The following is a 57,671-nucleotide window of genomic DNA, read 5'->3' on the forward strand; positions in this document are numbered from 1 at the left end:
TAAATCATTAACCACTGATATTTTTATACTAAAACACTAGTTTTCCTGAAACTTTTTTACAGATTATTTATTCTACATAACAAAAACAACAAAAAACTATTGCACTTTTTTTTAAAACGAGTATTTTGTTAAAAATAACAAAAAATTTAACTATATAATAATAGCAATATGAAATTTTCACTCAAAATCGTCCTCATCAACATGATTGTCAGCGTGGTCATTATTCCAACGCGGGGGCGTTTTTTGAATTAAAAATATGTTTATACATAAAATCAAAAACCCCCGCTCTCCAAAAAGCGGGGGTTTTTTTATGAAAATTTTTTATAAACGCTTATAAACAATGTTTTATAAACAGTAAATGAACAAAAACAAGTGAGGCATAAATGTTAGGAACACAGTGGATAGTAAAAACCTTAAAAGAAAAAGGCGTTACCACCGTTTTTGGATATCCCGGTGGACAAATTATGCCTCTATATGACGCTCTTTATGATGGTGGAATTGAGCATGTCCTTTGTCGCCACGAACAAGGTGCTGCAATGGCCGCCATTGGCTATGCTAGAGCCACAGGGAAAACGGGTGTTTGTATTGCCACCTCCGGCCCCGGCGCAACCAACATCATTACTGGCCTTGCCGATGCTTTAATTGATTCAGTGCCGATTGTTGCCATAACAGGGCAAGTACCAACCAAACTAATTGGTACAGACGCTTTTCAAGAAGTGGATGTTTTAGGATTATCACTAGCTTGTACCAAACACAGTTATTTAATCGACGATGCAAAAGACTTGCCTAACACCTTGGAGCAGGCTTTTAACTTAGCCAGTTCGGACAGGCCGGGGCCAATATTGATTGATGTGCCCAAAGATATACAACTTGCAAACCTTGACTATCAACAATATTTCACGCCATCCACATTACAAACCGCACAAGATAAAACACAACTATACTCAATCTTGCCAAATGATATAAAACAAGCCAAAGAAATGATCGCCCAAGCCCAAAAACCGATACTTTACATTGGTGGTGGTGTTGGACTTTCTGGCGCCATATCCGAGCTAAGAGACTTTATGGCCTTAACACACATTCCAAGTGTATCAACCTTAAAAGGACTTGGGGTTGCCGATTTGAATAATCCTTATTACTTAGGATTAATTGGTATGCACGGCGCCAAAGCTGCCAATTTAGCCGTACAAGAGTGTGATTTGTTAATTGCCTTAGGTGTTCGATTTGATGATAGAGTGACCGGCAACCTTAATGAATTTGCTCGACATGCTAAAGTACTTCATATAGATATCGATCAGGCCGAAATCAACAAATTACGCCAAACCCATTTAGGATTACAAGGCGATATAAAGCAAGTTTTACCACAACTAAATCAAACAGTTTCGATTCACGAGTGGCATAAAAAAGTTAATCAATTAAAAGCAGAGCACCCAACTCGTTACGATCATCCAGGCGAAGCGATCTACGCTCCTGCTTTATTAAAAACTCTCTCAGAAAAAAAAACAGCGTCTACGATTATTACTACCGATGTTGGACAACACCAAATGTGGACAGCCCAGCATATGCGCTTTACCCATCCTCAAAACTTCATTACATCAAGTGGGCTTGGCACAATGGGATTTGGTTTACCGGCCGCTGTTGGTGCGCAAATGGCAAGACCAAATGATTGTGTGATTTGTGTATCGGGTGATGGATCTTTTATGATGAATGTCCAAGAACTCACCACCATTAAACGCAAACAACTACCCATAAAAATCGTATTAATTGATAACCAACGTCTAGGCATGGTTCGCCAATGGCAAGAGTTATTTTTTAATGAAAGATACAGCGAAACAAATCTATCAGACAATCCCGATTTTTTAATGTTAGCCAAAGCGTTTGACATACCAGGGCAAAGCATCAGCAAAAAATCACAAATTGATACAGCGCTTGATAACTTATTTAACTCAACAGGCGCTTACCTATTACATGTTTGCATAGATGAATTAGAAAACGTATGGCCACTAGTACCCCCTGGGGCAGCAAACGAAAACATGCTAGACAAAAGTTGCAAGGAGTAAGCAATGAACGAACAAGCACAATATCAATTGGCCATAAAGGCTTATGACAAATTGGGATCACTTGAACGTATATTACGAGTTATCCGGCATCGAGGTGGACATATTCAATCAATGCAAATGCAAACAATTGAAAACAATACACTGACTATGACATTAATATTAACTACTGAAAGACCGCTATCGACATTACAAAACCAAGTAGCAAAATTAGAAGATGTCATCGCGGTTGAATAATCATTTTTATAAACAACTTATTGTTAAATAATAAGTTAAATAAACAAGCGTAGTATAATGCTTGACTGTTAAAGTACAAATACCTAAAGCAAAGTACCTGCTTAGCAAATTGAAAAATAAAGAGGAAAACAAAATGAGTTCTACAGCAAAATCAGATTATATTTGGTTGAATGGCGAAATGGTTCCATGGGCGGATGCCAAAGTACATGTGATGTCACATGCCTTACATTATGGTACTTCCGTATTTGAAGGTGTCCGTTGTTATAACACGCACAAAGGACCGGCCATATTTCGTCATAAAGAACATGCCCAAAGATTATTAAATTCAGCCAAGATTTATCGTTTTCCTGTTTCTTATTCGCTTGAAGAAATCATGGAAGCCACACGCCAAACGATCAAGAAAAACAAATTAGAAAGCGCTTATATTCGCCCATTAGTCTTTATTGGTGATGTGGGGATGGGCGTTAACCCACCTGAAGGTTACAAAACCGATGTCATGATTGCCGCATTTCCATGGGGTGCCTATTTAGGCGAAGAGGCCTTAGATCAAGGTATTGATGCCATGGTCTCCTCTTGGAATCGTGTTGCATCAAACACCATTCCAGCGGCGGCTAAAGCGGGCGGTAACTATTTATCGTCATTATTAATTGGATCTGAAGCTCGTGCTAACGGCTTCCAAGAAGGTATTGCATTAGACGTGCATGGTCACCTATCTGAAGGTGCTGGCGAAAACCTATTTATCATTAAAGACGGTATTTTATATACCCCTGTTTTATCGTCATCGGCTCTACCGGGCATTACACGTGATGCGGTATTAACACTCGCGCGCGATATAGGTATTGAAGTGCGTGAACAAACACTATCCCGTGAATCACTTTATTTAGCCGATGAAGTGTTTATGACAGGCACTGCGGCCGAAATTACCCCTGTGCGTAGTGTTGATCGCATTCAAGTTGGCATTGGTCGCTGTGGTCCAATCACTAAACAAATTCAACAAGCATTCTTTGGCTTATTTAATGGTAAAACCGAGGATAAATATGGTTGGTTAGATCTGATTAAATAAAACGAAAAATCAAAGGCCGCCAACTCACTTGGCGGATAACATTTTCACTTAATGATTGATTTTAAAGAACTACAGACCGTTAAACACGGTCACTTGCATAAAAAATTGGGAGCAAGAAATGCCTAAATATCGTTCAGCAACGTCAGTCGAAGGCCGAAACATGGCTGGCGCCCGCGCATTATGGCGTGCAACTGGCGTAAAAAATGAAGACTTTGGTAAACCCATCATTGCGGTGGTCAACTCATTCACGCAATTCGTACCGGGACATGTCCATTTAAAAGACATTGGTCAACTGGTTGCCAAACAAATTGAAGCATCGGGTGGTATTGCCAAAGAATTTAACACCATCGCCGTTGATGATGGCATAGCTATGGGGCATGGGGGTATGCTGTACTCATTACCATCGCGTGAACTCATTGCTGATTCTGTTGAATATATGGTTAACGCGCATTGTGCTGATGCTATGATCTGCATCTCAAACTGCGACAAAATCACCCCCGGCATGTTAATGGCCTCACTTCGTTTAAATATTCCAACCGTGTTTGTCTCTGGCGGACCAATGGAAGCGGGCAAAACCAAACTTTCTGATCAAATTATTAAATTAGATCTTGTTGATGCCATGATCCAAAGTGCCAATCCAAATGTCAGTGACGAAGATAGCAAAGCGATTGAAGAATCTGCTTGCCCGACTTGCGGATCTTGCTCTGGCATGTTTACCGCCAATTCCATGAATTGCTTAACCGAAGCACTAGGGCTTTCACTACCGGGTAATGGCTCATTAGTTGCTACCCACAAACAACGTGAACAGCTCTTTTTAAATGCCGCTAAGCGCATTGTTGAAATCACAAAACGCTATTACGAACATGATGATGTTTCGTATCTACCTCGCTCAATTGCCACTAAAGCCGCTTACGAAAATGCCATGTCGCTTGACATTGCTATGGGCGGTTCAACCAATACGGTACTGCATTTACTTGCCACCGCGCAGGAAGGCGAAATCGACTTCACCATGTCTGATATCGACAGACTATCACGTAAAGTGCCACATTTATGTAAAGTCGCACCGAGTACTCAGTTATATCATATGGAGGATGTACACCGTGCTGGTGGCGTTGTCGCCATTATGTCTGAATTGGATAAAGCGGGTTTACTCAATCGCAATGTTCATAATGTACTTGGTCTTTCATTAGAACAAACCTTTGCAAAATATGATATCAGACAAACAGATGACGAAGCCGTCAAAAAAATGTATCGCAGTGGGCCAGCAGGTATTCGCACTACCAAAGCGTTCTCGCAAGATTGCTATTGGGAGACACTCGACGACGACCGTGTAAATGGTTGTATTCGCGATAAAGCCCATGCCTATAGCCAAGATGGCGGGCTTGCCACACTCTATGGCAACGTAGCCCTTGATGGTGCAATTGTTAAAACCGCAGGGGTCGCTGCTGAAAATTTAGTTTTCCAAGGCCCGGCCAAAGTATTTGAAAGCCAAGAAGATGCCGTTGAGGCCATTTTAGGGGGCAAGGTTGTGGCTGGTGATGTAGTTGTTATTATTTACGAAGGTCCAAAAGGTGGCCCGGGAATGCAAGAGATGCTTTATCCAACAAGCTACTTAAAATCAATGGGACTGGGTAAATCCTGTGCACTGATTACCGATGGCAGATTTTCGGGTGGATCTTCGGGCTTATCAATCGGTCATATCTCACCCGAAGCCGCAAATGGCGGTATTATTGGTCTTGTGCGCGATGGAGATATTATTGATATTGACATTCCAAATCGAAAATTAGTATTAAAAGTCCCTGATGATGAACTTGAACGCCGCCGCGTAGCCGAACTTGCCCGTGGCGACAAAGCCTTTACCCCTCACAATCGCGATCGCTATGTCTCTTATGCACTAAAGGCTTATGCCAGTTTAGCAACCAGTGCAGATAAAGGTGCCGTTCGTGATAAAAGCAAACTAGGTGGTTAACGTGAAACAACAAAATAACAACAAGCTCACTGGTGCCGATTACTTAAAAGCAACCCTCTGTAGCGCCGTATACGACGTGGCCGAAGTCACCCCGCTAGAAAAGATGGAAAAAATCTCAACACGATTAAAAAACCAAATTTTTGTAAAGCGCGAAGATCGGCAATTAGTCCATAGTTTCAAAATCCGTGGTGCCCAAGCAATGATAGCCAGTCTAAATGAAGACGAACGTAAATGTGGCGTTATTGCCGCATCGGCTGGCAACCATGCACAAGGCGTGGCTTTTTCGGCCACAAAATTAGGCATAAACTCATTAATCGTCATGCCATTAACCACCGCCGACATAAAAGTTGAAGCAGTCAAAAGCTTTGGTGGCGAAGTACTCCTTTATGGCGCCAATTTTGACGAAGCTAAAGCGAAAGCCATGGAACTAGCAAAAGAACAAAAACGCATCTTTATTCCACCGTTTGATCACCCGCTTGTGATTGCTGGGCAAGGCAGTATTGCCATGGAATTATTACAACAAAACGCCAAACTCGATCGTATTTTTGTGCCGGTCGGCGGGGGCGGGCTTGCTGCGGGTGTGGCGGTATTAATCAAACAAATCATGCCATCAATCAAAATCATTGCCGTTGAACCTGCTGATGCCGCTTGCTTAAAAGCGGCACTCGACGCAGGCAAACCTGTTGATTTAAGCCGCGTTGGGCTATTTGCTGAAGGGGTTGCCGTTAAACGAATTGGCGAGGAAACTTTCAGGCTTTGTCAGCAATATATTGATGATATTATTACCGTTGATAGCGACGAAATTTGCGCCGCAGTGAAAGACTTATTTGATGATGTGCGAGCCATTGCTGAACCCTCTGGAGCTGTTGCATTAGCGGGTTTAAAAAAATACGTTGAACAACACAATATTTGTGGCGAAAACCTTGCCCATATATTATCTGGCGCCAATCTAAACTTCCATAACTTACGTTATGTGTCTGAACGTTGCGAACTCGGTGAAAAACGCGAAGTCCTGCTAGCGGTCACTATCCCAGAAAAAAAAGGCAGTTTTTTAACATTTTGTCAGCTTCTAGGTGGGCGCTCGGTGACCGAATTTAATTATCGTTATCATGATGATAAATCCGCTTGTATTTTTGTAGGGATTAAAATGTCTCAAAGTAATGAGAAAGATGAAATCATACAAGAATTAAGTGCAACAGGTTATTCGGTTGTGGATCTAACCGAAGATGAAATGGCAAAACTGCATGTACGCTATATGATTGGTGGCAAGCCTTGCAAACCAATACAAGAGCAAGTATACAGTTTTGAATTTCCTGAATCGCAAGGGGCTTTGCTTAAATTCCTACAAACATTAGGTACCAATTGGAATATCTCAATGTTCCATTACCGTAGCCACGGCACCGATTATGGACGAGTACTTGCCGCGTTTGAAATCGACGAAACAACCCTTAACCAGTTTAACCAACACCTAACCGAGCTAGGCTATGGTTTTCATAACGAAACGCATAATCCATCGCTTAAATTGTTTTTAACTAATCAAAGTTAAAATCAATAATCACTATCCACCACCAGGTGGAATAGTGATTTTAAATTAATACGAATTTGGGAAAATGACATAACTCTACCTGTAAACAACTCCATCTATTCATAGTTTAGAGGAGAATTTTTAACAACATAAAACTGTCTCACGAGCTAGTAAACATTGCTCAAGCTAACTTCATTATCTTAGTGATACATTTTGATGCTTACAATAAAGGACTATAAAATCTTCACATTGAAATTATTTATCACTAGTCCAATTTTAAAATTGGATAGTAAATTAACAAAATTATCTACTAAAATGAGGAATGGGGTCTAATAAATTTTTTCTATCACGATAAAACATTGTTACTCAATAGACAATTTGCGGCAACTAGTTTTAGCTGGTAAAAACAACCTAACCCTTCGACATTAATCATAAACCAAGACAGTTAGAAAGATAGCATCTTTATATTGAGTAAGTTATCATTCAAAAGTACAAACTAAGATGGCTGAAAAAAGCTACCTTTATATAGAATAGCTTTCTCTTTCAGTTAATTTTAAAACTAATTATTTTTTATAATGATTTGCACTGGATAGTGATCTGAGTATTTATTAGTAAAATCATCTTTTAACACTTTTACATCCATTACATCATTTTTAAGTCTTGGCGAGACATAAATATAATCATAGCGTAATGGTGTCGATGCTTGATCATAAAATACATTGGTTGGAGCGGTAGCAATAAAACTTTTATTTTTTAATTTTAAAGCATCAATAAAACCGGCATCAAGAAGGTTTTGTTGCACTGTGTAGCTTAACTTACCATCAACGAGGTTTTCTAAAATTGGGCGATTTTTTTGTTTCTCTTTTATATCTTCAAGCAAATTACTTTTGTCATATTCGGATTCATCAGCTGGCGAAAATGAATTTAAATCACCCGCTATAATCCATTTCCCTTTAGGATCACGACTATATTTTATTGAATCTATGATCAGATTTATTTCGTCTATTCTTTTTGCTGTCCAAAATGGATTCATATGTGTAATAACAAAGTGATATTTTCCAATATCTGCATATAAAGCACCATGCCACATATTATCAACCACTTTACTAACATTAATGATTGGATACTTTGAAGTAATCGCAACAGGAAAAAACGCCGCGTCATTAGGAGATTCTTTTAATAATACGGCATATTTATGTCCAAAACTGGCAGCAAATTTTTCGAGTTTTTCGCGAGTAAAAAAGTTCATTTCTTGCCAAGCAATAATATCGGCGTCTTGTACCTTTGCCCATTCAATAAACTTTTGTTTTCCTTCTGATTCATCTAACTTCATGCCATTGTAAACATTATAGCTAATCATCTTTAACTCTTTTGCATCTTCAAGTGAAGCAAAAGCAGTTGAAGTACTTAGGATAATACTACTCACAATCGCTACAAATTTTAATTTACTTTTATTCATAACATATTCCTTCCTTTTATTTATATTTTCAATAGATATTATATTGATTCAATATTAATCAAAATTTTTTTTATAATTTCTGTGATATTGGTCAATAATTTTATTTACTTATAGTCATATGAGTAATAAAAAAATGTTGGCATTCCAATGATATTGGGCTGAATGATGGATATACGTAGCACGGTGAGCGATTCTAAACCACCTATACGGCGTTAAAATTAAATGACGATTTGTTACAAATCATTGGTGGCTTTCTAAACCACCTATACGGCGTAAAACAAGGAGCTTGGCGACAAAGAACTGCTAGAAATTTCTAAACCACCTAGACGACGTTAAACTAGAGGTCGATATACTATAAACCTGTTTAATAAAAGGCAAATAGGATTTTTATTTTTAAATTATTTTTTGTAAATTATTTTTAATTTATTGTTTTATTTATTTTAATTCATCGATAAAAAAGATTGACTGGAATTTGGATATTTCGATAATAAGCAAATTTAATCGCTTAAAAAGTTTTAAGTTAATATATTAATCTTATTTTTTATTCTTGTTTTTTAAATTGAAATAAACAAGAAAAAGACTATACAATCTCCTTAAACTCTTTCAATTTTGCCATCTATATTTAGCTACAAGCGTTGAAGAATGATATTAGATAAAATACAAAAGTATGAGCTACACAAATGTGATCTAGAAGTAAAAAATATCATGGATGATACCAATAATAGTGAGAAAGATTTCTCTAAATCCCTCCTATTTCGGATAAATTTTAAATTATGATAAAAACTAAAAAAGCGCCTAATTTTTAGCGCTTTTTTTATTGAAGTCAATGATGCTTAATTATGATTATTTAATTTGATCAATATACTCTTTTACAATATTAACGCTCTTTTTAAAAAGTTGTTTTTCGTTATCGGTGAAATCAAGTTGGATCACTTTTTTTATTCCATGCTGATCTAAAATTGCTGGAACACCAATAGCAACATCTTTATAACCATATTCACCATTTAAAATACAAGTGAGCGCTAATGCACGGTGACTATTACTGAATATATGTTGGCAAATCTCGGTAATAGTGCTAGCAATACCGTATTCGGTGCAATGTTTTCGATTCGCGATTTCAAAGCCCATTTTTCGAGCTTGGCTGCCCACTTCTTCAAAATCAATTTTGTTTTTTTGTAAATCATTTAAATTAATACCATAAACCGATGAATGAGACCAAACCGGAAATTGTGAATCACCATGTTCGCCCACAATAAAGGCGTCAATGCTTTGTGGGCCGATGTCCATTTTTTCGCCCAATAATCGACGTAATCGCACCGTATCAAGCCATACCCCTGTGCCAATTACGCGGTGACGCGGTAGCCCTGATAGTTTCCAGACTTGATATGTAATGGCGTCGCAAGGGTTGGTTGCAATTAAGAAGATGCCTTTAAAACCATTACTCATCATATTAGGTACAATGCTAGCAACAATTTTGGATGTGCCAGCGAGTTCTTCGGCTCGGCTTTTTTGGGCAATGCCTGATGTAACGGTGATAATGGCAATATCTATGTCAGTGCAATCAATCGATTCACGCAAGCTAACTTTGACCATATTTTGCCGATAAGCTGCCGCATCTAATAAATCTTGCGCATGCCCATAGGCTAGCTCTTTATTGAGGTCAACGAGTACAATTTCTTCACAAATACCTCGGTTAACCAAAGTATAGGCTGTTGTTGATCCAACATTACCCACGCCGATAATCATGACTTTACGCAGTTTCATATTATGCTCCACTTGATTTAAGAAAAATAAGATAGAACGAAAAAATTCACTTAATAATATACCTTTAATTACTGTCAATAAAGGTAGATTATTGTAAGCCTATAAATTATCTTTCTACTGTAACTATCATTTAAATAGATGGAATTAACTACTATTTAATTTAATTTTATATACAATGAAATACCAACATAACCACGTAATAAATTAATAGAAGTAGTGAAATTTAAAAAAATTTGACTTCTGCTTTCAAATGATAATAATTCTCATTAGTGTTTGTATTTATGGTTGTAAATAATCGATAATACAGTTTCACCATTACAAGTAATTAATTAAATAGATATTTGCTTGATTTGTTAAAAACCATCCCTCAATTTTGCCATTTGATTATGAGTTAAACGCAAGGAGTCGCTAATGAAGTTCAAATTTTTGAAAAATCGTAAAATGTTATTAAAGGTTATTTTAACTTCGTTAATTATTTTGACTGGTCTATTTGAGTCTGCTCATGCGTCAGAAAAGAAATTCAAAGTCGTAACTACGTTTACGATTATTCAAGATATCGCACAAAATATCGCTGGTGATGCTGCTGAGGTTGAGTCAATTACCAAAGCCGGTGCAGAAATTCATGAATACGATCCCACCCCGAAAGACATTACCAAAGTGCTTTCCGCCGATTTAGTGTTATGGAATGGTCTTAATTTAGAACTTTGGTTTAAACGTTTTTTTGAAGATGTCAAAGATGTCCCTTCGATTGTCGTAACAGAAGGTATTGAGCCGATGCCAATTCAAGAAGGCAGCTATAAAGGAAACCCAAATCCGCATGCTTGGATGTCACCAACGTTGGCTTTAACTTATGTTGAAAATATCCGCGCGGCGTTTGTTAAATATGATCCGCAAAATGCGGCGATTTATAATAAAAATGCGGCCGATTATATTGCTAAAATCAAAGCACTTGATGCGCCATTACGTGAGCGTTTAGCTAAAATTCCTGACGCCAAACGTTGGTTAGTTACCAGTGAAGGCGCGTTTAGCTATTTGGCTCGCGACTATAATTTCAAAGAAGCTTACCTTTGGCCTATCAATGCTGAGCAACAAGGTACCCCTCAACAAGTTAGGCATTTAATTGACTTAGTTAAAGCAAATGATATTCCTGTTATTTTTAGTGAGAGTACTATTTCAGATAAACCCGCTAAACAAGTTAGCAAAGAAACCGATATTAAATATGGTGGCGTTTTGTATGTCGATTCGCTTTCAACTAAAAATGGTCCTGTACCCACTTATATTGATCTTCTAAAAGTGACCGTTGAAACTATCGCTAAAGGATTTGAAAAATAATGACTCAAATTTGCTTGAATGTTGATGATATCACCGTGACTTATAATAATGGTCATACCGCAATTTATGATGCTAGCTTTCGCTTAAATGGTGGCACTATCTGCGCGTTAGTCGGCGTTAATGGTAGCGGTAAATCGACATTATTTAAGAGCATTATGGGGATGGTTCGTCCAACTCGTGGTCATGTCACATTTAATGATATGTCAGTTAATCAGACCTTAAAACAAAATATCATTGCCTATGTGCCACAAACCGAAGAAGTCGATTGGGATTTTCCTGTGCTCGTATCAGATGTGGTCATGATGGGGCGATATGGACATATGTCCTTTTTGCGTATTCCAAGTAAAGAAGATAAAAAACAGGTCGATCTTGCCCTTGAGCGCGTTAATATGCTCGATTTTAAACATCGTCAAATTGGTGAGCTGTCAGGTGGGCAAAAAAAACGGGTATTTTTAGCTCGAGCGTTAGCTCAGCAAGGTAAAGTGCTGTTGTTAGACGAACCTTTTACTGGGGTTGATGTTAAAACTGAAAATGCCATTATTGATCTGTTGAAAGATCTGCGTAAAGAAGGTCATTTGATTTTAGTTTCAACTCATAACTTAGGCAGTGTACCCGAATTTTGCGATCACGTGGTATTAATTAATCAAACTGTTTTGGCCTTTGGTCCAACTAAAACAACCTTTACACCACAAAATTTAATGACTACCTTTGGTGGTGCCCTGCGTTACCTGAGTTTATCGGGCGAACAATTGCATGATGATGAAGATCCTCGTAAAGTATCGATCTTAACCGACGATGAACGTGCTGCAATTTTTTATGGGGAAGGTAAGCATGATTCACCTCATCGAGATTTGCTGGTTGACCCTCACGATAATGAACCAAAAGGGCAATAATAAATGGAACTGTTACTTGAACCATTCACCTATGGTTTTATGTTAAAAGCAATTTGGGTAAGTAGTATTGTCGGTGCTGCCTGTGCTTTTTTATCGGCTTTTTTAATGTTAAAAGGTTGGTCACTAATGGGCGATGCGCTTTCGCATTCCGTTGTGCCTGGGGTTGCCGGGGCTTATGCGTTGGGGTTGCCTTATTCTGTTGGTGCGTTTTTTACTGGATTACTCGCTGCACTAGCAATTACGCTCGTGCGAGCCTTTACACGATTAAAAGCAGACGCCATTATCGGTTTTATCTTTTCAACCTTTTTTGCTGTCGGTTTGTTAATTATTTCGCTTAATCCAACATCAATCAATGCGCAAACCATTATATTTGGTAATATTCTAGGGATTGATGATAGTGATATGTGGCAAGTGCAAATTATTATTTTGGTGTCATTTATATTACTTTTCTTTTTTTGGAAAGATTTGTTAGTGGTTTTTTTTGATGAAACCCATGCCCGATCCATTGGATTAAAACCACTACCGTTAAAAATCCTATTTTTTACCATTTTAAGCGCCTGTACCGTTGCAGCACTACAAACTGTTGGAGCCATTTTAGTAATTGCTATGGTTGTTACACCTGGAGCAACCGCTTACTTATTGACTAATCGATTTTCGCACTTATTGATTATTTCGGTTCTAATTGGCGCTATAACAAGTGCTATTGGCGCTTGGATCAGTTACTTTTTAAATGGCGAAACTGGTGGCGTTATTGTTACGTTGCAAACGCTAATATTTATTGTTGCATTCTTATTTGCTCCACAGCGAGGGTTAATTGTAAATCGCTTTAGGATACGCCAAAGCCGTTTAAATAAAAGGAGGCAGGTATGACAGAGTTTTGGGAATATATCTATTATCCGCTTACTCTTCCTCTTATTCAGCGCGCAATTTTCGCTTCGTTAGCAACCGGTATTGTGTGTGCCCTACTATCTTGTTTTTTAGTGTTAAAAGGCTGGTCGTTAATGGGCGATGCGATTTCGCATGCGGTTTTACCCGGCATTGTGCTGGCATATGTAGCAGGTATTCCTATTATCATTGGTGCTTTTGCTTCAGGCCTATTTTGCTCAGTTGCAACAGGTTACATTAAAGAAAACAGCCGAATCAAAGAAGATACGGTCATGGGAATTGTGTTTTCAGGGATGTTTGCTTTTGGTTTAGTATTATTTTCTAAGGTGGATACGTCGCAACATTTAAATCATATCCTATTTGGTAGTGTGCTTGGTACTAGTTATGACGAGCTTAAACAGATCATCATCATTGCTGTAATTGTGTCGCTTTTAATTATTATTAAACGCCGTGATCTGATGCTCTATTGCTTCGACCCAGTGCAAGCTAAAGTTGTAGGGCTGCCCGTTAAGCTACTACATTATGGTTTGTTGAGTGTTTTGGCTTTAACTATTGTAGGATCATTAAAAGTTGCTGGGATGATTTTAGTTATTGCGATGTTGATAGCGCCGGGCATCACTGCTTTTTCGTTAAGTAAACGCTTTGAATGGATGTTAGTGATTGCCGTATTGGTTTCGACATTTTCAACGGTGATGGGCACCTTGATAAGTTACTATGTAGATGCGTCAACCAGCGCTTGTATCGTTATTTTACAAGCAATTCTTTTTTTATTTGCCCAAACTTACCAGTTTGTTGCTCACAAAAAAGCGCACCGTTAAAGTAATTTTTGAAACTACCATTAGAACCGCTTTTAAAACTGCTTTTTAATAGCGATAAAAAAACAGCGTAAATAGAGTTGTAAACCTATTTACGCTGTTATTGATGCTTATTACGTTTAATTTTTACTCATCATCTAGGTATTTACTGTTATCTGCATAATTATCAAAACGTGAAAACTGACCTTGGAATTTTAATCGTACTTTACCAATTGGACCGTTTCGTTGTTTTCCTAAAATGATTTCGGCAATACCTTTATGTTCAGACGCTTCGTTATACACCTCGTCACGATAGATAAACATAATCACATCGGCATCTTGTTCAATAGATCCCGATTCACGTAAGTCTGAGTTAACCGGTCTTTTATCAGCACGTTGCTCTAAGCTACGGTTAAGCTGTGATAGTGCAACGACAGGAATTTGTAACTCTTTTGCCAAAGCTTTTAGTGAGCGCGATATTTCGGCAATTTCTAGGGTACGATTTTCAGAGATATTCGGCACGCGCATAAGTTGTAAGTAATCGACCATAATCATACTTAACCCTTTATGCTCACGATAAATACGTCTGGCTCTTGAACGTAACTCCATTGGCGTTAAGCCAGATGAGTCATCAATATAGATATTTTTCTTTTCCAGCAATAAGCCCATAGTGCTTGAAATTCTTGCCCAATCATCATCTTGTAGTTGCCCTGTCCGAATTCGGGTTTGATCAACACGCGAAAGTGACGCTAACATACGCATCATAATTTGTTCTGATGGCATTTCTAAGCTGAATATTAATACAGGCTTTTCTTGCTCTAGGGCAGCATTTTCACACAAATTCATGGCAAACGTGGTTTTACCCATTGATGGCCTTGCCGCTATAATAATTAAATCGGAACGTTGCAAACCAGCCGTCTTTTTATCTAAATCAATGTAACCAGTTGAAACCCCTGTCACACCATCATGCGGGCGTTGGAACAATTCTTCAATTTTAGCAACCGTTGCTTCTAACACTTCGGTTATACTTTTTGGACCCTCGCCTTGTTTAGTCCGGCTTTCAGCAATTTGGAAGATTTTACTTTCCGCCAAGTCTAAAATTTCGGTACTATCGCGCCCTTCGGTAGCATAACAGTTATCAGCAATATCATTTGATGCACTGATTAATTCACGCAAAATCGCTTGTTGGCGAATAATATCGCTATAAGCAACAACATTAATCGCACTTGGGGTGTTTTTAGAAAGCTCCGCCAAATAAGCAAAACCACCTACATCGGCTAATAGGTCTTTACTTTCAAGACTTTCTGAAAGGGTAATTAAATCTATTGGTGTCCCTTTGCTGACCAAGGTATGCATTTCAGAAAAAATCAATTGATGATGACGCGAGTAAAAATCCCGCTCAGTGATCATTTCAGATACCGCATCCCAACGTTGATTATCAAGCATCAAGCTACCCAGCACCGCTTGTTCAGCTTCGATCGAGTGCGGTGGAAGCTTAATATTGTGCAGATTTGATTTTTTCGTATCTTGATTTTTATAATCTCTGTTTGTGCTTGTTCGATCAGTATTCATGACATTCATCTTTTGTTCTAAATTGAATTTATTGCTAAGCTACGTTGCTTATTTTAAAAATAATGGACCTAAACTCGGATCGGGTATTTGGTATTCGGATGGATAATCCACCTGAACTAAATATAATCCTTCCGGTTTTGCTGTTGCGGCGGCTTGCGTTCTGTCCTTAGCTTGCAGAAGTTCATAAATCCACTCTGGACGCTGATTACCCGCACCAACTTCAAGTAAACTCCCCACAATATTGCGTACCATATGGTGCACAAATGCATTAGCTTTAATATCAACAATAATATATGTACCTTGCCTTGTCACTTCAATGTGATGAATATTGCGCCAAGGCGTTCTTGATTGGCATTGAGCTGCTCGAAATGATGAAAAGTCGTTTTCACCTAATAAATACTGCGCAGCTTGGTGCATTAATATTTCGTTTAATGGCAAATAATAATGTGACACCCCTTTAGCTAAAATAGCTGGACGATAGCGATGATTATAGATCACATAACGGTAACGTCGAGCTGTCGCACTAAACCTTGCATGAAAACTATCCTCAACTATTTGCGACCAGCGCACTGCAATATTATCCGGTAAATGCGAATTAACCCCCATTGTCCAAGCACTCGGTGAGCGCTCAGCTTGGGTTTCAAAATGCACAACTTGTCCTGTCGCATGCACGCCAGCATCGGTTCGACCCGCACAAAATACGTTGATTGGCTCATTAGCAATAATGGATAACGCAGATTCTAGCCTTTCTTGGATAGAATCGACAGACTGCTGGCGTTGCCAGCCAAAATAACCACTGCCATCATATTCAATACCAAGGGCAATTTTATATATAGTCATTAATGAGGATCTCAAGCGTCTCAATTAACATCAACGCCCCTAAATAACGAATATTATCGGCTACTGACCAAAATTGAATTTGTTCATAATGACCATAACTGTGTCTTAGATTTGCCAACTTTATAACCAAATTGTGTTCTGATTCGGTACTAACTTCGGTCACTGGCGTTGGCAAATTATCGCCTTGCACTTCAACACCAAATTCACCAAAGCGTGCCATATTTAATTCAATTGGCAAACTACTTGATACATTAATAGCTTGTGACACGCCATAAAACACGGGCACAATCACTGACTCAATAGAAACAGGAAGTTCATAATTACTCAATACTTTACGGATTTGATCAACTTGGGATTTTTCTCCAAGTATTACATTGTGATGTTCGTGTGATACCGGTAATAAATTAAAAGCTAATTGCTTATCAAATAGTTGATTATCAACCGGCATACCATTTAACAAGCGGGCACTTTGCCCTGCCAGTTCATTCACGCCAGATTTGCCATACAATGATGCTGGGATAAAACTAGTCGCATGTAAATTTGTTAATAATTCCATATCAGTTAACGAAGCAACACAACGCAACAACTGACACACTGTGGCACTAGCAACGGCGATAATGTTTTCATTACGGTATTCGGTCAATACACTATTATTAACTTTAGGTACCACTAATGGAATATGATCTTGCTGAGCAAAATAACCACTTGCATCAATCACTACACACCCCGATTCTGCTGCGACTTGCGCATACTTTTCACTGGTTTTAGCATCAGCAACAAAAAAAGCAAAGTGGCACTCGCTCCAGTCCATTTGTGTACTGTCAATCACTGTTAAATTTTTGCCAGCAAAGCGAACAATTTCGCCAGCACTATTATCGCTACCCACGAGATAGAGATTTTCAATTTTCAGACTACTGTCTTGTAAACTACGTTGCTGTAGCAACTCAACTAGCGCAGAGCCAACTTGGCCTGTCGCCCCCACAATAGCAATATTCCATGCAGACATATTTATAAACCCAATAAAAAATTTAGCGGTAATTATATCACTTTATTGTCAAAGATAGCGGAAAAAGATACATGACGATAGCATTAGATGAATAGTTTTTATTTGACTGAAAGTATGAACATTAAAAGGATAAGCCATCATCAAGAAGGCATTGTTGATACTGAGCTTTTAATAATACTCGGAAATGAACTAAGCAGTTTACATTTTCATAGGTTATTTGACTATTCAAACAAATAAGATGATTTTTTAGTCTTCACCAATAACAAATTATCTTTTACTAATAAAATTTATACTCACTTATTATAATGATTGCCAAATAATACTAATTAGCTAACTCATCTTCCACATGTTTGATTGCCTGCCGATGTTGATCAATTAAGCAAGTCAAAACTTTGTCTAAATAAGGTTCAATATTACTTTCATAAATCGGCGCTGGTGTAATTAAACACGCTGTATTTATATTTTGTTCCAATGCCAGCAATGAATCTTGCTGTTGTTTTTTATTATCAAGCTGCTTTACTTTTCCTTTTAGCTGATCTTGATAGTAATGATAAACTCTAGAAGCGAGACTATAATCGGAAGAGTCATCCTTAGATGATTGATCAAAAAGTACAATTGACTCTTCTAATGTTAAACCATACTCAACAGCACCTTCGTGAAATTTAGTATTAAATTGGTTAGGATAGATAATTTGATAAGTTGCTTCTGGCATATTGATTTGCATCTCTTTAAGCCCAAATTTCATATTACTTGTGTCAATATTGTAATGCTTCCATAATGTAGGAAACGTCCCAGACTCATCCTCAATCGGTTCTGATTTTATTGACAATAATGTGTAAATATCCCCACTTGGTGCAATATAATAATGCTGATAGCCATTCCAAAGAGTAGGATTATTAGAAAAAGAGTGATTTGCTAAAAAAAGCTTATCAATTACCTGATTTTTACGGATTAAAGATAACGTAATCTCTCGCCCTGAATGAGGTAAATCTTCCTCGTTTTTATTCTTAGAATTAATTGGGCTAATGCTCAATTTTAGTTGAAAATCATTACCATTATAGACAATAGGATCATCATCGATTAATTTATCTAACTGTTTAAAATCAAATTTCAAATTATTGAGTGGGCAACGGCTAGCATATTTTAGTTTTTCTTTTTTATCGAGTTGATGATATTCATCTTCGTTTCTAGCGCAATCTTGTTGCAATTGATGCATATCAACACTCATAAAAAATGATTCACCACGATATTTAGGGTTGATATCAAGTAATTGCCCCCAGGCACAATAACTAAACATAAATAAAATTGCAACCAATAAAAATTTCAGTTTCATATCAAATTCCTTTTATCCCTCTTATTTTAGTATGGCTTGATGCTATCTTTTTTGTTAATAGAATAAGGCATTAAACTTTACCTAAATTTTTAATAATTATTCTTTTATTCAAATATATTTTTTGCACTATATAACATAGTTATATTACTTATGTCATATTTTTGATAAAGCATATCCATTTTAGTTTCTTTAAATATCTGTAATGAATATTTTGGAACACAGATCGACAAAACAAAATTCAATCTCTTACAAATTAACCTAATATCGGTAAAGTAATAAGTCACTTTAATTCACTTTTATTCGTGATTATGACAAAAATTACCCTATCAACGATTGCCAAAAAAGCTAATATTTCTATTGCTTCAGTTTCTCGAGTATTAAAAAAACCACATTTGACATCGCCTCAAACTCAGTTACGTGTTTATCAAGCGATTGAAGCGTTAAATATGGACACATCAAAAAACTTCACTCCTTATCAACCAACACATAACAGTAAGAAAATATTAATTATTGATAATCAACTGTTTTCAAAAAGCTTAATCAATATTGGTTTAGAACAAGTTTTAAAAGAAGAACAGTATCAACTGTTTTATCTGCAGTTCCCTTATAATAAAAAAAGTGATATTCACCATATTATTCGTTATGTTGCTCAAAACGCTTTTGATGGGATTATCATTATTAATGATGCTCCCTACTTAAAAACACTAATTTCTTATAAAAATACATTACCACCAATTGTATTAGTTAATCACTTTTCACTTGATTTTGTTTGTGTTCACTTTGACCATTTATTCATTGGGTATCAACTAACACAATATTTGATTGATAATTATCATACTCAAATTGCTATTTTGCTCAATGATGACAAAGCGATGAATTCAGTACTTTTATTACAAGGTTATAAGCAAGCTTTGTTACGGGCAAATATTCGTATCGAACCTCGATATATTATTCAAGGCTGTTTTACTTATCAACATGCTACGTCAGCTATTAAAAAATTAATAAACGGCACAAAATTACCCACTGCGGTGATTTGCGCCGATAATTTTAGCTTAAATTATTTAGATGAAAATCATTATAAAAAGCAATACAATCAATCACCTGATAGCATGGTTTTGGGAGCATTGCATCAAGCTAATGAAAGTAAACCTAAACTGACTAAACCGCTTACTATTTCGTATTTTAGCGCATCAAAAGAACTTAAACACAATGAATTAGATAGATTATGCCGGATTAATAAACCATTGTTTAACATGGGGCAAATGTCAGCAACTATACTGTGTGATATTATTAAAGGCACATCAAAATCTATTAAGCACTGTACATTTATTAAAACTGAGCCGATATTTTATTAATTAGCTAAATTTAACTTATTGTTAGCTTTTTAATTGCTATTAAAATTAAATTTAGCATTTAACAAAAATACCTAATTAATTACGAGGTTGATATTAAGCGTTTTGGTAATAACTTGTTATTTTGCATCACACCAGCACCAATAAATTGCTGACCTTGATAAATTCGCACCAAGGTTTCAGCATGTGTGGAATTTTCAAGTTCAATGGTTCGGCCTAACAATATATCTTTACCTTGTGCATTAGTCAGCGTGATTTTTGGGCGATCTTGTAACGGGCTATCAACAGGCATTAACAGTTCATCTTTTTCAGACCTATTTTGTAATGAATCTAAGGTAACCATTTTATCAATTGGATAATTAGATACTTGTAATCGTCTTAAATAAATTACATGCGCTCCACAATCCAGTAATTCACCTAAATCATCAATGATAGTGCGAATATAGGTGCCTTTAGAGCAGTGTATTTCTAGCGTTAATTCGTTTTTTATGGCATCAAATTGGATAAATTGATTTTCGTAAACGGTAATAGGTCTAGCTTCACGTTCAATGACAATACCTTGGCGAGCATATTCGTAAAGTGGTTTACCTTGATATTTTAAAGCCGAAAACATGGTTGGCACCTGTAAAATATTACCTCGAAAATGCGTTAAAGCTTGGTTAATTTGCGATTCGTTCACTTTCACAGTTTTGGTACAAATAATTTGACCATCAGCATCAGAGGTATCTGTTCGTTCACCAAGTTTGGCGATCACTCGATAACGTTTGTCTGAATCCAATAAATACTGTGAAAATTTGGTCGCTTCACCAAAACAGATAGGCAGCATACCTGTTGCTAATGGATCAAGTGCCCCTGTGTGCCCGGCTTTTTTAGCATTAAATAGCCATTTCACTTTTTGCAGCGCATCATTGGATGTCATGCCTTGTGGTTTGTCTAGTAACAAAACGCCGTGAAGATCACGGCGAGTTCTTTTTATATTCATCATTTATTTTATACTGAAACGCATAGCTACCTGAAACTTTTTGACAAACTTCAGGGCTATTTTTTAATATTAATCTTTATGACGTTCGTTATCATGCTTGATAACATCTGCCACCAAACTTGACATTTGCATACCTTTAACGAGTGACTCATCGTAAAAGAATTTGATCTCAGGAATGATTCGCAAACGCATCGCTTTGCCAATTAACGTGCGAATATAACCTTTAGCGTCATTAAGTACCGCTAAACCTTGTTCAATCACTTGAGGATCATCATCATTTAAAAAAGTGACAAACACTTTAGCATAGGCAAGATCGCGCGAGATATCAACACCCGAAACAGTGACCATGCCAAGACGAGGATCTTTGATTTCTCGTTGTAAGATAATTGCAATTTCTTTTTGTAATTCATGCCCAACTCGAGATGAACGATTAAATGCTTTTGCCATATCTATTTCCCTTAAAAAATGAATAAGCAAGGCTAAAACCTTGCTTATAACATTAATACGTTGTAATTAGATCGTACGTTTGATTTCGATAGTTTCAAAGACTTCAATCGTATCGCCAACACGAACATCGTTGTAGTTACGCACACCAATACCACATTCGGTTCCGTTACGCACTTCGTTAACATCATCTTTAAAGCGACGTAATGATTCGAGTTCACCTTCATAGATAACCACGTTATCACGTAGAACACGAATTGGGTTGTGACGTTTAACCACACCTTCGGTTACCATACAACCAGCAATTGCACCAAATTTAGGTGATTTAAATACATCACGCACTTCAGCAAGACCAATAATTTCTTGTTTGTATTCTGGTGCAAGCATACCGCTCATGGCTTGTTTAACTTCGTCAATCAGATCATAAATTACTGAATAGTAACGAAGATCTAAGTTTTCTGATTCAATTACTTTACGCGCTGACGCATCGGCACGAACATTAAAGCCTAAAATAATCGCATTTGATGCTGCAGCCAGTGATGCATCGGTTTCAGTGATACCACCCACACCTGAACCGATAATTTTAACTTTAACTTCATCAGTTGATAGTTTAAGTAATGAATCAGAGATCGCTTCAGTAGAACCTTGAACATCTGCTTTTAATACAATATTAAGCTCAGAAACATCGCCTTCTGTCATATTGGTAAACATGTTTTCAAGTTTCGCTTTTTGTTGACGTGCTAGTTTCACATCACGGAATTTACCTTGTCGATAAAGGGCAACTTCACGTGCTTTCTTTTCATCACGCACAACGGTGGCTTCGTCACCTGCTGATGGCACGCCAGACAAGCCAAGGATCTCAACCGGTATTGATGGACCCGCTTCAGTCACTTCTTTACCTAATTCATTACGCATTGCTCGAATTCGTCCGTATTCAAATCCACAAAGAACGATATCGCCTTTACGTAAAGTTCCTGATTGAACTAGTACCGTTGCAACAGAACCACGGCCTTTATCAAGGAATGATTCAATCACAACACCACTTGCCATACCTGTTTCGTATGCAGTTAATTCAAGTACTTCAGCTTGTAATAAGATCGCTTCAAGAAGTTGATCAACGCCTGTTCCTGCTTTTGCTGAAACATGCACAAACTGAGTATCACCGCCCCAGTCTTCTGACATTACGCCATATTGCGCAAGTTCACCTTTTACGCGCTCAGGATCTGCTTCGGGTTTATCAATTTTGTTTACTGCAACCACCATTGGCACATTTGCCGCTTTAGCATGTTGAATCGCTTCAATGGTTTGTGGCATCACGCCATCATCCGCTGCAACAACAAGTACTACAATATCCGTTGCTTTAGCACCACGTGCACGCATAGAAGTAAATGCTGCATGACCAGGGGTATCTAAGAAAGTAATTTCTCCATTTGGAGTCTTCACATGATAAGCACCGATATGTTGTGTAATTCCACCCGCTTCACCAGAAGCCACTTTTGCTTTACGAATATAGTCAAGTAATGAGGTTTTACCATGGTCAACGTGTCCCATAATAGTGACTACAGGTGCACGAGAAACTTTTTCAGCACCAGTATCACGATCGCTCATAAGAGATTCTTCAAGCTCATTTTCACGGCGAAGTACAACTTTATGTCCCATCTCTTCAGCAACTAATTGTGCTGTTTCTTGATCGATAACCTGATTAATGGTTGCCATTGCGCCCATTTTCATCATAGTTTTAATCACTTCAGAGCCTTTTACCGCCATTTTATTAGCCAGTTCGGCAACGGTGATTGTTTCACCAATAACAACATCACGGTTAACCGCTTGAGCAGGTTTTGTAAAGCTTTGTTGTAAAGTACTTTTACCCTTCTTTTTATGACCACTACGCGTCACTGCGCGCGCTTCTTCACGTTCTGCTTTACCTTCAGATAATTTACTACTTTTTTTCTGCTTGGTTTGTTTGGCATTACGGCCTCGCCCTCGAGCACTTTCAACTTCACGATCGGTATCGTCTTCTGCTGCTCTTGCGTATTTAGAGGTTGTCACATGATAATCTTCATCTTCTGTATGATCGCTATCATCAACTTCATTATATTGTTCCGCTAACTTACGCGCTTCTTCAGCCATACGCTTAGCATCTTCTTCTAATTTGCGGCGACTTTCTTCTTCAGCTTTACGTTTAATTTCATTCGCCTCAGCCTCTAAACGTGCTTTTTCTTCTTGCGCTTTTTTCACTTTTGGATCGATTGATTGTTCTTGAGCTGCTTTCTCTTTTTCCTCTTGAGCGCGTTTTTTTGCCTCTTGTGCGGCTTTCTTTTCTTGTTCTTCAGCTTCTTTACGTGCTTTTAATTCGGCTTCTTGCTTAGCTTTTTGTTCAGCTTCTAGGCGTGCTTTTTCTTGTTCTGCAGCAATGTCAGCAGGAACACGTTTAACAAAAGTTCGCTTTTTACGGACTTCCACTTTAATTTCTTTGCTTTTACCACCACCGCTCGACACATTCAAGGTTGAGTGCTTTTTACGTTGCAACGTTAACTTTGTTGGGCCTTGCTGAGGATTCAAGTGAGCAAGCAAAACTTCTTTTTCCTTTTGTGTAACAGTATCAGATGCAGATTTCTTTATACCTGCATCAGCAAACTGTTGCAAAAGTGTTTGCACTGGAGTATTTATCTCTTGAGCCAGTGTTTCTATTGATACTTTGGTCATGTATTACTTTCCCTCAATTATTCATCTGCAAACCAACAAATATTACGTGCAGCCATAATAAAATCGCCAGCTTGTTCGCTTGTTATTCCTTCAATATCGGCTAGATCATCGGTACCTTGTTCAGCTAAATCTTCCAAAGTAATGATGTCATGTTGTACTAATTGATAGGCTAACTCTTGTGTCATACCTGGCAGTTCAAGTAAATCTTGAGCAGGTTGTTTATCGCCACTATTTGCTAGTGCAATTGTTGTTAATGCATCTTTTGCTCGATTTCTTAATGTTTCAACGAGTTCTTCATCAAGCTCTTCGATTTCAAGCAATTCGTCAACTGGCACATAGGCAAGTTCCTCAAGTGAGGTAAATCCTTCTTCAACTAATAGGTGTGCAAGTCCTTCGTCAATATCAAGATGTTTAATTAAATTATTGATTGCAGCAAAAGATTCTGCATGGTGTTTTTCTTGCAAATCTTCAGTGCTCATCACATTTAATGTCCAACCAGTAAGCTGAGAAGCTAAACGGATATTTTGACCATTTCGACCAATAGCTTGTGGTAAGGTTTCGGCATTGACTGCAACATCCATAGTATGTTTATCTTCATCAACAACGATGGAAACGACATCGGCTGGTGCCATAGCATTAATTACATATTGTGCAGGGTTATCATCCCATAAAACAATATCAATACGTTCACCACCAAATTCATTCGATACAGCTTGTACACGCGCACCTCGCATACCAACACATGCACCAACAGGATCAATACGACGGTCATTACTGCTAACTGCAATTTTAGCACGCGACCCCGGATCGCGAGCCACACCTTTGATGTCGATCATCTCTTCGCCAATTTCGGGCACTTCAATACGGAACAACTCTTCCATCATTTCAGGATTTGAACGGCTGATACAAAGTTGTGCTGGTTTATTATTTTGTTCTACAAGATATAAAATACCACGGACGCGGTCGCCAATGCGGAAGTTTTCACGCGGCAGCATATCATGGCGTGACATCATTGCATCAGCATTGTTGCCTAAGTCAAGAATTACGCTATCGCGATTAGTTTTTTTGACAATACCTGTCACAATATCACCAATACGATTTCTAAACATGTCAATCACCATTGCACGTTCAGCTTCGCGCACTTTTTGCACAATTACTTGTTTTGCCGTTTGCGTAGTAATACGGTCAAAAGCAACAGATTCAATTTGTTCTTCAATATAATCGCCAAGTTGTACTGATGAGTCTTCGTATTGTGCTGCATCTATTGTTATTTCTTTCGTTGGTTGAGAAACTTCGTTAACAACATGCCAACGGCGGAATGTGTCATAATCACCAGTTTTGTGGTCAATTTTTACTACAACATCAATATCAACAGCATGTTTCTTTTTAGTGGCCGTTGCTAATGCGGTTTCTAACGCTTCGAAAATTTTATCGCGCGTAAGCGCTTTTTCGTTTGATACCGCTTCAACAACAGCTAAAATTTCTTTATTCATCCTTTATATCCGCACTCTATTTAAGGTTAAAATTAGGTACAATGTTTGCTTTTTGAATATTGCTAAAAGCAAACACTTCATCATTATCATCTACAGTTAATGTAATCATTTCACTATCGATAGACTTAATCCGTCCTTTCCATTTGCGGCGGTTGGCAACAGGAATACGTAGACTCACTGTGACTTCTTCACCAACAAAGCGCTGATAATGTTCAAGCGTAAACAAAGGTCTATCCATACCCGGCGATGAAACTTCAAGATTGTAAGCATCTTTGATAGGGTCTTCAACATCAAGCACCGTGCTAATTTGTCGACTAACATCAGCACAATCATCAACAGTTATACCATTTTCACTATCAATATAAACTCGTAACACAGGATAACGGCCACGAATATATTCAACGCCAACTAACTCAAAACCTAGTGCATTCACTGGCTCTTGAATGATATCGGTCAATTGCTGTTCTATATTAGCCAAACAAACCTCCACTGCAGAAAATAAAAAAGGGCATATAGCCCAACATTTCTTTTAAACTTACGCTTAAATAACAACACGAAAAAAAACCTCGACATGCGAGGCTTACATTTAAAAACTAACTATAATGAAGCCACTTCATTCGAACTTTCAAACAATAACAGGATAGATTGATTTATGAATGAAAATTTAAGTGGTTGCGGGGGCTGGATTTGAACCAACGACCTTCGGGTTATGAGCCCGACGAGCTACCAAGCTGCTCCACCCCGCGATAGATGGATGAGAATTATACGGCATTTTCAATAAAATGCAACTGCAAATCAAGTTAATTTTAAAGCGTATACCAATTAAATTAAGCATAACTAATTAACTAATATTGGCACAATAATTCGTTTTTCAAGTCGATTATTGCGCCCATTACTTTTTGCCATCAATTACTTGCTAGTTGCCTTTTTCATTATTTGGACAAAATTGGCTAATTGGTTAATCATTTGCTCAGGATTATCAAGGTTTTTCTCAATAATTTTAACCGTTGCTGATCCGCTAATCGCTCCAGCCGCACCTGATTTAATCGCTTCGCTAACTTGAGTTGGCTCGGAAATACCAAATCCTTGTAGAGCCGGAGGCGCACCAAACTCAATTAATTTTTTTAACAAATGCGTAAGTGGTTTATTAGCGCGATTTTCAGCACCAGTAACACCTGCACGTGAGACCAAATAGGTATAACCTTTACCATGCTTAGCAATATTTCTAATGACTTCATCATCAGCATTAGGTGGACAAATAAAAATTGGCGCTATATTGTATTTTTCTGCTGCTCCTGTAAATTCTTTTGCATATTCAACAGGTAAATCGGCAATCAATACCGAATCAACTCCCGCTTTGGCGCACTTAGCATAAAAATTGTCGATACCTTTTTTGAAAACTAAATTAGCATAAATAAGTAATCCTATTGGGATATTAGCATATTGCGCTCTCACATTAGTTAGAATCTCAAAACACTTTTCAACGGTTATTCCACCTTTGAATGCACGAATATTGGCATTTTGGATGGTTGGACCATCGGCCATCGGGTCTGAAAATGGAATGCCTAACTCTAACGCATCGGCGCCCGACTCAATCAAAGTTTGGATGATTTTAAACGACTGTTCTGGTGTTGGATCGCCAACCGGTACAAAAGGAACAAAAGCGCCGCGTTTTTCGGCTGTTAATGTGGCAAACAGTTCTTGATAACGGTTCATTCGATTTCTCCTTTTGCTTTTAAAATATCATAAACAGTGAAGATATCTTTATCGCCACGACCCGATAGATTAACGATTAATAACTGTTCTTTATTGGGATTTTCTTTAATCATTTTCATGGCATAGGCTAATGCATGTGATGATTCTAGCGCAGGGATAATGCCCTCATGCCGCGATAAGGCCTTAAAGGCATCAAGCGCTTCATCATCAGTAATTGACACATAATTAGCGCGACCAATACTATCTAAATACGCATGCTGTGGCCCAACCGATGGGAAGTCAAGTCCTGCTGATATCGAATATGATTCTTCAATTTGCCCTTCATCTGTTTGCATCATTGGCGATTTCATACCAAAATAAATCCCCAATTTACCATGTTTAAGCGAAGCGCCATGTTCACCGGATTCGATACCATGACCACCGGGCTCAACACCTATTAATCTGACCGATTTATCGTCAATGAAATTAGCAAACATACCAATAGCATTTGAACCACCGCCAACACAAGCAATCACCGCATCTGGCAAGCGCCCTTCTTTTGCAAGAATTTGCTGTTTTGCCTCACGGCTGATCATTTGCTGAAATTCACGCACAATGGTTGGAAAAGGGTGCGGACCCGCAGCCGTACCAAGCATATAATGGGCTTTTTCATAACTTCCAGACCAATCGCGCAATGCTTCGTTACAGGCATCTTTTAAGGTTGCAGATCCTGTTTCAACTGGGATTACCGTTGCCCCCATGAGTCGCATTCTAAACACATTCGGTGCTTGGCGTTTAACATCTTTCGCACCCATATAAATTCGGCATTTTAAACCCAGTAATGCACACGCTAAAGCTGATGCTACTCCATGTTGCCCTGCACCTGTTTCAGCAATAATTTCGGTTTTCCCCATTCTTTTTGCAAGTAAGGCTTGTCCTAAAACTTGGTTCGTTTTATGTGCACCGCCATGTACCAAATCTTCCCGTTTTAAATAAAGCTTGGTTTTCGTGCCAGCGGTGAGATTTTTGCATAAAGTTAATGCGGTTGGTCTGCCTGCATAGTTAACTAATAAATCGTTAAATTCTTTTTGAAAGTTAGGATCGTTGATAGCCGAAATAAAGGCGTCCTCGAGTTGCTCAAGTACCGGCATTAATATTTGGGGAACATATTGCCCACCAAATTCGCCAAAGTAAGGATTTAATTTAGACATTACCATTCCTTTTTTAAATTAAAAATTAAATTTGTTCAAATGCAGCTTGGATTTTTTGTTTATCTTTAATGCCTGGTGAAACTTCAACCCCTGAATTAAGATCAACCCCCACCACACCCATCGCTAAAGCTGCCTTTATATTCTGTGGATTAATACCACCAGCTAAAATGACATTATTTAAATTGTGATCAACAAGCATTGTCCAATCAAAACATTCGCCCGTGCCACCAGCCCCATTATCAAATAGGTAACGTGAAACTAATGGGTTATCATGTTTGGGAATGATGCCTCCAATACTTAATGCTTTCCAAATTTGGCAAGTTTTAGGTAATCCTTGTCGCAATGTTTCGATATAGTTTTCATCTTCATCACCATGCAGTTGGACGGCATATAAAGATAACTGTTTTGCTATTTGGCATACGGTTTCAATGTCTTCATTTCGAAAAACACCAACCCAATTCAGCGGTGCTGAGGCAATCACTGAGCGTGCTTTAATTGGCTGAATATAACGTACTGAATTTGTCACAAAAATCAAACCACCATAGACAGCACCGGCTTGATAAGCATTGATTGCATCTTCAGTACGTGTTAAACCACAAACTTTATTTTCACCTAACATTACTTTACGAATTGCCAACGTCAAATTGGGTTCTGACATTAACGCACTACCAATTAAAAATCCGTTAGCATAATGACTGAGATCTTTAACCTGATTGTGAGTATAAATACCTGACTCACTAATAATAATGCGATCGGCAGGAATTGACTTAGATAAGGCTTTTACTCGATTTAGATCAACCGTCAGATCCCTTAAGTTACGATTATTAATACCGATTACTTTTGCACCCAATTGGATGGCTCTTTCAACTTCGCTTTCAGTACTAGCTTCTGTCAATATGCCCATATTGAGCTGATGAGCAATGTTGCTTAGATGACGATATTCATCATCCGTCAAAATAGATAGCATTAATAGTACTGCGTCTGCTTGATAATAACGCGCTAAATAGATCTGATACTCATCGATAATAAAATCCTTACAAAGTACCGGTTGCGACACTTCATTGCGAACAATTGGCAAAAATTCAAAATGACCTTGAAAATATTTTTCGTCAGTCAGCACCGAAATAGCCGAAGCATAATCTTTATAAACCTTAGCAATACTAGCGGGATTAAAGTCATCACGAATTAATCCTTTTGACGGTGATGCTTTTTTACACTCTAAAATAAAGACAGTTTCGGGTTGATTTAGCGCTTGATAAAAATTGCGATCACTGGGTGTTATTACTGATTTGAACATTGCAAGTGGCTTTGCTGCCTGCTGCTCAGTTAACCAAATTTGTTTATCTTCAATGATCTTTTTTAATACTGTTGCCATTTCAACATTTTTTGCTAAGGCTGCAATTGCCATGTTGTTCTCCATTTGTTATCTTGCTGCTAATTGTTGTAATAGCGCATAAGCTTTACCACTGCGCATCATGGTTATTGCCCTTTGTGCATTTTGTTTTAAATTTGATTCGCCAAACAAGCTCATTAACATTGCCACATTTGCGGCAATTGCTGATTCGTGTGCTGGCTTTCCGTGACCTTGTAAAATAGCAATTAACATATCACGATTCTGCTCAGGTGTACCGCCTTCAATATCTTTTAAGCTAAATGTTGGTAACCCAAAATCGTCCGGTGTAAGCGTAAAATAACGGATTCCGCCATTTTTCACTTCAGCAACGTGAGTTTTGCCATGAATGGCGACTTCATCCATGCCTGCACCATGCACCACATAAGCATGTTGATAGTTAAGCATTTGTAATGTTTCGGCAATCGGCTTGATTAAATCTAGATGATACACGCCAAGCAAAATACGTTTAGGCCGAGATGGATTAATCAACGGTCCAAGAACATTGAAAATAGTGCGTGTTTTTAACTGCTGACGAACTGACGCCGCATGGCGAAAACCTGAATGATATTGCTGCGCAAACAAAAAACACACGCCAAGCTCATCTAATGCTTGACGGGAAGCTTGTGCCGACATATTTAATTTAATGCCTAACGCAGAAAGCACATCCGAAGAACCTGACTTACTTGATACACCACGATTACCATGTTTGGCCACTTTATAACCCAATGCTGCAGCCACAAAGGCGCTGGCAGTTGAGATATTAATACTATTGGTGCCATCGCCACCGGTGCCAACAATATCGGTAAAATCATAATCGGGGATGTCAAAAGCGTCAGCATTTTCAAGTAAAGCTTGAGCAGCACCAGCAATTTCATCTGGTTTTTCACCTCGAACTTTCATACTAATAATCGCGGTTGCTAATACTGTTGGTTCAATTTTACCTTGAATAATTAAATTAAACAGTATGTTACTTTCTGCTTGTGTGAGCACTTGCCCTAAATATAATTTATTAAGAATCGGCTGAATATTGTACTCTTGCTTGTCAACAATAGCATCTTGTTTTGGTTTTGCTTTTTTGTCTGGTGGATTCAGTGCCCATGCAATTGTTTGCTCTAATAGTTTTACCCCTTGAATGGTTAGAATTGATTCGGGATGAAACTGAAACCCACAAACGCGATCTTCGTCATTACGCACCGCCATGACAATATTATTGCAAAGCGCATTAATGGTGAGTGTTTTCGGGATGTTTTCGCCTTTTAAAGAGTGATAACGCGCAACCGGTAGCGGATTCGGTAATCCTTTAAACATCGCTTGTTCATCATGTTCAATTAGCGAGGCTTTACCATGCAAAATATCGCCGGCGGGTACAATTGTTCCACCATAGGATTCAACAATGGCTTGATGACCAAGGCAGATACCAATAATAGGTATTTTACCTTTTAAGCGTTTGAGCAATTCAGGCATGCAGCCAGCCTCGCTCGGTGCGCCAGGACCGGGCGATAACATTAAAATAGGATTTTGCATTTGTGACAGTTTTTCAATAATTACATCAACAGGAATGGTATTTCGATAAATAGTCACACAATGCTTGCTATTACGTAATTGATCAACCAAATTGTAAGTAAAGGAATCAATATTATCGATAAATAAGATATTAGCCATTAAAATACACCCTCTACATTATGTGCTGCCATGATGGCTCTAACTACGGCACGTGCTTTATTGCGTGATTCATCGGATTCGGATTGTGGATCAGAATCTAACACCACTCCCCCTCCTGCTTGTACTGTTGCTATGCCATCTTCAACATAAGCACTACGAATGACAATACAGGTATCCAAATCACCATTTGCGGTAAAATAACCAACCGCGCCACCATAGCTACCCCGTTTAACTTTTTCTGATTCGGCAATTAATTGCATCGCACGAATCTTGGGTGCGCCAGTTAATGTGCCCATATTCATAGTGGCTTGATAAGCATGCAGCGCATCTAAATCACTTCGTAACTGCCCCACCACACGCGAAACCAAATGCATCACAAACGAGTAACGATCCACTTTTAATAACTCTTTGGTGTAACGAGTACCGGATTTACAAATGCGAGCTAAATCGTTACGCGCTAAATCCACTAACATTAAGTGCTCAGCCAATTCTTTTTTATCGGTACGCATTTCAAGCTCTAAGCGACTATCTAAATCAAAATCAATCTCGCCATTGACGGTTAATCCACGTGGACGGGTGCCTGCAATAGGGTAGATTTCAACTTGATTAGTTGCTTTAGTGTATTTAAGTGCACTTTCAGGCGATGCGCCAAATAATATAAAATCGTTATCTTGCATATAAAACATATAAGGACTTGGATTATTGTTTTTTAATACCTGATAAGCCGATAACGGATTAGGGCAAGGTAACGAAAAACGCCTTGACGGTACCGCTTGGAAAATTTCTCCCTGCTGAATCGCATCTTGCATCTTTTTGACAATCGTATTGAAATCATCATCACTTTTATTACAAGTAACCTTGATATTTACTAGCGACTGCGTTTGGATAGTTTTCATAGGTTGATTTAAAGTTGCTTCTAGTTCGGCTAATCTTAGTGCCAAGCGTTCAACTTCTAGCTTGTCTGATGTAAAGGCTGTTGCTTTTAAAATTGACACATGATCTTGATGATTTATTTCTAATAATGTTTCAGCCAAATAAAAACAGAAATCTTGGCACCGCTGATCAGAAGATAAAATAGGCAGATTTTCAAAACCAGCAACAAGGTCATAACAAAATAACCCGCCAACAAAAACCGCATCTTGACCGCATTGCTTAGGAATATTCACAATAGTTAACAATGTGCGTAATGCGTCAAAGATTGAGAGTGACTTTAATCGGGAATCTTCATCTTGCAGGTTATCAATAGCCGGAAAAACCAATTTAAGTATTTGTTCATCCACTTGTACATTCACTGGCTTGTCTAAAAAAGCCTGTTGCAATAAAGGGAATAGCTTTTCACCATTTGCGGTCAATGCCGTAAACGTGACTTCATTATTTATTGCCGAAATGCGTAACGCACTATCGACAATCATGACACTTTTAATTCCCTGCTTATTATCAATTTCGGCTGATTCAAGCAACAACGTTGCCGGTTTGCTATCACATAATTGATAAAACACCTGAGTCGGATCTTGATAATAACCGATAGTCTTGGTTATCTGAGTTAATGTTGGCTTGTTCATTGTTGGCTCTCTATCTATATTTAATTTTTATTCATACCGATTCTTTGACCTGCTAGAAACGAAAAACCCGCACTAAGCGGGTTTTATAAGAAAAGACAATACGTCATCACATCACCCGCCAAAAATAATGTGCCACCAACAAAAAACAGTGATTTGACGAATGTGAGTTAGAAGGTATTGTCGTTTCATTATTTTTTATATGCTTAACACAAATTATGTACTATTAAACTAGTTCAATGATGCGATGTCAAGTGAATATTTTGTGCACAGTAATAAAATTGGTATGGATAAGTGATAGTGATTTTTTTAAAGGACGCAACAAAAAATAAATGCGCCCTTTTACCAAAATTAACGCAATGGCATTTCCGATTGCACAATTTTAATGGGCTTAAGTCTTAATTTTGATTTCGGTCTCCTAACATGGTTTGTGATCCACAATTTATGATGAGGTTGGCACTGTGGCCCTAAATAGATCTTATCAAGATAATCTTCTACTTTTTGACCATAATTCACAAACAAACTATTGGCATCACCATACGCAATCGGTGCTTGAATTTTTTCATCAGCAATATGGGTAATATAAATCATTCGGCATTCATCTTCGTCTTCAAACGCCGCATGTTTAATTAAGCAAGAAATGGGCATTATGGCTAAATTGATTAATTGATCGAGATTGCTAAGTGCTTTCAACTCCTCTTTTTCTTTTAAACCTTTAATGATGTTCCTTATATTATTTAAATTATCTCGAATTTTTGCTATTTTGTTTTTTTCATCCAATAAGTTTATATAATTATTCCATTCATCATCGATCATCTTAGCTGGTCTACCTTGGTGTTCCAAGTAAAAAGAAAATTTATTACGTTTTGCAATACTAATATATTCACTATTGGGATCAAAATAAAGACAACGGAATAAAGGTAAAGGCTCTAAAAAACATATATTGTTAGAGTCTCCATCATCTTTATTCTCTTCAGAATCGCTTTTGGCTACTTTCGCTTTTGTATCATAACTTAAAAGAGCGACACTATCAGGATTGATGCTATTTTCAACATTATTGCCAAAAAAAGATTGATTAAACACCAGACTAACACCTGAACCAATAATATTGTTTTCATTGCCATATAAACGAAATTGATTTAAACAGTTGTGGTTAAAGGTAAAACTAGTTAAAAAACTTTTTATTTCACTATTGGGATCGTTGTTCATACCTAACCAATTGCTAAGTACTTGGTTTTCGGTTGGGTCATTCATAAAATCGACAACATTTAAACGGAAATTACTGGACTCATTTTTCAAAAGGTTAAATAACACTCTGGGTTTAGTATAGTGTGCAACCTGTCTTTCAAATTGTTGCGCTGGTTTGTTTGCTGATTCAACTAAATTAAAAGTAACAAGCAATTGCTGTTGAATTTCCTCTGTCAATTTTCTTATTTGACAAATAGGCTTGATAACTAACTTATCTCGTTCCTCTCTAGTTTGAAATAAATCGTTTTCTTCAATATTGGGGGCAGCTAACATAATTTGTGCCATCACAAAAGTGTCAAATAATTTATTTATATAATTCACCTTTTGATAATAAGTTTTAGCTGATTCTGCTTTTGAATTAGTAGGTATTTTATGAAAATAGACGTAATCACCCAATAAACGATTAGCTACATTAAAAATAAGAGGATTATTACTAGTACAGCATTGTGAAAAAGCTTCATAAGCCTTTTCATGTCCATTTTTTTTATCTTGGTAAATCACACCTAAAAATAATTGCGCTTGAGCATAGGCTTGGGCATCATCCACTCTTTCAACCTTGTTATAATATAATTCTGCCTGCTTTATATCCTTTTTTTCAATTTGGTAAATCTGACCTAAATGAAATTGCGCTCTGGCATAGGCTTGGGCATCATCCTCTCTTACAACCTTGTTATAATATAATTCGGCCGTCTCAATATCTCTTTTATCAATTCGGTAAATCTGACCTAAATGACATTGCGCTTGAGCATAGGCTTGGGCATTATCCTCTCTTTCAACCTTGTTATAATATAATTCGGCCTTCTCAATATCGTTTTTATCATTTTCGTAAATTTGACCTAAATGAAATTGCGCTCTGACATAGGCTTGGGCATTATCCTCTCTTTCAACCTTGTTATAATATAATTCGGCCGTCTCAATATCTCTTTTATCAATTTGATAAATCTGACCTAAAATGAATTGCGCATCGGCATAAGCTTTAGGATTAGCCTGCTTGTCAATCGTTAATAAACAAACTTCTGCTTGTTCGATATCTTTTTTATCTAAATAATAAATGGTAGCCAATTGAAACTGAGCATCTATATATTTTTCGATGTCATCTTCCCGAGTTATTTTTTTGAGCTGTTCAATTTTTTGATCAATCGTCATTTCTTCCATTTTAATTCCTATTGTGTTTTATTGTTATATCTAAAAATAAGTTTAATACTTTAGTTTGTTTAGGTAGCATGATTTAGGTGGGTATTTATTGTTTTTATTTGTATTTTGTAGTTTAGTTATGCTAGCTAAACTTATTGCCAATAATTGTGGCAGTAACAGTAATACATAGTTTAGCGTTAAGTTAAAAATTTACCAATAGAATAGATTATATGGAGAAAATCTAAATTTGTTATTGCAAGCCATCCTAAACTTATTTTCATGTCATTTGGAACTAGTTCAAATCATTTTTTTGATTCTAGCAATATGACCATTGTAATTCGGTGGTCACAAATAGTTGCAAAAGCAAGCCTTTACTCGGCACTATCAACATAATAAATAGCATTGTTTAATAAACAATACACTCATTAAAAAAATAACCAAATTTGTTTATTTTTATAACGTTATTTCAAACCACACAAGAAAAAATTGAAATCACTCTTTAACACATTGGTAATGTGCTTATATATCATGAATTAAAACTGGTTAAAAAATTTAATAATCTATAAAATAACCGACTCATTTTTATTATAAAAAAACTATAAGGATTTTTGAACTATGCCTGTATTTTATATCGTCATTGGTGTTATTGTTTTACTTGCTTTAATTACTGTCTTAAAAGGCATTACGATTGTTCCTCAAGGTTATCAATATACCATTGAGCGTTTTGGTAAATATACGCATACGCTTGAACCTGGTCTAAATATCATTATTCCATTTATGGACGGTGTTGGCCGTAAGATTAATATGATGGAACAGGTACTTGATATTCCATCACAAGAAGTCATTTCAAAAGATAATGCCAACGTACAAATTGATGCGGTGTGTTTTATTCAAGTACAAGAAGCAGCAAGAGCGGCATATCAAGTAAATCAATTAGAGCGTGCAGTAATTAATTTAATGATGACTAATATCCGTACGGTTTTAGGTAGCATGGAATTGGATGAAATGTTATCACAACGTGATCATATTAACTCAAAGTTGCTAAATATTGTCGATGACGCAACAAGCCCATGGGGAATCAAAATTACCCGCATTGAAATTCGAGACGTTCGCCCACCAGCAGAATTAATTGCTGCAATGAATGCGCAAATGAAAGCAGAACGTAATAAACGTGCTGAAATTCTTGAGGCGGAAGGTGTTCGCCAAGCCGCAATTTTACGTTCAGAAGGTGAAAAACAATCTGAAATATTAAAAGCTGAAGGTGAAAAACAAGCTGCCTTTTTACAAGCCGAAGCGCGCGAACGTGCTGCCGAAGCAGAAGCAAGAGCCACTCAAATGGTATCTGATGCTATTGCTGCGGGTAATATTAATGCCATTAACTACTTTGTTGCGCAAAAATACACTGAAGCGCTACAACAAATTGGCTCATCTGATAATAGTAAAGTGATTATGATGCCACTTGATGCGTCAAGTTTAATGGGTAGCATTGGCGGTATTGCTGAATTACTTAAAAACACGAAATAAAAATCAAATTTTATACTTAAACATAGTGTTTCCTGAAACTTTTTGACAAAATCTATAAACGCTATGTTTAAGATTTTTACTGAATGGATTTTAAAGGGAATTGATGATGACTGATTTATTTATGGCTTTTTATAGCGCCCCTCATTGGGTGTTTATCGCTTTAGGTGGTATTTTGCTAATTGCTGAATTACTAGGCACCGGTGGGTATGGGCTTTGGAGTGGGATCGCTGCCATTATTGTTGGTTTAATTGCTTGCGTTATATCGCTTTCTTGGCCAACTTTGTGGATCTTATTTGCAATACTAACCCTTGCATCAGCTTACCTTTGGTGGCTTTGGCTTAAAAAGCAAGGAAAAGATAAATCAACTAAAGGCGAAATTAATCAACCACAACAAGATTTGATTGGTATTAAAACGGTTGTCACTGATGCGATTGTTAATGGTTCTGGCCGTGTAAAAATCAAAGATGGAACATGGTCAGCAAGATGCAATCAAGATCTTAACGTTGGTCAACGTGTTGAAGTTATTGCTGTAGATGGCTTAATTTTGAATGTACTACCTATAAATCATGAATAGTCTTAATTAATTTTATTTATGTGTAAAAATAACCATATACCGATAGTTAGCAAAGAACTCGCATTTTAGCGAGTTCTTTGCCCTAGCAGGCATGTAAAAATAACCTAAGATATTCACTCTGCATACTAGCCTCAGCCCCATACAGCCCTTCCCTTACTCTAGGGGGCAATGTTGTTCAACCACTCTTTCAACTTATTTTCAAATTGAGCTAGTGCAAGATAATTTGATTGTGAGACTGTTTTACACAATTATAATAAGCCTGAATATACAATAAGGTCATTAATTTGATCTGAATCATAATATCTAACTTATCGCTATAAAACCATTGTGCTTGTAACAACCGTTTTTGTTTTTACGGAGTTCAAATTATTTTTTCATTACTTTATTTTGGTGCTCTAGCCCCCTTAATAACGCATACTTTTTATGCGTTATAATTGCTTGTTATGTCGTTTTTTTCATGGTTTTATTACGTTCATTAACAACGCTTTTTATCATTTATCCCTAAACCTTCCGCCATTTACCGATAACCTGTCTGCTATTAAGAGCGAAAAAACGAAAAATAAAAAAGACGCTTTTTTATTTTTTTGATCAACGTACAAATAATAATTTATATTTGGCCATAATAAGCATTTTTACCATGTTTGCGATAATAATGTTTATCTAACAATTCGCGTTGAATTTTTATGCCAAGATTAAGATTGCGGGTCGCTAATGCCATTGCGGCCACCTCTTCTAAAACAACAGCATTATGCACAGCATTGTCGGCAGTTGTTCCCCACGCAAAAGGACCGTGTCCGTATACCAATACGCTAGGTATCGCCATCACATCTATCGAACGTTTAACAAATTCTTCAATAATAACTTTACCAGTGTTTTGTTCGTAATCGGTTGCAATTTCTGCGGTTGTTAACATCCGTGTACAAGGAATGTCGCCATAAAAATAATCAGCATGGGTGGTACCTAATGCGGGAATGTCTAATCCTGCTTGCGACCATATAGTTGCATTGCGTGAGTGAGTATGAATAATACCGCCAATTTGCTCACATGCTTTATAAAGTTCAAGGTGTGTGTCGGTATCACTTGAGGGATTAAGCAGGCCTTCTACTTTATTGCCATTAAGATCAATGATAACAATATCATCAACAGTAAGCTTATCATATGCAACTCCAGATGGTTTAATGGCAATAACCCCATTTTGCCTATCAATTTCTGACACATTACCCCAGGTAAAAGTGACAAGTTGGTAATAAGGCAGTAATAAGTTTGCGGCAAGTACGCGCTCTTTTAATAATGTAAACATGCAAAGCATCCTATTTTTAATACAAATGAATCAAATGATAAGTAACGAAGGTTTAATTTAACTTATTGTTACTTGTTACTTATCATTTATCCTTTAGTGATCACCACCGATATAACGTAATTTTTTCCCTTCCATTAAGTTTTTTTCAATGCGTTCTAATGAAATATTTTTTGTTTCAGGAACAAAAAAGATAACAATAAAAATGAACAAAATATTCATGCCGGTATATAACCAAAATGTTTGTGCGACCCCAATGTGATTTAATAATGTAAGGAAAGTTGCGCCAATAATCATATTGGATATCCAGTTTGTTGTCGTTGAACAAGTTACTCCAAAATCTCGACACTTGAGCGGTTGAATTTCAGAACACAGAATCCAAACTACAGGTGCTGCGCTCATTGCATACCCACCAATACACATAATGGCCATACCTACTGCCGCATAAGAAATGATTGATGATGGGTGACCATTTTCAATAAGTTGTAAGCAGATGCCTAATATAAGCGTACCAAATGCAATAATGCCGAAACCAACTTTTAAGATTGGTTTACGTCCTAATTTATCAACAGTAAAAATGGCAATAAATGTCGCTAAAACAAAAGTAAGCCCCACAATAATTGTTGCTATCATTTGTTGTTCAGTTGTTTGGAAACCAGCAAGGCTAAAAATTCTAGGTGCATAGTACATAATAATATTCATACCAGTAAATTGTTGCATTGCTTGTAATGCCATACCAAGGTAAACGGTGCGACGTACATTTTTATTTACCTTAAATAAAGTCCATCCTTGTTGCTTTTGGGTTAAGCTATTTTTGATATCATCAAATTCTTGTTTGATTTTTTCAGGTTCTCTGCGAATCGATTTTAGTACCTGTTCTGTTTCTTGTAATCGACCTTTCGATGCAAGCCATCTAGGGCTATTAGGTAGAAAAATGACAACAATAAATAAAATAATTGCCGGCACTGAAATGATACCTAACATCATTCGCCAATTACCTGTAAAACTAAAATAGGTATCAGACAAAAAGGCTAATAAAATCCCAATGGTCACTAACAATTGATATCCCGCTATCATTTTTCCCCGAATATGTTCGGGCGCCATTTCAGAAAGATACAGTGGCGCAGTATACGATGCGATCCCAACTGAAAACCCTAAAATGACTCGCCAAATAAGCAGCACTTCAACATTTGGCGCCATGGCGGATCCAAAACAACTTATTATAAAAAACAGGGCTCCTGCTAATAAGCTGTATTTTCTACCTAGATAAAAAGATAACCAACCATTTGATAATGCACCCACAGCGGCACCTAACATCATCGAACTCACTACCCATCCTTGCAGTTCAGTGGTAAGTTCAAATTGAATAGTGATAAACGGTAACGCCCCAGCAATAACGCCAATATCCAAACCAAACAATAATCCTGCCATTGCTGCCGAAAAGCCGATTAAAAATGTCATCGTTCTAGCCGAGTTTTTTGTCGTATTCATCGGTATAGGTGTATGCATATCCATCTATTTACCCCCATTAATTCTGTATTGTTAACAATAATTGGCAACAACAAACCCAATTATCAGCTTAAACTATTCAGTTAAGCATAAGGATGACAATAGGCAATTTCGTTCCAACGCAACTCATTTCTGAAGTGATTAATGTCTGTTTCATCATCAATGACTAATAATTCAATATTATGAAGTTGTGCATAGAGTCTAAAATAGTCCATTGATAGTGCTTGGGTATACACGGAGTGGTGTGCTGCTCCAGCTAAAATCCACGCTTCGGCAGACACCTCTAACGATGGTTTAGTTTTCCAAACAGCGCAGGCAACCGGTAATTTTGGCAATGGTTGTGGCTGTTTAACGGTTTCTAATGCATTTGTGACCAGTCTAAAACGGTTGCCCATATCAATTAAACTCGCATTGATGGCAAACCCCGGTTTAGCAGCAAAAATAAGGCGTGCAGGATCCGCTTTATTACCAATTTCTAATGGTTGAATATCTAGCAATGGTTTAACATCATCATCGACAATAGATGGACAGACTTCTAACATATGTGACCCAATCACCAGTTCATTACCTTTGGTGAAATCATAAGTGTAATCTTCCATAAATGCGGTACCACCTGATAGGCCTTTTGCCATCACTTTTAGGGTTCGAAGCAACGCAGATGTTTTCCAGTCGCCCTCAGCAGCAAAACCGTAGCCTTTTGCCATTAATCGCTGAACAGCCAGTCCCGGCAACTGAGCCATACCGTGCAAATCTTCAAAAGTTGTGGTAAATGCCGTATACCCTCCTTGCTCCAGGAATCGCTCAATACCCAATTCTATTCTTGCTGCATCGATTAGATTTTGACGTTTTGCACCATTGATTTGAGCAACAGGGCTAATTTGATATAGTGCTTCATATTCATCAATTAATTGTGCGACATCTGTGTCACTAACAGCATTAATAACAGACACCAAATCACCCACCGCATGAGTATTGACAGAGTAACCAAATTTAATTTGTGCCGACACTTTATTACCTTCTGTTACAGCAACTTCACGCATATTGTCACCAAAGCGAACCACTTTCATATTTTTTTCTGCATTGATAGCCACACAAACTCTCATCCATTGTGCGATTTTCTCGTGCACAGTTTTGTCTTTCCAATAGCCAGTTACAATTGAATGAATAAGGCGCATACGTGAACCAATAAATCCAAATTCGCGCCCACCATGCGCTGTTTGATTGAGATTCATAAAATCCATATCCATTGAATCCCAAGGCACCTGTTCGTTAAATTGCGTATGAAGTTGCAGCAAAGGTTTTTGTAAATGTGTTAAGCCCCTTATCCACATCTTTGCGGGCGAAAACGTATGCAGCCAAGTGATCAAACCAACACATTTAGGCGAATAGTTAACTTCTTGGCATAATGTATAAATATCATCAGGTTTCGTTGCCAATGGTTTAAGCACAATTTTTACGGGTAAATTAGCGTGTTGATTAAAATAATCTGTTACCAATTGAATATTTTTTTTAATTTGTTCAAGTGTCTGATGTCCATAAAGATGTTGACTACCGGCAACAAACCAAATTTCAGCTTCGTTATAAATAAACATTATGGTCTCCTTCAAAATTTTATCGCTAGGGCACAAACTAAAGATAATAGTTAGGTTCGCAAGTCGCTGACCAAACTAAATACTTTTCATACAGTTGTTGATATTTTGCTACCCGGTCAGCATTAGGCATAAAAGTGATTTCGATCTGACTAGACATAACTTTTTGCGCGGTTGGAATGTCTGGGTAGAGATTGGCAGAAACAGCCGCAAAAATGGCAGCACCAAGTGCACAACACTGTTCGGAATTAACGACTTTTAAGGGACGATTCATCACATCTGCACAAACTTGCATAATCACAGGCGATTTTTTGGCGATGCCACCTAAAGCAACAATATTATTTACCGGCACATGCTGATTAATAAAACATTCCATAATCGCTCTTGCCCCAAATGCGGTAGATAAGATCAATCCACCAAATATCGTTAAAGCGTCGGTCGAAATAGTTAAATTGGTCATAACACCTTTAAGTCTTTGATTTGCATAAGGCGTTCTGCGACCATTGAACCAATCAAGAATCACTGGAATATTGTCTAGATTTGGATTTTGTGACCATTGTATAGCCAATTGATGCAATAATTGCTGTTTTAGTTGTTCAATATTTAATTGCAATTCGGGCGATTGTATTGCTAACTGATCAAGTGGCCAACTAAGTAACTTTTGATACCATGCATAAATATCACCAAACGCCGACTGCCCAGCTTCAAGCCCAATATAATTGGCCATCACACTACCATCAACTTGACCACAAATACCTTTGATAGCACGATCTTTAATGACATTTCGTTCAGCCAATAAAATATCGCACGTGGATGTACCAATTACCTTTACCAAAGTATAAGGTTCAGCGCCGGCACCGACTGCCCCCATATGACAATCAAACGCACCGCCGGCAATAACAACTGATGGTGGTAAACCTAATTTTTTAGCCCATATTGGGGTTAAGGTGCCAACTTTTTCCTCGGCAGTATACGTGTCTTTAAATAGTGGGTATGGCAGTGCATTAACTAATGACTCGTCAAGTTTTTCAAAAAATGCATAAGGTGGCAATCCCCCCCATTGTTCGCTCCAAAAACATTTATGACCAGCAGCACATCGACCTCGCTTTATCTTACTTGGTGCTGTTGTACCTGATAATAAAGCCGGTACCCAATCACATAATTCAACCCATGAAGAGGACGCTTTCTTTACTGCATTATCTTGACCAAAAATATGCATGATTTTTGCCCAAAACCATTCAGATGAATATACGCCACCACAATACGCCAAGTACTTAGAATAAGGTTCTGTTGCACACAGCTGATTGATAACTTCAGCTTCATTTACTGCAGTATGATCTTTCCACAAAATAAACATCGCATTGGGATTATTCATAAATTCTGGTTTTAAAGCTAAAACATCACCATTTTCATCGATCGGTGCTGGTGTTGAACCGGTTGAATCAACACCAATGGCAACAACATAGTTAACATCAGTGTTAAGTTGTTTGACGACAGATTGAATAGCTTGTGTCATTGATTCAATATAATCAAGAGGATGGTGTCTAAATTGATTTTTTTTAGGATCACAAAACAACCCTTTTGCCCAACGAGGATAATAGACAACATCGGTGGCTAATTCCTGACCATTTTGACAATTAACCGCCAAAGCCCTGACAGAGTCACTACCAAAATCTAACCCAATTGCTATTTTTTTACTCATCCAATTACACCTCACACACTTGTTAGTATGGATTTTTTTGGAAGAATAATTAATTTAACTTCAAATAAGTAGGTAATTTACTGCTAAAAATATAGACAATTCTGTCTAGATAATTTGTTTTGTGATAAAGATCTCACAATTAATACTATTCAAAAAAAAATTTTATGTAAAAATAAAAAATGTATAAGAATTAGGAAGTAATAGATGAGTAATGTGCAGCAAAATGATCCTTTACTACCGGACTATTCATTTAATGTCCATCTTGTATCTGGATTAACACCGATCGAAAAGTCGGGTAAATTTGATTTTTTTATAGATCGCCCAAAAGGATTAAATGGTTATATCATCAATCTGACCTATGCAGGTCAAGGCACGATATACCGCAATAATGATTCATTTAACTGTCATCCTGGCGATTTTGTACTTTTTCCACCTAAAGAACCGCATCTTTATGGCCGTAAAGAGGATGAAAGTAACTGGTTTCATTTTTGGATCTATTTCAAACCAAGATCTACATGGAAATATTTACTCTCTTGGGAAAACCGCATAGAAAACACCGGATTTTATCGCCCCAATATCAAAGTAAAAAAAGAACTAGAACAACTATTTATTAAAATTGTCGAAATAGGACAATCCACCTCGATCTATTCAGAAAATTTAGCGATGAGCATGTTAGAACAATTTTTGATAAGACGAGCACAAGAAACATCCAACATATCTTCTAAAGACATTGATATAAGGGTGTTACAGGTTTGTAATTATTTGATTGATACCTTAGATGAAAACGAATTTATGTTAGATAACGTCGCACAAAAAGTGTGTTTATCTGCATCACGAATTTCACATATTTTTAAAGATCAGATGGGAATGTCAATTGGCGAGTGGCGGCAAGAACAACGAATAAGCCGTGCAAAAATATTATTACAAACCACAAATATGAGTATTGCCAATATTGGTCGATCAATTGGGTTTGAAGACCAGCTATATTTTTCGCGTATATTCAAAAAAAGAATCGGACTTAGTCCACAAAAATATCGCAATAGTAGCCAAGAACAACATGAAAGGAAAATTAAAGACATTAATTCGCTTGCTCTATACGATAAAATAACCAAATAGCAGAATTGGTATAAAACTTAATAATCTTGCTAAATATGGCTATTGAGTTTTAAAAAAAGGGCAAACTATATAGCTTATCCTCATATTATTTGCAGTAATTTGAGAAAAGACTGTAATAAATATATACAAACAGCAAGATTATCCCCTTATCTGTTTTTAGACGATTATTTCAATCATAAGAAGATAAAAATTTATTTTTTCAACATATTAAATTTTATGTCTCAATCATTTATCAAATTATAATTAGATTTATCTGAAATTTTTCCTTAATCAACACAGGAATGGAACAACTGAACAATCAAATACAACCTAATGATAATTTTTTTTAGTAATAGATATCTTCTAGTGAAATGGTATTTTCACTTAAACGGAGATATTTGCAATTAAAACAAACAATTGTTTATAAAAATACCGTTCAATAAGGTTACATTATTGGGCAAAAAATAAATTAATATTAAAAACAATAGGATACCTTATTGATTTGGTATCCTATTGATTACAGCTAGTGTGACATTGACGTTTTAACACCACCTTTAGGAATTGGTACGTAAACGGTTTCTTTATCGGTTCTTTGTTTATTATTATGTGCTTTCAGTGCCGTTTTAATACCAAAGAAAATAATACTGTAAACAACCAATAAGAATAAAACACTTAACCCTGCATTGGTATAATTATTAATGACAATATGGTGCATGTTATCGATTTGTTGTGGCATTAAATCACTACCTTCAGCAATTCGACGATTATATTCATTCGCTAAATAGAAGAAACCTTCTAATTGAGGATCTTGACTAAATAACTTCAATGCTAATGCCCATGTGGTACAAATTAACAACCACATAGCAGGAATGATTGTTACCCAAATATATTGAGCACGTTTCATTTTGATTAATACAACGGTTGCTAAAACTAACGCAACCGCAGCTAGCATTTGGTTAGAGATACCAAATAGTGGCCACAAGCTCTTAACACCGCCTAATGGATCAACCACACCTTGATAGAGTAAATAACCCCATAAACCCACACAACCTAAAGTGCCAATAAAGCCAGCAATAAGAGAGTCTGTTTTTTTCAAAAATGGCACAAAATTACCTAGTAAATCTTGCAACATGAAGCGACCAGACCGAGTGCCTGCATCAAGAGCAGTTAAAATAAATAGTGCTTCAAACAAAATACCAAAATGGTACCAAAAGCCCATATTTGCACCAGGTAGGATTTGATGAAATACGTGCGCAATACCTACGGCTAATGTTGGTGCCCCACCAGCACGATTTAAAACTGAGGGTTCACCAATGTCTTTTGCGGTTTGGATAATTTCTTCAGGCGAAATAACAAATCCCCAAGAACTCACTGTTGCTGCGGCATGGGCTGTCACATCTTGTAATTGAGCCATAATCATGGGCGCATCTGCGGTGCCAAGTCGATGTAGATCTGGCATAGTAACGCCTAACGCTGCAGGTGGCGTATTCATTGCAAAATACAGACCTGGCTCAATGATTGACGCGGCCACTAAAGCCATCATTGCAACAAATGATTCCATCAACATTGCACCATAACCAATAAAACGCGCGTCGTTTTCATTGGCAAGTAATTTTGGTGTAGTACCTGATGCAATTAAAGCGTGGAAACCAGAAACGGCGCCACAAGCGATGGTAATAAATAAAAACGGGAATAATGTGCCTTTCCAAACTGGTCCTGTACCATCAACATATTGTGTAATTTCTGGCATTTTTAAATCAGGATTTAAAATAACAATACCAATAGCTAAACCAACAATCACCCCAATTTTTAGGAATGTGGCTAAATAATCACGTGGAGCTAAAATTAACCACACAGGTAACATGGCAGAAACTAAGGCATAACCAACCAATACATAAGTGATAGTTGTTGCTTTAAAGGTTAAAGCCGGTCCCCAATATACATCATGTGCAATAACCCCACCAAACCAGATAGATAAGACAAGTAACACAATACCAATAATTGAAACTTCGGCTACTCGGCCTGGCCTAATAAATCGCATATAGATTCCCATAAATAAAGCGATTGGTACCGTTGAGCAAACTGTAAAAACGCCCCATGGACTTTCAGCTAAGGCCTTAACAACAATTAGTGCTAATACCGCTAAAATGATTAACATAATCAAAAAGCAACCAAACAGGGCAATAGTTCCTGGTATAGGCCCCATTTCTTCTTTGATCATTTCACCTAAAGATGAACCATTACGTCGAGAAGATAAAAATAGCACCATAAAGTCTTGCACCGCACCGGCAAAAACCACACCTGCAAGTAGCCAAAGTGTGCCAGGTAAATAACCCACTTGCGCCGCAAGTACTGGCCCGACTAAAGGACCAGCGCCTGCAATTGCCGCAAAATGATGCCCAAATAATACATATTTATTTGTTGGGACATAATTTAAACCATCATTATTAATGACAGCTGGCGTTGCACGAGTTGGATCTAATTGCATCACTCTTTTAGCTATATACAGGCTATAATATCGATATGCGACCAAGTAAATCGAAACCGCTGCTGCAACAACCCATAGCGCACTAATATGTTCACCTCGCCGCAGCGCTATAACTGCTAGGCAGCATGCACCAACTAAAGCTAAGATGAACCATAGAATATGTTTACATACTTTATTATTCATAATGATTCTCTTTGTGATTGATAAGATTAATTAGTTTGATATTTAATACCATAATGCATATTGCAAAAAACTTGTGTCTCATAACATAATAAAATTTAACATGTTATTGTCATTATTGTGTAGTTATTTTTTACACACAGTTAAGGTGGTAAATACCAATTAAAGGTCTTTTTATGCTCAAGCGTATAGTAATTTTTTACTTTTAAGAATGGTAATAGTATTTATCTTATAGGCTAGATTAGGTGGTTGAGTGGTTAAAATTAGCGAATTAGCGGTAAAAAAACAGCAATAAAACAAAGAACTTTTGCGTTGGTTATAAACCCAAACTCTCTTTAAATGGTTTTAAATAACGACGGCTAATCGGCACAGAAACATCATTAATAAGAATGACATCAACACCACCAGTTTGATTGAAGCGAATTTCTTTAATTTTTTTTAGATTAATCAGATATTGCCGATGACACCGAACAAAGGGAGTTTTATCCTCCAGTGTTTTTAAGGTTAGTTCAGTCCGATACTCATTATTTGTTTGATTAAATACATAAATGCCACTTATTTTAGAGGTCACATAAAGTACATCATCAAGATTTAATAAGTAAATTCGGTTATGCCCAATGCATGGAATGTATTTCAAGGTTTGATTAACACCGTCTAATTGATTAATACTCCCTGAAAAACAATGATTATGCAGACGTTGCAAGGTTTTATTTAAACGTTCTTGTTCTACTGGTTTGAGTAAATAATCAAAGGCTTGTTCTTCGAAGGCTTTAACCGCAAATTCACCATAAGCCGTTAAAAATACAATCCTTGGCATAGTTTCAGGATCTAGCATTGATAGCATTTCAATGCCGTTGATTTTGGGCATTTGAATATCTAGAAATACGACATCAGGTTGACGTCGATGAATCTCACGAATCGCTTCTATAGCGTTATTACATTCAGCAACAATACAAATTTCGGGATCTGTTTCAAGCAAGCAGCGTAGATTTTCGCGTGCAGGTAATTCATCATCAACAATAATAACGTTTAACATTGAATACTTATATCCTTGTGCAAAGGTAATATTAGCATTACTTTAGTATACTCATCGGGTTTACACGCTATCTTTATACCATATTTTTTGCCATAACGAATCTTAATTCGTTTATCGACTAAATTAAGCCCTAAACCTTTGGTATCTTTTTTATGTTCGCGGTAATGTCCAGCATTATCAATCACTTCTAAAACTAACAATTGATTCTTCTTATAAGCCAAAATAGTTACATTGCCATTACCAAGCGACTGGGATGTACCATGTTTAATGGCGTTTTCAACAATAGGTTGTAACGTAAAAGCTGGAAGTTTTGTATATTCTAATTCAGAGGGGATATCGATATTGATCGTTAACTGATCCATAAAGCGCATTTTTTCGATTTGTAGGTAAGCATTCACGTGTTCTATTTCATCTTTCAAGGGAACAATTTCTTCGGTTCGCTTTAAATTTTTTCGGAAAAAGGTGGAAAGGTTTTGTACAAGTTGTGATGCTTGTGTTTTATCTCGACGAATAACAGCCAGCAGTGTATTTAAGGCATTAAATAAAAAGTGGGGATTAACTTGCGCATGCAACAATTTAATTTCAGTTTTAGATAACAGCTGCTTATAGTGCTCATTTTGTCCAGCTAAGATCTGAGCAGATAATAAACTGGCAATACCTTCACCAAGGGTTCGATTGATGGAACTAAACAGCGTATTTTTTGCTTCATAAAGCTTAATTGTACCCACAACCGTATTGTTTTCTCCTCTCAGCGGAATAACGAGTGTTGAACCTAAACGGCAACTTTTATTTATTGAGCATTGATAAGGTTGATGAACCCCATCAAGGTATTGTACTTCATTTTTTTCGATCGCCTCTAACGTACTATTGGATGTGATTAGTGTTCCTGGTAAATGATGATCATCACCAATACCAATAAAAGCTAGTATCTTTTCTCGATCGGTAATAGAAACAGCGCCAATATCAAGCTCTTGATAAATAATTTCGGCCACTTTAGTACTATTTTGTTGATTAAAGCCATCACGCAATAAACCTTCAGTACTGACCGCGATTTTTAACGCCTTAGCCGAAAAGGCTGAAGTATATCGTTCAAATATAGCTCTCCTATCAAGCAAAATCTGCATAAACATTGCAGCGCCAATGCTATTTGCAACAATCATTGGCGCAACAATACTTCTGACCGCATGCAACACCACATCAAAAGGTCTTGAAATTAATAACACTAAAATCATTTCGAGTGATTCAACCAACAAACCTAGCATACCAACTAAAAGCGGGTTATAGATAAGATCGACCCTCCCCTTTCTCATCAACAAATAATGCAGAACCCCACTAATCAACCCAATTAACATGGTGGATAACATACAGCTATCAGCGGTAATACCGCCTAAAGTATATCGATGAAGGCCACCTGTGATACCCACTAAAAGCCCAACTACGGGTCCGCCAAGTAAGCCTCCTAAGATAGCACCAATGGCTCGTGTATTGGCGATGGTATCTTCAATATGCAAACCAAAATAACTACCCATAATACAAAATAATGAAAAAATACAGTAACAAACTAATTTGTGAGGTAAATGAACTGTCACTTGCATAAGTGGAATAACGATCGGCGTTTTGCTAAGTAAATAAGCAATCACCAAATAAACGCACATTTGTTGAAGAAGCTGTAGGACAAGATCAAATTCAAACATAATAATGACTACAGAATAAAAACCGTCGACAAATGTCGACGGAAAAGGATAATATTGCCGACATTTAGTGGCAATATCCATTCAATAATAATTAGTCTCTAAAATTAGTAAATTGAAATGGTTGGCCGAATTCGCCATTTTTGACTAAAGCCATAGTGGCTTGTAAATCATCGCGAGATTTACCTGTAACTCGAACTTGTTCACCTTGCACTTGAGCTTGTACTTTAATTTTGCTGTCTTTGATCGCTTTTACAATTTTTTTAGCTAACTCTTTATCAATACCCTGCTTAAGTTTAACAGTAACACTATAGAGTTTACCGCTATGCTCCATTTCTTCGGGGATCTCAAGTGCACCACCGTCAATCCCACGTTTAGCAAGCTTATCACGTAAAATATCGAGTAATTGTTGCACTTGGAAGTCAGATTGGCTCGTTGCTTTGATCGTCTCATTTTTTTCATTTAATTCAAACGATGCTTCAACGTTTTTAAAATCCCAACGAGTAGTCAACTCTCGAGTTGCATTTTCAACACCATTTTTAACTTCAGGCATTTGGATTTCTGAAACGATATCAAAAGAAGGCATAGATTCTCCTCTTCTAATGGTTATAAACTAAAATTAACTAGTGATTAATAAATGAAATCATCGTCGCCTAACAATTTAGGCGACTTTAAAATATAAATGCGAATTAATCGATAGTACGAAGCAATTCGTTAATACCGACTTTACCTAACGTTTTGGCATCTACTTTTTTAACAATAACTGCACAATACAAACTATATTTACCCTCTTTAGTTGGTAAATTACCAGAAACGACAACTGAACCAGCAGGCACACGACCATAATGCACTTCGCCGGTTGCCCTATCGTAAATTTTAGTGCTTTGCCCAATAAATACCCCCATTGAAATGACGCTACCTTCTTCAACAATCACACCTTCAACAATTTCACTGCGAGCACCGATAAAACAGTTATCTTCAATGATGGTTGGATTAGCTTGTAATGGTTCTAAAACCCCGCCAATACCCACTCCCCCCGATAGATGGACATTTTTACCAATTTGTGCACAAGATCCAACAGTTACCCAGGTGTCAACCATAGTACCCTCATCAACATAAGCACCAATATTGACATAAGATGGCATTAATACGGTATTACGAGCAACATAGGCACCTTTACGCGCAATAGCTGACGGAACAACACGGAAACCTTCTTGTTGAAATCTTGCCTCATCATATTCAGCAAATTTTAATGGCACTTTGTCATAATAGTTAGTTGGCCCGCCATCGATCAGTTGGTTTTCGTTAATACGGAAAGAGAGCAAAACAGCTTTTTTTAACCATTGATGAGTCACCCAGTCCCCATTGAGTTTTTCAGCAACACGCATTTTACCGCTATCTAATAAGGCGATACATTGGTTAATCGCATCACGTGTAACCGTATCTACATTTGATGGTGTAATTTCAGCACGACGTTCAAATGCTGCTTCAATAATAGTTTGTAATTGTTGCATCTCTAGTTTCCTTTAACTTATAAATCCGTTAGCAAATAATAAATGGATAAACAGTATAATATAATCCGCTTTGCTTTTTAAGTGGTTTAATAAGATCATCTAAATCTATACATTTCCCATCGTTGTTTATTATTATGTGATTAGCGCTTGCGCAAAAAAATAAAAAAACCAAAACAAAAAATTCAATAAAATCAACAATCTACCTGAACGATTTTGGGTTGGCTTTTATCAAATTTTTTATTAAAAATAAAAAATCCAATTTATTTGGAGAGTAAATCACAAATTAAGATCACGAAATAACCCATTATTTTATTCAAAGCTACACTAGCTTTATCACAATATTCAAAAAAAACACTATTATGCAAGATTGGGGATTTTCATTACTGGAGTTATTAATAACCATTTGTATTAGTGCCATTTTAGTCTCAATTGGCATAGGGCATTGGAAAGAACAGCAACTCCGCAACGAATTGGTATCCACTACCAAACAATTGGCTTATTTTATATATGAAGTTCAAATAAAAGCATCCAGTAAAAACGAAAATTATATTATTCATCAATATACATCACCTTGGTGCATTACCATTACTCACGATGAAAAACCCAGTTCGTGCAGTGAAGGCATACTTTATTTTATGAAACCTGATAATTCCGTTGAAATTAGTGAATTATCAAACAACAAAAGTGCTTTTATCTTAGGACGTCGCAATATGGCACAAACAATGTCTTTTCAATTAAAAAATAAAATAGGTACCAGCAGAATTTTTGTTTCTTTACTTGGACGCATTCGATTCTGTGCAGAAAACAGCTATATAACCGGTTTACCACCGTGTTAAAAACATCTGGATATTCCTTATTTGAAATGCTGATTAGCATGATATTATCTAGCCTAATTTTTATAGGCATGACCTCTTTTTACATTCAATTACAAACAAGTATCATGCAATATTATCAAAAAACACGTTTGCAACAGGCTATCGAACTTGGATTAGCCGGCATGAAGAAGGACATAAAACGAGCAGGTTTTATTGCTAATAATCCAAACAAAATGACCGCTAAAGCGATTGAAATCGATAAACAGTCTAAATGTATTATTCTTCGATATGATAGTGAAATTCGCAACTCTTGGGTTTGGAACAGATTTAATTCCACCAAATCAGATGTTTTTACTTATCGCTATAAAGAAAACAACATAGCCTATAGAACAGGATCAATAGATTGTTTTGGCAGCAAATGGGAAAACTTATTCGATTCAAACGAAATCAAGGTCACCGACTTTACAATAAAACAGCTACCTGATGCCATTAGTTTATCAATCGCTGCTGAATTAAGAAAAAACAAGCAGATTAAATATCATATAACTGAAATTATTAAAAATGAAAACCGATTTTAAACAACATGATGTTTCGCATGGTTTTAGCACTATTTTAATGGTGATTACTTTAATGGTCATGGGATTGGTGCTATTAATTGGTTTTAATTTGCTTATTACTTCATGGCAAAAAGCGATATTAATGGAAAGCCAATACTATCAGCGATTTAATCAGGCAAGCTCATCGTTAACGTGGGCAATTAATCAAAATTGGCCAGCACCTAAGGCCCATTGGCATTGTATGACCGAGCCAACTTATCAACTAAAAGCCTGCACAAAACAGTCTTTATTAAAAGTCGATAAATATGTATTAGTCCGTGGCGAAGCCAAAGACGAAGACTTCTATTTATATACACTTGCACATTTTGACAATAATCAATTAATTGTTGAAAAAGGTCATTGGCTCGATTATTGCCCAGAAAAAAGGGCTATTTATTGTGAATAACAAAGATATAGCTGGCTTTAGTTTGATTGAAGTTATGATAGCAACACTCCTATTTTCAATTATTATGCTGGGATTGATTAACTACCAACAAGCGTTGTTCAATAAACACCATTACTTTGCAAACCATTTACGCGCTAATAAAATTGCCTTTCAACTACTTGATAGCTATCCTTATCCTCCCAATGAAATTATCCCTTCTGGTTGGCGCTATAAGATCACTAATAAAACATATAATGCCCAGTGTAAAATGGTTGTTATAACGGTTAATGCGCCTAACCAACAAGTTGCCGAGCAGCAGCGATTATTTTGTCATTCACTTTAATATTTACTGGTTAAATACCATTTAGCCCTCTAACCAGTTATGTAAAAGTTGCAAAACTTGCTGCGTTTTTTCAGCATGAACATTGTGCCCAGCTCCTTCAACCACTTCGATTTTGGCATTCGGGAATTGCGCAAAAATAGCATCATATGCCTCATTGGTAATATAAGACGAGTTGCCGCCACGAATAAATAATGTGGGTTTTAACCAAGGGGATATATTTTGCCAATCACAAATATGACCATACTGCGAATTAATCGCTTGAATGTTAAATAACCACTTTTCGTTTTTAAACGATTTTAATAAAAAAAGAATGGTTGGTGCATTAATACCAGCTTGTTCCATTAAATTGATGATCTGTTTTTTATCGGTAATTTGATTAGTCAGGCAATACATTAATACTCTTAAAATAGTGGCATTGCCTGAGCGGTGATATTTTATGGGCGCAATATCAATAACAACCATTTTTTGGATAGTATCTGAGAGCATCTGTGACAAGTGCATAGCAACCTTACCCCCCATTGAGTGACCAATTAATATGATATCTTTTAATTGTAAATCATAACAAAGTTCAGCCACATCTTCGGCCATCGCTTGGTAGTTTATCTTATCAGACCAAGGTGAATGCCCATGGTTACGCAAATCAACTTGCACCGTTTGATAATGCTTTGCAAAATCTTTTGCAAGCATATTTAAATTATCTAAACTACCAAATACGCCATGCAAAAACACAATTGGCTGTCCGTCACCTTGTAATTTATAGTTTAATTTCATACTTTCCATTCGATCAATTATTCTAAATAGCATTATTATACGTCTATTTTCAACGCCATCACCGATTAATTCAATAAGCACAATTTGCATAACTATGATAGAATTTAACACTAACTTTTTAACTAGTGTTAAGCCATATGTTTCAAAATAACCCTCTACTTACACAATTAAAACAACAACTTCACAAACAAACACCTCGCGTTGAAGGTATTGTACGAACACATGAAAAAGGATTTGGTTTTTTAGATGTAGATAATAAAAAAAGTTATTTCATCCCAATTGCTAAAATGAAAACAGTCTGTAATGGTGATAAAGTATCGGGAACAGTAATAAGTCATAACGATAAAGAATCTTTTGAGCCCGAATCATTAATCGAAAGCGCATTGCAAAAATTTATTGGCAAAATAGGTTTTCAAGATCGTGCAATGGTAATTTATCCTGAAAATATGCCCGCAAATTTCGCCATTCGTTGCAAAATAAATAAACAAGTTAGCGAAAAACTAAAAGAAGGTGATTGGGTTGTGGCAACACTTGTTTCACACCCTTTGCAAGAAGACAATAATCATTTTCTTGCTGAAGTTATTCGTTTTGTGGCTGAAAATAATTCCCCCTATCAACTGTGGCTAAAAACGTTAGCTCGTTACGATTTAGAAACGCACGCTCCACAAATCGAAACATTAACGATTAACGAGGCTGAACTTGATAACCGTCAAGACTTAACTGATGTTAACTTTTTTACTATCGATAGTGAAGATACTGAAGATATGGATGATGCCATTGCGGTTTCTAAAGATGAACTGGGGCATTATCAACTAATGGTTGCCATTGCTGACCCAACTGCTTATGTATTACAAGATAGTGAGCTTGATCATATTGCCAAAATTAGAAATTTCACAACCTATTTGCCTGATTTTAATATCCCTATGCTACCCAAAGAACTTGCTAATGAACTATGTTCATTAAAAGCAAATCAAAAACGCCCTGCAATGATATGTAAAATGAGTATTGACGAAGCGGGCAATATTATTACCGATAGTATCACCTTTATGTCTGCTTGGATTGAATCAAAAGCGAAACTATCTTATACCAATGTTTCTAATTTTTTAGAGCATGATGGCGAATTAGTAACGAATAACTCTACTATTAAACAACAACTTAACTGGTTAGCAGATTTAGCTAAAATCCGCATAACGTGGCGAAAAATCCATGCATTAGTCTTTAAAGATCAGGGTGATTATCGTTTTGAACTTAATGAAAATCATCAGGTTATATCAATCATTAAAGAAACTCGTCGGATTGCTAATCAAATTGTTGAAGAGGTCATGGTTCTTGCCAACCAAGCTTTAACATTACAATTACAACATAAAATTGGCTTTGGAATTTTTAATATTCATTCAGGTTTTGAGCATAAATATATCGAACAAGTGATAAATTTTTTAAATGACAACGAGATTACAGACTTTGATAAAGATTCACTCTTATCTTTCGATGGTTATGTCAAGTTGCGACGTGTAATTGACAATAATCCATTTTTAACCACAAAGCTCCGCAAGTTCCAAAGTCCTGCAGATTTTTCAACTGAGCCACAACCGCATTTTGGTTTAGGATTTGACGCCTATGCAACATGGACTTCACCAATACGCAAATACGGTGATATGGTCAACCATCGACTAATCAAAGCGTATATCCGCTCACAAGAATTATCTCCACCAGATAAAGAACAATTAAAAAGCATGAATGAAAGACGCAAAATGTTACGATTTGCTGAACGTGATATGGCGGAGAACCTTTATGCTCAATACTTGTCAGATAAAATCGGTGAAAGTTACTCTGCTGAAATTATCGATATTAATCGTGGTGGCGCTCGAGTTCGTTTATACGATATAGGTGCTTATGCATTTGTGCCACTGTCAATGATCCATTCAGTCAAAGAAGAAATTACTCCATTGCCCGATAAAGGAGTCGTTAAAATTAAAGGTGAAGTTTGCTACAAACTGGCCGACACTATCCCTGTTGTTATCCATCAAGTTAAAAGAGAAAATCTATCAATTATTGCCAAATTAGCTAATAATAAAGAATAAAATAAGATTATTCTCACTTGAATTTATTGTTTCCTTCGCCTTAATTTGCTCCTCTGATTTCTATCAGAGGAGCAATAAATAAAAATTGATGATATTTTTAATATTTATCCCCTTTTTTTTATTCATAATATCTGCTATCTTTCACGACTCAAGATATGAATTTCAAAACTTAAATGAACAACAATCTCAGGAGGCTATAATGTCAATTCATGGGCATGAAGTATTGCAGATGATGGGAAGAACCAGCTACATAAAATCATCTTTACTAAAGCTATCCAAGATAAGTTTGGTGCAAATGCAAAGTTTCATACTTGCTCTCAGTCTGACATGAATGCCTATCAAATTATCGCTTTTTTAAAAGCAAAGTGTAAATTTAAACCTTCTAGCGTTTATGAACGCTGAATTTACAGTCAATAATAAAAAATGCAAACATTAGAAAAACACAACGATATATAGCACGCTTTTTATATGTTTATATTTAATCTACGAGTGTTTTTAAATCAATATGAGTATATAATTTTGCGCTACAACAATTGTTACCTGTGACAGTTGTTACTCATAACACGATTAAAAGTAGTGGCAAAGTTGTTCAATTTGAAAATACACTCAAGAATATGTTCATGGGATTTAATAAATGAAAATAAGTAACATCTTTATATGCGCCATTATCTCTATTCTTGTCGCAAGTTGTGCCCAAAATACATCAACAAAAAATAAAGACACAATTTCAGAAAGTGATCAGCTATTTTTATTAAAACAGCAAACTGAAACTAACAATTCTTATGTAGTAGATGCTAAAAAACAATTGCTTCAGTTTGTCAGCGATAAAGATTTCGATAACTATGTTACCAAACGTGGAATTTTAAATTGCAA

The 57,671-nt window shown here is 36.8% G+C and carries 47 protein-coding genes and 1 tRNA gene (1 of these 48 running past the window's edge); 20 read left to right on the top strand and 28 right to left on the bottom strand.

All coding sequences use genetic code 11. The annotated features are described in order from the left end of the window. The first annotated feature begins 383 nt into the window (after window positions 1-383). From ilvG to ilvA, 5 genes are all read left to right on the top strand, one after another. Entirely contained in the window at window positions 384-2,060 is a 1,677-nt protein-coding gene (gene ilvG, locus A9G23_RS04675; RefSeq protein ID WP_065586512.1) for an acetolactate synthase 2 catalytic subunit, read from the top strand. A gap of 3 nt (window positions 2,061-2,063) precedes the next feature. Next, window positions 2,064-2,294, top strand: a complete 231-nt coding sequence (gene ilvM / locus A9G23_RS04680; protein ID WP_065586513.1) for an acetolactate synthase 2 small subunit — start codon at window positions 2,064-2,066, stop codon at window positions 2,292-2,294. A gap of 133 nt (window positions 2,295-2,427) precedes the next feature. Next, entirely contained in the window at window positions 2,428-3,357 is a 930-nt protein-coding gene (locus A9G23_RS04685; protein ID WP_065586514.1) for a branched-chain amino acid transaminase, read from the top strand. A gap of 118 nt (window positions 3,358-3,475) precedes the next feature. Continuing rightward, the gene (gene ilvD / locus A9G23_RS04690; protein WP_065586515.1) at window positions 3,476-5,326 is read left to right on the top strand and encodes a dihydroxy-acid dehydratase; all 1,851 of its coding nucleotides are present in this window, start codon (window positions 3,476-3,478) and stop codon (window positions 5,324-5,326) included. Between the two features lies 1 nt (window position 5,327). Further along, the gene (gene ilvA / locus A9G23_RS04695) at window positions 5,328-6,872 is read left to right on the top strand and encodes a threonine ammonia-lyase, biosynthetic (RefSeq protein ID WP_065586516.1); all 1,545 of its coding nucleotides are present in this window, start codon (window positions 5,328-5,330) and stop codon (window positions 6,870-6,872) included. A 538-nt stretch (window positions 6,873-7,410) separates the two neighbouring features. On the opposite strand, the gene A9G23_RS04700 is transcribed toward ilvA, so the two are convergent. Both A9G23_RS04700 and A9G23_RS04705 read right to left on the bottom strand, forming a co-directional pair. Then, window positions 7,411-8,310, bottom strand: coding sequence for an endonuclease/exonuclease/phosphatase family protein (locus tag A9G23_RS04700; RefSeq protein WP_065586517.1), 900 nt, complete (start codon window positions 8,308-8,310; stop codon window positions 7,411-7,413). Window positions 8,311-9,153: 843 nt separating this feature from the next. Beyond that, window positions 9,154-10,074 (bottom strand): L-lactate dehydrogenase, encoded by a 921-nt coding sequence (locus A9G23_RS04705; RefSeq protein WP_065586518.1) that lies wholly within the window; start codon window positions 10,072-10,074, stop codon window positions 9,154-9,156. A gap of 411 nt (window positions 10,075-10,485) precedes the next feature. Between A9G23_RS04705 and A9G23_RS04710 the strand changes: the two genes are divergently transcribed. Genes A9G23_RS04710 through A9G23_RS04725 form a run of 4 tightly spaced genes read left to right on the top strand, consistent with a single transcriptional unit; the run spans window position 10,486 to window position 14,002 of the window. After that, complete coding sequence (locus A9G23_RS04710; RefSeq protein WP_081296955.1) at window positions 10,486-11,406, top strand: metal ABC transporter substrate-binding protein; 921 nt, start codon at window positions 10,486-10,488, stop codon at window positions 11,404-11,406. After that, a complete protein-coding gene (locus A9G23_RS04715; protein WP_065586519.1) occupies window positions 11,406-12,299 on the top strand; it encodes a manganese/iron ABC transporter ATP-binding protein in 894 nt (297 codons plus the stop codon). Before A9G23_RS04710 ends, A9G23_RS04715 begins: the two co-directional genes overlap by 1 nt. 3 nt (window positions 12,300-12,302) lie before the next feature. Continuing rightward, on the top strand, window positions 12,303-13,169 hold the full coding sequence (locus A9G23_RS04720; RefSeq protein ID WP_065586520.1) for a metal ABC transporter permease: 867 nt from the start codon (window positions 12,303-12,305) through the stop codon (window positions 13,167-13,169). Further along, entirely contained in the window at window positions 13,166-14,002 is an 837-nt protein-coding gene (locus A9G23_RS04725) for a metal ABC transporter permease (RefSeq protein WP_065586521.1), read from the top strand. Before A9G23_RS04720 ends, A9G23_RS04725 begins: the two co-directional genes overlap by 4 nt. A 123-nt stretch (window positions 14,003-14,125) precedes the next feature. Here A9G23_RS04725 and dnaB read toward each other — a convergent pair whose 3' ends face one another. The 4 genes from dnaB to A9G23_RS04745 form a co-directional block, all read right to left on the bottom strand. Then, window positions 14,126-15,550 (bottom strand): replicative DNA helicase, encoded by a 1,425-nt coding sequence (gene dnaB / locus A9G23_RS04730; RefSeq protein WP_065586522.1) that lies wholly within the window; start codon window positions 15,548-15,550, stop codon window positions 14,126-14,128. Between the two features lie 48 nt (window positions 15,551-15,598). Further along, on the bottom strand, window positions 15,599-16,390 hold the full coding sequence (truA, locus tag A9G23_RS04735) for a tRNA pseudouridine(38-40) synthase TruA (RefSeq protein WP_065586523.1): 792 nt from the start codon (window positions 16,388-16,390) through the stop codon (window positions 15,599-15,601). Next, window positions 16,377-17,396, bottom strand: a complete 1,020-nt coding sequence (locus tag A9G23_RS04740; protein WP_065586524.1) for an aspartate-semialdehyde dehydrogenase — start codon at window positions 17,394-17,396, stop codon at window positions 16,377-16,379. Before A9G23_RS04740 ends, truA begins: the two co-directional genes overlap by 14 nt. A gap of 322 nt (window positions 17,397-17,718) precedes the next feature. Then, window positions 17,719-18,729: a hypothetical protein gene (locus tag A9G23_RS04745; RefSeq protein WP_065586525.1), complete on the bottom strand. Its 1,011-nt coding sequence runs from the start codon at window positions 18,727-18,729 to the stop codon at window positions 17,719-17,721. Window positions 18,730-19,037: 308 nt separating this feature from the next. Between A9G23_RS04745 and A9G23_RS04750 the strand changes: the two genes are divergently transcribed. Further along, window positions 19,038-20,084 carry a LacI family DNA-binding transcriptional regulator gene (locus A9G23_RS04750; protein WP_065586526.1) on the top strand — a complete coding sequence of 349 codons (1,047 nt, stop codon included), beginning with the start codon at window positions 19,038-19,040 and terminating at the stop codon, window positions 20,082-20,084. Between the two features lie 79 nt (window positions 20,085-20,163). On the opposite strand, the gene truB is transcribed toward A9G23_RS04750, so the two are convergent. From truB to A9G23_RS04810, 12 genes are all read right to left on the bottom strand, one after another. After that, complete coding sequence (truB, locus tag A9G23_RS04755) at window positions 20,164-21,066, bottom strand: tRNA pseudouridine(55) synthase TruB (protein WP_065586527.1); 903 nt, start codon at window positions 21,064-21,066, stop codon at window positions 20,164-20,166. A 66-nt stretch (window positions 21,067-21,132) separates the two neighbouring features. Beyond that, entirely contained in the window at window positions 21,133-21,510 is a 378-nt protein-coding gene (gene rbfA / locus A9G23_RS04760) for a 30S ribosome-binding factor RbfA (protein WP_065586528.1), read from the bottom strand. 66 nt (window positions 21,511-21,576) lie between these two features. Beyond that, window positions 21,577-24,213: a translation initiation factor IF-2 gene (gene infB / locus A9G23_RS04765; protein WP_065586529.1), complete on the bottom strand. Its 2,637-nt coding sequence runs from the start codon at window positions 24,211-24,213 to the stop codon at window positions 21,577-21,579. A 17-nt stretch (window positions 24,214-24,230) separates the two neighbouring features. Beyond that, complete coding sequence (gene nusA, locus A9G23_RS04770; RefSeq protein WP_065586530.1) at window positions 24,231-25,706, bottom strand: transcription termination factor NusA; 1,476 nt, start codon at window positions 25,704-25,706, stop codon at window positions 24,231-24,233. Window positions 25,707-25,722: 16 nt separating this feature from the next. Further along, window positions 25,723-26,184 (bottom strand): ribosome maturation factor RimP, encoded by a 462-nt coding sequence (gene rimP / locus A9G23_RS04775; RefSeq protein ID WP_065586531.1) that lies wholly within the window; start codon window positions 26,182-26,184, stop codon window positions 25,723-25,725. 191 nt (window positions 26,185-26,375) lie between these two features. Further along, a tRNA-Met gene (locus A9G23_RS04780) sits at window positions 26,376-26,452 on the bottom strand. 163 nt (window positions 26,453-26,615) lie between these two features. Beyond that, on the bottom strand, window positions 26,616-27,422 hold the full coding sequence (gene trpA / locus A9G23_RS04785; protein ID WP_065586532.1) for a tryptophan synthase subunit alpha: 807 nt from the start codon (window positions 27,420-27,422) through the stop codon (window positions 26,616-26,618). Further along, window positions 27,419-28,612 (bottom strand): tryptophan synthase subunit beta, encoded by a 1,194-nt coding sequence (trpB, locus tag A9G23_RS04790; protein WP_065586533.1) that lies wholly within the window; start codon window positions 28,610-28,612, stop codon window positions 27,419-27,421. The genes trpA and trpB overlap by 4 nt, the downstream gene beginning before the upstream one ends. A gap of 25 nt (window positions 28,613-28,637) precedes the next feature. After that, window positions 28,638-30,020 (bottom strand): bifunctional indole-3-glycerol-phosphate synthase TrpC/phosphoribosylanthranilate isomerase TrpF, encoded by a 1,383-nt coding sequence (gene trpCF / locus A9G23_RS04795; RefSeq protein ID WP_065586534.1) that lies wholly within the window; start codon window positions 30,018-30,020, stop codon window positions 28,638-28,640. Between the two features lie 15 nt (window positions 30,021-30,035). Beyond that, window positions 30,036-31,667 (bottom strand): bifunctional anthranilate synthase glutamate amidotransferase component TrpG/anthranilate phosphoribosyltransferase TrpD, encoded by a 1,632-nt coding sequence (trpD, locus tag A9G23_RS04800; protein ID WP_065586535.1) that lies wholly within the window; start codon window positions 31,665-31,667, stop codon window positions 30,036-30,038. Next, window positions 31,667-33,229, bottom strand: coding sequence for an anthranilate synthase component 1 (locus A9G23_RS04805; RefSeq protein ID WP_065586536.1), 1,563 nt, complete (start codon window positions 33,227-33,229; stop codon window positions 31,667-31,669). The genes trpD and A9G23_RS04805 overlap by 1 nt, the downstream gene beginning before the upstream one ends. Before the next feature lie 348 nt (window positions 33,230-33,577). Continuing rightward, window positions 33,578-35,629, bottom strand: a complete 2,052-nt coding sequence (locus A9G23_RS04810) for a tetratricopeptide repeat protein (RefSeq protein WP_065586537.1) — start codon at window positions 35,627-35,629, stop codon at window positions 33,578-33,580. Between the two features lie 594 nt (window positions 35,630-36,223). On the opposite strand from A9G23_RS04810, the gene A9G23_RS04815 reads away from it, so the two are divergent. Further along, window positions 36,224-37,132 (top strand): SPFH domain-containing protein, encoded by a 909-nt coding sequence (locus A9G23_RS04815; protein WP_065586538.1) that lies wholly within the window; start codon window positions 36,224-36,226, stop codon window positions 37,130-37,132. Window positions 37,133-37,238: 106 nt separating this feature from the next. After that, window positions 37,239-37,706: an NfeD family protein gene (locus A9G23_RS04820; RefSeq protein WP_176700601.1), complete on the top strand. Its 468-nt coding sequence runs from the start codon at window positions 37,239-37,241 to the stop codon at window positions 37,704-37,706. Window positions 37,707-38,313: 607 nt separating this feature from the next. Here A9G23_RS04820 and A9G23_RS04825 read toward each other — a convergent pair. The 4 genes from A9G23_RS04825 to A9G23_RS04840 form a co-directional block, all read right to left on the bottom strand. Then, on the bottom strand, window positions 38,314-39,006 hold the full coding sequence (locus A9G23_RS04825) for an L-ribulose-5-phosphate 4-epimerase (protein WP_065586540.1): 693 nt from the start codon (window positions 39,004-39,006) through the stop codon (window positions 38,314-38,316). 93 nt (window positions 39,007-39,099) lie between these two features. Then, complete coding sequence (locus A9G23_RS04830; RefSeq protein WP_081296956.1) at window positions 39,100-40,518, bottom strand: sugar porter family MFS transporter; 1,419 nt, start codon at window positions 40,516-40,518, stop codon at window positions 39,100-39,102. A 77-nt stretch (window positions 40,519-40,595) separates the two neighbouring features. Further along, window positions 40,596-42,104 carry an L-arabinose isomerase gene (gene araA / locus A9G23_RS04835; protein WP_065586541.1) on the bottom strand — a complete coding sequence of 503 codons (1,509 nt, stop codon included), beginning with the start codon at window positions 42,102-42,104 and terminating at the stop codon, window positions 40,596-40,598. 37 nt (window positions 42,105-42,141) lie between these two features. Then, the gene (locus A9G23_RS04840) at window positions 42,142-43,803 is read right to left on the bottom strand and encodes a ribulokinase (protein WP_065586542.1); all 1,662 of its coding nucleotides are present in this window, start codon (window positions 43,801-43,803) and stop codon (window positions 42,142-42,144) included. Window positions 43,804-44,007: 204 nt separating this feature from the next. Here A9G23_RS04840 and araC point away from each other — a divergent pair, with 204 nt between their 5' ends. Further along, on the top strand, window positions 44,008-44,919 hold the full coding sequence (gene araC / locus A9G23_RS04845) for an arabinose operon transcriptional regulator AraC (RefSeq protein WP_065586543.1): 912 nt from the start codon (window positions 44,008-44,010) through the stop codon (window positions 44,917-44,919). Window positions 44,920-45,421: 502 nt separating this feature from the next. Here the strand turns inward: araC and A9G23_RS04850 are convergent. The 5 genes from A9G23_RS04850 to dapD all read right to left on the bottom strand — a co-directional run bounded on the left by A9G23_RS04850 (window position 45,422) and on the right by dapD (window position 51,807). Beyond that, window positions 45,422-47,569, bottom strand: coding sequence for a carbon starvation CstA family protein (locus tag A9G23_RS04850; protein WP_442899767.1), 2,148 nt, complete (start codon window positions 47,567-47,569; stop codon window positions 45,422-45,424). 313 nt (window positions 47,570-47,882) lie between these two features. After that, the gene (gene btsR / locus A9G23_RS04855) at window positions 47,883-48,602 is read right to left on the bottom strand and encodes a two-component system response regulator BtsR (protein ID WP_065586545.1); all 720 of its coding nucleotides are present in this window, start codon (window positions 48,600-48,602) and stop codon (window positions 47,883-47,885) included. Continuing rightward, window positions 48,596-50,296 carry a sensor histidine kinase gene (locus tag A9G23_RS04860; protein ID WP_065586567.1) on the bottom strand — a complete coding sequence of 567 codons (1,701 nt, stop codon included), beginning with the start codon at window positions 50,294-50,296 and terminating at the stop codon, window positions 48,596-48,598. Before A9G23_RS04860 ends, btsR begins: the two co-directional genes overlap by 7 nt. A gap of 91 nt (window positions 50,297-50,387) precedes the next feature. Then, window positions 50,388-50,879: a YajQ family cyclic di-GMP-binding protein gene (locus A9G23_RS04865; protein ID WP_065586546.1), complete on the bottom strand. Its 492-nt coding sequence runs from the start codon at window positions 50,877-50,879 to the stop codon at window positions 50,388-50,390. Between the two features lie 103 nt (window positions 50,880-50,982). Next, on the bottom strand, window positions 50,983-51,807 hold the full coding sequence (gene dapD / locus A9G23_RS04870; RefSeq protein ID WP_065586547.1) for a 2,3,4,5-tetrahydropyridine-2,6-dicarboxylate N-succinyltransferase: 825 nt from the start codon (window positions 51,805-51,807) through the stop codon (window positions 50,983-50,985). Between the two features lie 359 nt (window positions 51,808-52,166). On the opposite strand from dapD, the gene A9G23_RS04875 reads away from it, so the two are divergent. Genes A9G23_RS04875 through A9G23_RS04890 form a run of 4 tightly spaced genes read left to right on the top strand, consistent with a single transcriptional unit; the run spans window position 52,167 to window position 53,946 of the window. Further along, window positions 52,167-52,643 (top strand): prepilin-type N-terminal cleavage/methylation domain-containing protein, encoded by a 477-nt coding sequence (locus tag A9G23_RS04875; protein WP_065586548.1) that lies wholly within the window; start codon window positions 52,167-52,169, stop codon window positions 52,641-52,643. A gap of 38 nt (window positions 52,644-52,681) precedes the next feature. Then, the gene (locus tag A9G23_RS04880; protein WP_065586549.1) at window positions 52,682-53,200 is read left to right on the top strand and encodes a hypothetical protein; all 519 of its coding nucleotides are present in this window, start codon (window positions 52,682-52,684) and stop codon (window positions 53,198-53,200) included. After that, the gene (locus A9G23_RS04885; protein ID WP_065586550.1) at window positions 53,184-53,624 is read left to right on the top strand and encodes a DUF2509 family protein; all 441 of its coding nucleotides are present in this window, start codon (window positions 53,184-53,186) and stop codon (window positions 53,622-53,624) included. Before A9G23_RS04880 ends, A9G23_RS04885 begins: the two co-directional genes overlap by 17 nt. Then, window positions 53,617-53,946 carry a type IV pilus modification PilV family protein gene (locus A9G23_RS04890; protein WP_065586551.1) on the top strand — a complete coding sequence of 110 codons (330 nt, stop codon included), beginning with the start codon at window positions 53,617-53,619 and terminating at the stop codon, window positions 53,944-53,946. The genes A9G23_RS04885 and A9G23_RS04890 overlap by 8 nt, the downstream gene beginning before the upstream one ends. Window positions 53,947-53,967: 21 nt before the next feature. On the opposite strand, the gene A9G23_RS04895 is transcribed toward A9G23_RS04890, so the two are convergent. After that, window positions 53,968-54,828 carry an alpha/beta fold hydrolase gene (locus tag A9G23_RS04895; protein WP_141674916.1) on the bottom strand — a complete coding sequence of 287 codons (861 nt, stop codon included), beginning with the start codon at window positions 54,826-54,828 and terminating at the stop codon, window positions 53,968-53,970. Between the two features lie 26 nt (window positions 54,829-54,854). Here A9G23_RS04895 and A9G23_RS04900 point away from each other — a divergent pair, with 26 nt between their 5' ends. The 3 genes from A9G23_RS04900 to A9G23_RS04910 all read left to right on the top strand — a co-directional run. Then, window positions 54,855-56,798, top strand: a complete 1,944-nt coding sequence (locus A9G23_RS04900) for an exoribonuclease II (protein WP_065586552.1) — start codon at window positions 54,855-54,857, stop codon at window positions 56,796-56,798. Window positions 56,799-57,071: 273 nt separating this feature from the next. Beyond that, entirely contained in the window at window positions 57,072-57,200 is a 129-nt protein-coding gene (locus tag A9G23_RS11735; RefSeq protein ID WP_255306886.1) for a DUF2492 family protein, read from the top strand. Between the two features lie 232 nt (window positions 57,201-57,432). Further along, window positions 57,433-57,671 carry the 5' portion of a hypothetical protein gene (locus tag A9G23_RS04910; RefSeq protein ID WP_065586554.1) on the top strand. It continues 421 nt past the right edge of the window, so only the first 239 of its 660 coding nucleotides appear in the window; the start codon lies at window positions 57,433-57,435; its stop codon lies off the right edge, out of view.

The sequence above is a fragment of the Gilliamella sp. App4-10 genome, assembly GCF_001690495.1.
GTDB lineage: Bacteria > Pseudomonadota > Gammaproteobacteria > Enterobacterales > Orbaceae > Gilliamella > Gilliamella apicola_G.

Bases quoted from the DNA above. Each gene is read 5' to 3' on its own strand.
- A9G23_RS04705 (WP_065586518.1), bottom strand. From the start codon at position 10,074: ATGAAACTGCGTAAAGTCATGATTATCGGCGTGGGTAATGTTGGATCA.
- ilvM (WP_065586513.1), top strand. From the start codon at position 2,064: ATGAACGAACAAGCACAATATCAATTGGCCATAAAGGCTTATGACAAA.
- infB (WP_065586529.1), bottom strand. From the start codon at position 24,213: ATGACCAAAGTATCAATAGAAACACTGGCTCAAGAGATAAATACTCCA.
- A9G23_RS04740 (WP_065586524.1), bottom strand. From the start codon at position 17,396: ATGTCTGCATGGAATATTGCTATTGTGGGGGCGACAGGCCAAGTTGGC.
- A9G23_RS04715 (WP_065586519.1), top strand. From the start codon at position 11,406: ATGACTCAAATTTGCTTGAATGTTGATGATATCACCGTGACTTATAAT.
- A9G23_RS04900 (WP_065586552.1), top strand. From the start codon at position 54,855: ATGTTTCAAAATAACCCTCTACTTACACAATTAAAACAACAACTTCAC.
- dapD (WP_065586547.1), bottom strand. From the start codon at position 51,807: ATGCAACAATTACAAACTATTATTGAAGCAGCATTTGAACGTCGTGCT.
- truA (WP_065586523.1), bottom strand. From the start codon at position 16,390: ATGACTATATATAAAATTGCCCTTGGTATTGAATATGATGGCAGTGGT.
- dnaB (WP_065586522.1), bottom strand. From the start codon at position 15,550: ATGAATACTGATCGAACAAGCACAAACAGAGATTATAAAAATCAAGAT.
- A9G23_RS04830 (WP_081296956.1), bottom strand. From the start codon at position 40,518: ATGGATATGCATACACCTATACCGATGAATACGACAAAAAACTCGGCT.
- A9G23_RS04875 (WP_065586548.1), top strand. From the start codon at position 52,167: ATGCAAGATTGGGGATTTTCATTACTGGAGTTATTAATAACCATTTGT.
- trpD (WP_065586535.1), bottom strand. From the start codon at position 31,667: ATGGCTAATATCTTATTTATCGATAATATTGATTCCTTTACTTACAAT.
- A9G23_RS04720 (WP_065586520.1), top strand. From the start codon at position 12,303: ATGGAACTGTTACTTGAACCATTCACCTATGGTTTTATGTTAAAAGCA.
- A9G23_RS04825 (WP_065586540.1), bottom strand. From the start codon at position 39,006: ATGTTTACATTATTAAAAGAGCGCGTACTTGCCGCAAACTTATTACTG.
- A9G23_RS04850 (WP_442899767.1), bottom strand. From the start codon at position 47,569: ATGAATAATAAAGTATGTAAACATATTCTATGGTTCATCTTAGCTTTA.
- nusA (WP_065586530.1), bottom strand. From the start codon at position 25,706: ATGAATAAAGAAATTTTAGCTGTTGTTGAAGCGGTATCAAACGAAAAA.
- truB (WP_065586527.1), bottom strand. From the start codon at position 21,066: ATGATGAATATAAAAAGAACTCGCCGTGATCTTCACGGCGTTTTGTTA.
- trpB (WP_065586533.1), bottom strand. From the start codon at position 28,612: ATGTCTAAATTAAATCCTTACTTTGGCGAATTTGGTGGGCAATATGTT.
- A9G23_RS04810 (WP_065586537.1), bottom strand. From the start codon at position 35,629: ATGGAAGAAATGACGATTGATCAAAAAATTGAACAGCTCAAAAAAATA.
- A9G23_RS04685 (WP_065586514.1), top strand. From the start codon at position 2,428: ATGAGTTCTACAGCAAAATCAGATTATATTTGGTTGAATGGCGAAATG.
- A9G23_RS04710 (WP_081296955.1), top strand. From the start codon at position 10,486: ATGAAGTTCAAATTTTTGAAAAATCGTAAAATGTTATTAAAGGTTATT.
- A9G23_RS04805 (WP_065586536.1), bottom strand. From the start codon at position 33,229: ATGAACAAGCCAACATTAACTCAGATAACCAAGACTATCGGTTATTAT.
- A9G23_RS04880 (WP_065586549.1), top strand. From the start codon at position 52,682: ATGATATTATCTAGCCTAATTTTTATAGGCATGACCTCTTTTTACATT.
- A9G23_RS04700 (WP_065586517.1), bottom strand. From the start codon at position 8,310: ATGAATAAAAGTAAATTAAAATTTGTAGCGATTGTGAGTAGTATTATC.
- araA (WP_065586541.1), bottom strand. From the start codon at position 42,104: ATGTTTATTTATAACGAAGCTGAAATTTGGTTTGTTGCCGGTAGTCAA.
- trpCF (WP_065586534.1), bottom strand. From the start codon at position 30,020: ATGGCAATTGCAGCCTTAGCAAAAAATGTTGAAATGGCAACAGTATTA.
- A9G23_RS04865 (WP_065586546.1), bottom strand. From the start codon at position 50,879: ATGCCTTCTTTTGATATCGTTTCAGAAATCCAAATGCCTGAAGTTAAA.
- btsR (WP_065586545.1), bottom strand. From the start codon at position 48,602: ATGTTAAACGTTATTATTGTTGATGATGAATTACCTGCACGCGAAAAT.
- A9G23_RS04885 (WP_065586550.1), top strand. From the start codon at position 53,184: ATGAAAACCGATTTTAAACAACATGATGTTTCGCATGGTTTTAGCACT.
- A9G23_RS04860 (WP_065586567.1), bottom strand. From the start codon at position 50,296: ATGTTTGAATTTGATCTTGTCCTACAGCTTCTTCAACAAATGTGCGTT.
- A9G23_RS04815 (WP_065586538.1), top strand. From the start codon at position 36,224: ATGCCTGTATTTTATATCGTCATTGGTGTTATTGTTTTACTTGCTTTA.
- ilvG (WP_065586512.1), top strand. From the start codon at position 384: ATGTTAGGAACACAGTGGATAGTAAAAACCTTAAAAGAAAAAGGCGTT.
- A9G23_RS04820 (WP_176700601.1), top strand. From the start codon at position 37,239: ATGACTGATTTATTTATGGCTTTTTATAGCGCCCCTCATTGGGTGTTT.
- A9G23_RS04745 (WP_065586525.1), bottom strand. From the start codon at position 18,729: ATGAAACTGAAATTTTTATTGGTTGCAATTTTATTTATGTTTAGTTAT.
- A9G23_RS04750 (WP_065586526.1), top strand. From the start codon at position 19,038: ATGACAAAAATTACCCTATCAACGATTGCCAAAAAAGCTAATATTTCT.
- A9G23_RS04725 (WP_065586521.1), top strand. From the start codon at position 13,166: ATGACAGAGTTTTGGGAATATATCTATTATCCGCTTACTCTTCCTCTT.
- ilvD (WP_065586515.1), top strand. From the start codon at position 3,476: ATGCCTAAATATCGTTCAGCAACGTCAGTCGAAGGCCGAAACATGGCT.
- A9G23_RS04840 (WP_065586542.1), bottom strand. From the start codon at position 43,803: ATGAGTAAAAAAATAGCAATTGGGTTAGATTTTGGTAGTGACTCTGTC.
- rbfA (WP_065586528.1), bottom strand. From the start codon at position 21,510: ATGGCAAAAGCATTTAATCGTTCATCTCGAGTTGGGCATGAATTACAA.
- araC (WP_065586543.1), top strand. From the start codon at position 44,008: ATGAGTAATGTGCAGCAAAATGATCCTTTACTACCGGACTATTCATTT.
- trpA (WP_065586532.1), bottom strand. From the start codon at position 27,422: ATGAACCGTTATCAAGAACTGTTTGCCACATTAACAGCCGAAAAACGC.